40 protein-coding genes and 1 pseudogene (1 of these 41 cut by a window edge) are annotated in these 57,671 nt (G+C 74.0%); 25 read left to right on the top strand and 16 right to left on the bottom strand.

All coding sequences use genetic code 11. The annotated features are described in order from the left end of the window. Positions 1 to 242, bottom strand: partial view of an endo-beta-N-acetylglucosaminidase gene (locus ACZ6RC_RS16020; protein ID WP_469583212.1) — the 5' end (the start) only. Its footprint begins 2,194 nt before the window's first position; 242 of the gene's 2,436 nt are visible here — the first part of the coding sequence; the start codon lies at positions 240 to 242; its stop codon lies off the left edge, out of view. A gap of 299 nt (positions 243 to 541) precedes the next feature. Continuing rightward, positions 542 to 1,561 (bottom strand): LacI family DNA-binding transcriptional regulator, encoded by a 1,020-nt coding sequence (locus ACZ6RC_RS16015; protein WP_469583209.1) that lies wholly within the window; start codon positions 1,559 to 1,561, stop codon positions 542 to 544. A gap of 273 nt (positions 1,562 to 1,834) precedes the next feature. Here ACZ6RC_RS16015 and ACZ6RC_RS16010 point away from each other — a divergent pair, with 273 nt between their 5' ends. From ACZ6RC_RS16010 to ACZ6RC_RS15990, 5 genes are read left to right on the top strand one after another with little or no spacing between them, the layout of a single operon-like run. Further along, positions 1,835 to 3,115 carry an ABC transporter substrate-binding protein gene (locus ACZ6RC_RS16010; RefSeq protein ID WP_469583206.1) on the top strand — a complete coding sequence of 427 codons (1,281 nt, stop codon included), beginning with the start codon at positions 1,835 to 1,837 and terminating at the stop codon, positions 3,113 to 3,115. A 55-nt stretch (positions 3,116 to 3,170) separates the two neighbouring features. Beyond that, positions 3,171 to 4,043, top strand: a complete 873-nt coding sequence (locus tag ACZ6RC_RS16005; protein WP_469583203.1) for a carbohydrate ABC transporter permease — start codon at positions 3,171 to 3,173, stop codon at positions 4,041 to 4,043. A gap of 2 nt (positions 4,044 to 4,045) precedes the next feature. After that, complete coding sequence (locus ACZ6RC_RS16000) at positions 4,046 to 5,101, top strand: carbohydrate ABC transporter permease (protein ID WP_469583200.1); 1,056 nt, start codon at positions 4,046 to 4,048, stop codon at positions 5,099 to 5,101. Further along, the gene (locus tag ACZ6RC_RS15995; protein ID WP_469583194.1) at positions 5,098 to 6,378 is read left to right on the top strand and encodes a glycoside hydrolase 5 family protein; all 1,281 of its coding nucleotides are present in this window, start codon (positions 5,098 to 5,100) and stop codon (positions 6,376 to 6,378) included. The genes ACZ6RC_RS16000 and ACZ6RC_RS15995 overlap by 4 nt, the downstream gene beginning before the upstream one ends. A 13-nt stretch (positions 6,379 to 6,391) precedes the next feature. After that, complete coding sequence (locus tag ACZ6RC_RS15990) at positions 6,392 to 9,466, top strand: alpha-mannosidase (protein WP_469583191.1); 3,075 nt, start codon at positions 6,392 to 6,394, stop codon at positions 9,464 to 9,466. On the opposite strand, the gene ACZ6RC_RS15985 is transcribed toward ACZ6RC_RS15990, so the two are convergent. The 3 genes from ACZ6RC_RS15985 to ACZ6RC_RS15975 form a co-directional block, all read right to left on the bottom strand. Then, complete coding sequence (locus tag ACZ6RC_RS15985; RefSeq protein WP_469583188.1) at positions 9,429 to 10,823, bottom strand: MFS transporter; 1,395 nt, start codon at positions 10,821 to 10,823, stop codon at positions 9,429 to 9,431. The genes ACZ6RC_RS15990 and ACZ6RC_RS15985 overlap by 38 nt on opposite strands. 116 nt (positions 10,824 to 10,939) lie before the next feature. After that, positions 10,940 to 11,374: an ArsR/SmtB family transcription factor gene (locus ACZ6RC_RS15980; protein ID WP_469583185.1), complete on the bottom strand. Its 435-nt coding sequence runs from the start codon at positions 11,372 to 11,374 to the stop codon at positions 10,940 to 10,942. A 93-nt stretch (positions 11,375 to 11,467) separates the two neighbouring features. Then, complete coding sequence (locus ACZ6RC_RS15975; RefSeq protein WP_365714933.1) at positions 11,468 to 11,689, bottom strand: hypothetical protein; 222 nt, start codon at positions 11,687 to 11,689, stop codon at positions 11,468 to 11,470. 219 nt (positions 11,690 to 11,908) lie between these two features. On the opposite strand from ACZ6RC_RS15975, the gene pstS reads away from it, so the two are divergent. Continuing rightward, positions 11,909 to 13,030, top strand: a complete 1,122-nt coding sequence (pstS, locus tag ACZ6RC_RS15970) for a phosphate ABC transporter substrate-binding protein PstS (protein WP_391138136.1) — start codon at positions 11,909 to 11,911, stop codon at positions 13,028 to 13,030. A 295-nt stretch (positions 13,031 to 13,325) separates the two neighbouring features. On the opposite strand, the gene ACZ6RC_RS15965 is transcribed toward pstS, so the two are convergent. Beyond that, positions 13,326 to 14,063 carry a helix-turn-helix transcriptional regulator gene (locus ACZ6RC_RS15965; RefSeq protein WP_469583180.1) on the bottom strand — a complete coding sequence of 246 codons (738 nt, stop codon included), beginning with the start codon at positions 14,061 to 14,063 and terminating at the stop codon, positions 13,326 to 13,328. A gap of 278 nt (positions 14,064 to 14,341) precedes the next feature. Here ACZ6RC_RS15965 and ACZ6RC_RS15960 point away from each other — a divergent pair, with 278 nt between their 5' ends. Continuing rightward, on the top strand, positions 14,342 to 14,938 hold the full coding sequence (locus ACZ6RC_RS15960) for a DUF1349 domain-containing protein (protein ID WP_469583177.1): 597 nt from the start codon (positions 14,342 to 14,344) through the stop codon (positions 14,936 to 14,938). Between the two features lie 118 nt (positions 14,939 to 15,056). Here the strand turns inward: ACZ6RC_RS15960 and ACZ6RC_RS15955 are convergent, their stop codons facing one another. From ACZ6RC_RS15955 to ACZ6RC_RS15945, 3 genes are all read right to left on the bottom strand, one after another. Beyond that, a complete protein-coding gene (locus ACZ6RC_RS15955; RefSeq protein WP_469583174.1) occupies positions 15,057 to 17,414 on the bottom strand; it encodes a SpoIIE family protein phosphatase in 2,358 nt (785 codons plus the stop codon). A 263-nt stretch (positions 17,415 to 17,677) separates the two neighbouring features. Continuing rightward, entirely contained in the window at positions 17,678 to 19,366 is a 1,689-nt protein-coding gene (locus ACZ6RC_RS15950) for a sigma-70 family RNA polymerase sigma factor (protein WP_453620151.1), read from the bottom strand. A 216-nt stretch (positions 19,367 to 19,582) separates the two neighbouring features. Next, positions 19,583 to 21,916 carry an FUSC family protein gene (locus ACZ6RC_RS15945; protein WP_469583171.1) on the bottom strand — a complete coding sequence of 778 codons (2,334 nt, stop codon included), beginning with the start codon at positions 21,914 to 21,916 and terminating at the stop codon, positions 19,583 to 19,585. 219 nt (positions 21,917 to 22,135) lie between these two features. Here ACZ6RC_RS15945 and ACZ6RC_RS15940 point away from each other — a divergent pair, with 219 nt between their 5' ends. The 7 genes from ACZ6RC_RS15940 to ACZ6RC_RS15910 all read left to right on the top strand — a co-directional run bounded on the left by ACZ6RC_RS15940 (position 22,136) and on the right by ACZ6RC_RS15910 (position 33,049). After that, complete coding sequence (locus ACZ6RC_RS15940) at positions 22,136 to 24,247, top strand: DUF4139 domain-containing protein (RefSeq protein WP_469583167.1); 2,112 nt, start codon at positions 22,136 to 22,138, stop codon at positions 24,245 to 24,247. Between the two features lie 6 nt (positions 24,248 to 24,253). Beyond that, positions 24,254 to 25,819 carry a mucoidy inhibitor MuiA family protein gene (locus tag ACZ6RC_RS15935; protein ID WP_469583164.1) on the top strand — a complete coding sequence of 522 codons (1,566 nt, stop codon included), beginning with the start codon at positions 24,254 to 24,256 and terminating at the stop codon, positions 25,817 to 25,819. A 165-nt stretch (positions 25,820 to 25,984) separates the two neighbouring features. Beyond that, positions 25,985 to 26,470: a hypothetical protein gene (locus tag ACZ6RC_RS15930; protein ID WP_469583162.1), complete on the top strand. Its 486-nt coding sequence runs from the start codon at positions 25,985 to 25,987 to the stop codon at positions 26,468 to 26,470. Then, positions 26,460 to 27,098 carry a hypothetical protein gene (locus tag ACZ6RC_RS15925; RefSeq protein WP_391138160.1) on the top strand — a complete coding sequence of 213 codons (639 nt, stop codon included), beginning with the start codon at positions 26,460 to 26,462 and terminating at the stop codon, positions 27,096 to 27,098. The genes ACZ6RC_RS15930 and ACZ6RC_RS15925 overlap by 11 nt, the downstream gene beginning before the upstream one ends. A gap of 12 nt (positions 27,099 to 27,110) precedes the next feature. Beyond that, the gene (locus ACZ6RC_RS15920) at positions 27,111 to 31,883 is read left to right on the top strand and encodes a putative T7SS-secreted protein (RefSeq protein ID WP_469583159.1); all 4,773 of its coding nucleotides are present in this window, start codon (positions 27,111 to 27,113) and stop codon (positions 31,881 to 31,883) included. Positions 31,884 to 31,896: 13 nt separating this feature from the next. Then, positions 31,897 to 32,658, top strand: a complete 762-nt coding sequence (locus tag ACZ6RC_RS15915) for a hypothetical protein (RefSeq protein WP_469583156.1) — start codon at positions 31,897 to 31,899, stop codon at positions 32,656 to 32,658. Positions 32,659 to 32,776: 118 nt separating this feature from the next. Further along, complete coding sequence (locus tag ACZ6RC_RS15910; protein ID WP_391138168.1) at positions 32,777 to 33,049, top strand: hypothetical protein; 273 nt, start codon at positions 32,777 to 32,779, stop codon at positions 33,047 to 33,049. A 79-nt stretch (positions 33,050 to 33,128) separates the two neighbouring features. Here the strand turns inward: ACZ6RC_RS15910 and ACZ6RC_RS15905 are convergent, their stop codons facing one another. After that, a complete protein-coding gene (locus tag ACZ6RC_RS15905) occupies positions 33,129 to 35,090 on the bottom strand; it encodes an acyl-CoA dehydrogenase family protein (protein ID WP_469583153.1) in 1,962 nt (653 codons plus the stop codon). A 152-nt stretch (positions 35,091 to 35,242) separates the two neighbouring features. On the opposite strand from ACZ6RC_RS15905, the gene ACZ6RC_RS15900 reads away from it, so the two are divergent. After that, positions 35,243 to 37,066 (top strand): serine/threonine-protein kinase, encoded by a 1,824-nt coding sequence (locus ACZ6RC_RS15900; protein ID WP_469583150.1) that lies wholly within the window; start codon positions 35,243 to 35,245, stop codon positions 37,064 to 37,066. 72 nt (positions 37,067 to 37,138) lie between these two features. Here the strand turns inward: ACZ6RC_RS15900 and ACZ6RC_RS15895 are convergent, their stop codons facing one another. Beyond that, positions 37,139 to 37,558 carry a secondary thiamine-phosphate synthase enzyme YjbQ gene (locus ACZ6RC_RS15895; protein WP_469583147.1) on the bottom strand — a complete coding sequence of 140 codons (420 nt, stop codon included), beginning with the start codon at positions 37,556 to 37,558 and terminating at the stop codon, positions 37,139 to 37,141. Positions 37,559 to 37,676: 118 nt separating this feature from the next. On the opposite strand from ACZ6RC_RS15895, the gene ACZ6RC_RS15890 reads away from it, so the two are divergent. Further along, positions 37,677 to 38,771: an NAD(P)-binding domain-containing protein gene (locus ACZ6RC_RS15890; protein WP_469583144.1), complete on the top strand. Its 1,095-nt coding sequence runs from the start codon at positions 37,677 to 37,679 to the stop codon at positions 38,769 to 38,771. A gap of 21 nt (positions 38,772 to 38,792) precedes the next feature. Here the strand turns inward: ACZ6RC_RS15890 and mltG are convergent, their stop codons facing one another. Together mltG and ACZ6RC_RS15880 are read right to left on the bottom strand one after the other, a co-directional pair. Then, positions 38,793 to 39,656: an endolytic transglycosylase MltG gene (gene mltG, locus ACZ6RC_RS15885; RefSeq protein ID WP_391138184.1), complete on the bottom strand. Its 864-nt coding sequence runs from the start codon at positions 39,654 to 39,656 to the stop codon at positions 38,793 to 38,795. 286 nt (positions 39,657 to 39,942) lie between these two features. Next, positions 39,943 to 41,892 carry an ABC transporter ATP-binding protein gene (locus ACZ6RC_RS15880; protein WP_469583141.1) on the bottom strand — a complete coding sequence of 650 codons (1,950 nt, stop codon included), beginning with the start codon at positions 41,890 to 41,892 and terminating at the stop codon, positions 39,943 to 39,945. 94 nt (positions 41,893 to 41,986) lie between these two features. Here ACZ6RC_RS15880 and ACZ6RC_RS15875 point away from each other — a divergent pair, with 94 nt between their 5' ends. The 4 genes from ACZ6RC_RS15875 (at position 41,987) to ACZ6RC_RS15860 (ending at position 49,561) form a co-directional block, all read left to right on the top strand. Continuing rightward, positions 41,987 to 42,520, top strand: a complete 534-nt coding sequence (locus ACZ6RC_RS15875; RefSeq protein ID WP_391138190.1) for a MarR family winged helix-turn-helix transcriptional regulator — start codon at positions 41,987 to 41,989, stop codon at positions 42,518 to 42,520. Between the two features lie 63 nt (positions 42,521 to 42,583). Then, on the top strand, positions 42,584 to 45,523 hold the full coding sequence (locus tag ACZ6RC_RS15870; RefSeq protein WP_469583137.1) for an FAD-binding and (Fe-S)-binding domain-containing protein: 2,940 nt from the start codon (positions 42,584 to 42,586) through the stop codon (positions 45,521 to 45,523). Positions 45,524 to 45,752: 229 nt separating this feature from the next. Next, complete coding sequence (locus tag ACZ6RC_RS15865; protein ID WP_469583134.1) at positions 45,753 to 47,783, top strand: ABC transporter transmembrane domain-containing protein; 2,031 nt, start codon at positions 45,753 to 45,755, stop codon at positions 47,781 to 47,783. Then, positions 47,780 to 49,561, top strand: coding sequence for an ABC transporter ATP-binding protein (locus ACZ6RC_RS15860; protein ID WP_469583132.1), 1,782 nt, complete (start codon positions 47,780 to 47,782; stop codon positions 49,559 to 49,561). Before ACZ6RC_RS15865 ends, ACZ6RC_RS15860 begins: the two co-directional genes overlap by 4 nt. Positions 49,562 to 49,583: 22 nt before the next feature. On the opposite strand, the gene ACZ6RC_RS15855 is transcribed toward ACZ6RC_RS15860, so the two are convergent. After that, positions 49,584 to 50,387 (bottom strand): metal-dependent hydrolase, encoded by an 804-nt coding sequence (locus tag ACZ6RC_RS15855; RefSeq protein WP_391138204.1) that lies wholly within the window; start codon positions 50,385 to 50,387, stop codon positions 49,584 to 49,586. A 132-nt stretch (positions 50,388 to 50,519) separates the two neighbouring features. Between ACZ6RC_RS15855 and ACZ6RC_RS15850 the strand changes: the two genes are divergently transcribed. The 4 genes from ACZ6RC_RS15850 (at position 50,520) to ACZ6RC_RS15835 (ending at position 55,440) form a co-directional block, all read left to right on the top strand. Continuing rightward, positions 50,520 to 53,033 carry a DEAD/DEAH box helicase gene (locus tag ACZ6RC_RS15850; RefSeq protein ID WP_469583128.1) on the top strand — a complete coding sequence of 838 codons (2,514 nt, stop codon included), beginning with the start codon at positions 50,520 to 50,522 and terminating at the stop codon, positions 53,031 to 53,033. A gap of 12 nt (positions 53,034 to 53,045) precedes the next feature. Next, entirely contained in the window at positions 53,046 to 53,909 is an 864-nt protein-coding gene (locus tag ACZ6RC_RS15845; RefSeq protein ID WP_391138210.1) for an acyl-CoA thioesterase, read from the top strand. Between the two features lie 76 nt (positions 53,910 to 53,985). Beyond that, positions 53,986 to 54,471 carry a glutathione peroxidase gene (locus ACZ6RC_RS15840; protein ID WP_391138213.1) on the top strand — a complete coding sequence of 162 codons (486 nt, stop codon included), beginning with the start codon at positions 53,986 to 53,988 and terminating at the stop codon, positions 54,469 to 54,471. 180 nt (positions 54,472 to 54,651) lie between these two features. Beyond that, the gene (locus tag ACZ6RC_RS15835; RefSeq protein WP_469583123.1) at positions 54,652 to 55,440 is read left to right on the top strand and encodes a putative protein N(5)-glutamine methyltransferase; all 789 of its coding nucleotides are present in this window, start codon (positions 54,652 to 54,654) and stop codon (positions 55,438 to 55,440) included. A gap of 33 nt (positions 55,441 to 55,473) precedes the next feature. Here the strand turns inward: ACZ6RC_RS15835 and ACZ6RC_RS15830 are convergent, their stop codons facing one another. Continuing rightward, the gene (locus ACZ6RC_RS15830) at positions 55,474 to 56,844 is read right to left on the bottom strand and encodes a cytochrome P450 (RefSeq protein ID WP_469583120.1); all 1,371 of its coding nucleotides are present in this window, start codon (positions 56,842 to 56,844) and stop codon (positions 55,474 to 55,476) included. A 191-nt stretch (positions 56,845 to 57,035) separates the two neighbouring features. Here ACZ6RC_RS15830 and ACZ6RC_RS15825 point away from each other — a divergent pair, with 191 nt between their 5' ends. Then, complete coding sequence (locus ACZ6RC_RS15825; protein WP_469583117.1) at positions 57,036 to 57,503, top strand: VOC family protein; 468 nt, start codon at positions 57,036 to 57,038, stop codon at positions 57,501 to 57,503. On the opposite strand, the pseudogene ACZ6RC_RS15820 reads toward ACZ6RC_RS15825, so the two are convergent. Further along, a pseudogene (locus ACZ6RC_RS15820) lies at positions 57,452 to 57,671 on the bottom strand (hypothetical protein); the annotation flags it as partial. The gene ACZ6RC_RS15825 and the pseudogene ACZ6RC_RS15820 sit on opposite strands and share 52 nt — an antisense overlap.

Genomic DNA, 57,671 nt, shown 5'->3' with positions numbered 1-57,671 from the left:
GGGTCGGAGACCCGGGGCCGCAGGGGGACGCGGGAGCGGTTGAACCGGGCGTCGGGGTCGGTGGCCGGGTCCCAGTCCAGAAGGGTGTTCGGGTGCCAGTAGGAGGCGTAGGGCTGGTCCCCGGCGGCGGGGGCGGCGGCGTGCGCCACCGGCGCGAGCGGCGCGTGGGGGGTGAACGGGGCGAGGCCGAGCAGGGCGGCGATCAGCGCCGTGATCAGCAGGAGGGGGAGGTGACGTCTCATCCGATACTCCGGTCCAGCGGGAGGGTGGGGGTGCTGGGTGTACGGGAGGTACTGGAGGTGCTTGACGTACGGGGGTGGGGGCGGCGGCGGTCGGCGTAGGGGGCGGTGCGGTGGGCGACCCGGACCGGGGCCGGGGCTCGGACGGGGGCGAGGGTTGGGGCCCCCGGGTGGGGGCCCTGGGTGGGGGTCGTGGTCGGTCCGGTCCGGGTCCCGCCCCGGCCCCGGCGGGGCCTTCGTACGGCCGGCCCGCACCGTCGGCCGTCACGACCCGGGAGGCTAAACTGCTTTAGTCGGCGGGGTCAAGGGGCCGGGGGCGCCGTGCTCTCGCGGACCGTGAGCCTCGGGGTCGGGTTCTTGATGTCGCCCGCGCTCGCCGGGTCGTCGACGACGGCGAGGAGCGCCCGCGCGACCTGCTCGCCCAGCGCGAAGGTGTCGCGGGTCAGCGCGGTGAGCGAGGGGTGGACGATGCGGGCGAGCGCGGAGTCGTCGAACGAGACGATCGACAGCGCGCCGGGCACCGCCACCCCCATCTCGCCGGCCACGCCCAGGCCGGCGACGGCCATCACGTCGCTGTCGTAGATGATCGCGGTCGGCCGCTGCGCCCGGGCGAGCAGCGCGCGGGTCGCGGCCGCTCCCTCGGCGTCGCTGAAGTCGGTCGGCAGCGAGACGGCCTCGGCGAGACCGAGGCGGCGCGCGCTGTCGCGTACCGCGCGGATGCGGCGCCGGGTGTGCTGGAAGGCGGGCAGTCCGGCGAGGTGCGCGATCCGGCGGTGGCCGAGCGCGGCGAGGTAGTCGACGATCGACACCATCGCCTCCCGGTCATCCGCCCACACGCTGGGCAGGGTGCCGTGGCGCCCGGGGCCGCCGATGACCACGGTCGGGACGCCCAGCGCCTCGAGGACCGGGACGCGCGGGTCGCGGACCTGGAGGTCGACCAGGACGAAGCCGTCCACGCGGTGTTCGGAGGTCCACCGGCGGTAGACGTCGATCTCGGCCGCGGTGTCCTCGACGACCAGGAGCTGCAGCGCCGTCCCGCGCGCCGAGAGGCCCGCCTGGAGGCCGCTCAGCAGTTGGCTGAAGAACGGTTCCAGGCCGATGGTCCGGGCCGGCCGCGCCAGGACCAGGCCGACCGCGCCGGCCCGGGCGCCACCCAGCGCGCGTGCGGCGCTGTGGGGCCGCCAGTTCATCTCCTCGGCGACGCGCAGGATGCGCTCCCGGGTCGCCTCGCTCACCCCCGGCCGGCCGTTCAGCGCGAACGACACCGCGCCTTTGGACACCCCGGCTTGCCGGGCGATGTCGGCGATCGTCGGTCTGGCCACGCAGGCCCCTTCCGTTCCGCTCCGGTTCCCGCGCCCCCGCCCGGCTTTCGGGCGTGAGCGCCCTGGTCGCCGGGCGTGAGCCGTCGGCTTCCCGGGCTTCCGCTTCGGCCCCGGCGTCCGCGCGCGGGGGCCGCCGAGTCCGGGCCCCCGGCGTCCGCTCCGGTGCGCCGCGCTCCCTTGACACGGGAGTGTAGCGGGAGCATAGTCCCCCCTCGCTAGACCGGTTTAGCGGCGCACCGCCCTCCGTCGGACCAGACCCGGGAGACCTCTCAGATGCGAAGAAGCCACTGGATACGGACGGCCGTGGCCGTGATCGCCGCGGCGACGCTGGCGGGCTGCGGGCTCGGGGACCCGGGCGGCGCCGACGGCGGGGACGCGACCGGCGGCGAGGTCACCGGCACGGTCTCGCTCCAGACGTGGGCGCTGAAGCCGAAGTTCACGGCCTACATGGAGGGGGTGATCGGCGCCTTCGAGAAGCGGCACCCCGGGGTCGAGGTCGAGTGGCTCGACCAGCCCGGCGAGGGCTACTCCGACAAGGTCCTCAGCCAGGCCGCCGGCGGCACCCTCCCCGATGTCGTCAACCTCCCCCCGGACTTCGCCCTCCCCCTGGCGAAGCAGGACATGCTGCTCGACGTGTCCGGGGCGGACCCCGAGCTGGCCGCCGACTACGTCCGGGGCGGCGTCGACGCCTACCGCTTCGCCGGCCGGCCCGGCACGTACGGCTATCCCTGGTACCTCAATACCGACGTCAACTACTGGAACGCCGAGCTGCTCACCCGCTACGGCCTCGACCCGAAGAAGCCGCCGGCCGACCTGGACGGGCTGATCGCCGCCGCGCGGACCGTCAAGCGGGCGTCGAACGGCTCGGTGTACCTCATGAGCCGCAAGCCGGGCCTGATGGACTTCGCCAACGCCGGGGTGAAGCTCATGTCCGACGACGGCAAGAGCTTCGTCTTCAACACCCCGCGGGCCGCCGCGCTCCTCGACACCTACCGGGCCGCCTTCAAGGAGGGGCTGCTCCCGCAGGACGTGCTGACGGAGACGTACGCCGGGAACACCAAGCTGTTCAACTCCGGCACCGCCGCCTGGACCACCGCGGGCGGCAACTACATCACCTCCCTGGCCACCGACAACCCGAGCCTCGCCCCCAAGGTGGTCTCCTCCCCCGCGATGGGTACGCCGCCGCTGTACGTGCAGGGCCTGTCCGTGTCCAAGGGCACGAAGAACCGGGCCACCGCCCTGGCCCTGGCCCGCTGGGTGACCAGCGCCGAGAACCAGGCCGCCTTCGCCCGTCTCACCAGCGTCTTCCCGTCCACGAAGGCGTCGGCCGGGGACCCGTTCTTCAGCGCGAGCGACGGCAGCAACGCGGGCGCCGCCAAGGTCACCGCCTTCACCTCGCTCGCCGCGGCCCGCATGCTGGAGCCCGTCCAGGCCAACGACGCGATCAAGACGGTCGTCAACCAGCAGATCGCGCTCGCCCTCAACGGACAGAGCGACTCCCAAAAGGCCCTGGACACGGCGGTCGCCCGCGGCAACCAGCTCCTGAAGGACTAGGTCGTGTCCGGAAAGTCCCGCCGTCCCCCCGGCCCCTCCCGCAAGGAAGGCCCCCATGACCCACCGGCGCTGGTTCACCCCGTGGCTGCTCGCCGGGCCCGCCGTGGTCTGGCTCGCCGTCTTCAACCTGTGGCCCGCCGTCAACACGGTGATCCTGTCGTTCACCAACGCCAGACCGCTCGGCGGCGGACACTTCACCGGCCTCGCCAACTACGAACGGGCGCTCGACGACGAGCAGTTGACCGACGCGCTGGTCAACAGCATCGTCTATCTGCTCGTGTGCCTGCCGCTGCTGACCCTGCTCCCCCTGCTGCTGGCCCTCCTCGTCGAGAAGAGGCTGCCCGGCATCACCTTCTTCCGTACCGCCTTCTACACCCCGGTCGTCGCCTCCGCCGTCGTGGTGGCGCTGATCTGGGGGTGGGTGCTGGACGAGCGCGGCCTGCTCAACGGCCTCCTCGGCCAGCTGGGCCTGGCGGACCGGCCGGTCTCCTTCCTCACCGACCGCTGGCTGCTGTTGTTCAGCGCGATCGGCCTCACCGTCTGGAAGGGCCTCGGCTATTACATGGTCATCTACCTCTCCGCGCTCGGGAACGTCGGCCGCGAGCTGCACGAGGCGGCCGCCGTGGACGGCGCCTCGGCCGCCCGGCGGTTCTGGCACGTCACCCTCCCCGGGGTACGCCCCGCGATGATGCTGGTCTCGGTGCTCATCTCGGTCTCCGCGCTGCGGGTCTTCTCCGAGCTGTACGTCCTGTCCGACGGCACCGGCGGCCCGGGCGGCCACGACATGTCGGTGGTGATGCTCATCCAGATGTACAGCCGCGGCTTCACCGGCCACATCGGCTACGCCTCCGCCCTCAGCCTGATCCTCTTCGTGATCACCGTCGGCCCGATGCTGCTCCTCGCCCGGCTGAACCGGAAGGGGGCCTGACGATGGCATCCGCGCGAAGCGGCCGGCGGGCGGGCGGTCGTGTCCGGAAAGTAGCGCCGTCTGCCCGCAGGGCAGGGCCCGCGGCGTCTGGTGCGTGCGATCGCAAGGCGGAGGGTCGCCCTCGTACCGGGCGTACTCGGGTGATCCCGACAACGCGGCGAGGGCGCGGGCCAGGCGTCGCGGGCCAGGCGGGACTTTCCGGACACGGCCGAGCTACGGCACGGGGCTTCGCCACCCCCTCGCCCGCCGAGAAGGCGGTGCGCTACGCCCTGCTCGTGCTCGTCCTGCTGCTCACCGTCGGCCCGTTCCTGTGGCAGCTGTCCACCTCCCTCAAGGGCCCGGGCGAGGACGTGTTCTCGCGTACGCCCGACTTCCTGCCCCGCGATCCGACCCTCGCCAACTACGGCAAGGTCGCCGACACCATCCCGGTGTGGACGTACGCGGCCAACTCCCTCGTGGTGGCGGCCGTCGCGGTCGTCGGCAACGTGGTCGGGGCCACCCTCGCCGGGTTCGCCCTGGCCCGCCTGCGGTTCCGGGGCGTCCGGCTGGTGCTCGGTCTCTTCCTCGCCACGCTCGTGCTGCCCGGGGAGGTCACGATCGTCTCGCAGTACGTGACCGTCCGCAGCCTCGGTCTGACCGACACCCTGCTCGGGGTCGCCCTGCCCGGCGCGATCGCCATGCTGAACGTGCTGCTGATGTACACCGCGTTCCGGGCGATCCCGCCCGACCTCGACGCGGCCGCGCTCGTCGACGGCGCGAACGTCCGGCAGCGGCTGGTCCACGTGGGGCTGCCGAACGTCCGGGGCATGCTCAGCGTGGTCGTGATCTTCACCTTCATCGGGGCCTGGGACGACTTCCTCTGGCCCCTCATCGTTCTCAACGACCCCTCCCGCTACACCCTGACGGTGGGGTTGCAGTACCTCAACGGCACGTTCTCCGCCAACCCCCGCTTGATCGCCGCCGGCACCATGATCGCCTTCCTGCCGATCGTCGCCGTGTTCGCCGTGCTCCAGCGGTTCTTCTTCCGAGGCGTCGAGGAAGGCGCGGTCAAGGGATGAACCCCCCACACGAAGCTCCGGACCCCCGTTTCGGGGTCAACTACACGCCCACGCAGGGCTGGTTCCACCACTGGCTCGACTTCGATCTCGACGCCGTGCGCGCCGACCTGGACTCGATCGCCGGCCTCGGCATGGACCACGTCCGGGTCTTCCCGCTGTGGCCCGTCTTCCAGCCGAACCGGACCCTGATCCGCCCGCGCGCGGTCGAGCAGCTGGTCCTGCTCGTCGACGCGGCGGCCGAACGCGGCCTGGACGTCGCCGTCGACGGACTCCAGGGCCATCTCTCCAGCTTCGACTTCCTGCCGTCCTGGACCGTCACCTGGCACCGGCGGAACATCTTCACCGACCCCGAGGTGCTCGACGGCCAGGCCGCCTATCTGCGCACCCTCGCCACGGCGCTCGCCGACCGGCCCGGCTTCCTCGGCATGACGCTGGGCAACGAGATCGACCAGTTCTCCGGCGACCCGCACCCCGACCCCGACCGGATCTCCCCCGCCCAGGCGGAGCGCTGGCTGCGCCGGATGCTGGCGGCGTGCGAGGAGGGCGCCCCGGGGCGGGCCCATCTGCACGCCGCCTACGACGCGGCCTGGTACCTCGACGACCACCCCTTCACCCCCGCGCACGCGGCGCGGATCGGCGCGGCGACCGCCGTGCACTCGTGGGTCTTCAACGGCACCGCGCAGCGCTACGGCTCCGACTCGTTCGCCACCGGGCAGCACGCCGCCTATCTGATCGAGCTGTCCAAGGCCTGGGCCGAGGACCCCGGCCGGCCGGTGTGGCTGCAGGAGGTCGGCGCGCCCGCCCCGCACGTCCCCGCCGACCGGGCCGCGGAGTTCACCCGGACGACGGTGGAGGCCGCGCTCGACTGTCCGGGGCTGTGGGGGGTCACCTGGTGGTGCTCCCACGATGTCGACCGGGCGCTCGCCGACTTCCCCGAGCTGGAGTACGGCCTCGGCCTGCTGACCACCGCGCGCGAGGTGAAGCCGGCCGGGCGGGCCCTCGCCCGGATGGTCGCCGAGCTGCGCGGGCGGGCCCATCGGCCGGCGCCCCGGACCACCGCACTCGTCCTCGACCTGCCCGACGCGGCGCCGAAGCGCTCGGTCTGCGCGCCGGGCGGGCGGTTCTTCGAGGCGTTCATGCGGCTGGCGGCCGACGGCGCCAGGCCGACGGTCGTGCTGGCCTCGCGCGCCTCGGACCGGGAGCATCTCACCGGACGCGGGATCACCGAGACGGTCACGGCCGACGACCTCGGCCGGGCCGGACCCACCTTCACGTGAGGGAGCGAACTGCATGCACGACGACCGCAGCCTGATCGAGTCCCGTCTCAAGCGGGTCCTCGACGAGCGGATCCGTCCGGCGGTGTACCCGGAGTCCGTGCCGTTGGAGGTGGGGATCTGGACGGCGCCGGACGAACCGGTGCCGGTGGCCGAGGGCCTCGCCGCCCCCCGTACGCCGATCTCCGTCGGCGACGCCTGGGGAGCGCCCTGGGGGACGAGCTGGCTGACGGTGTCGGGGACGGTGCCGGCGGCGTGGGCGGGGCGGACCGTCGAGGCCCTGATCGACCTGGGCTTCGACGCGAACATGCCCGGCTTCCAGTGCGAGGGGCTGGTCTACCGCCCCGACGGCTCACCGGTGAAGGGGCTCAACCCGCGCAACCAGTGGGTACGGATCGCGGCTCCGGCGACCGGCGGCGAGGAGGTGCTGCTGCACGTCGAGGCCGCCTCCAATCCGGTGATCCTCGACTACCACCCCTTCCTGCCGACCCCGCTGGGCGAGAAGGAGACCGCCGGGGACGCCCCGCAGTACCGCCTGGCACGGATGGACCTGGCGGTCCTCGACGAGACGGTGTGGCAGCTGGTGATCGACCTGGAGGTCCTCGGCGAGCTGATGGCGGAGCTGCCGCCGGAGGGCGCGCGCCGCTGGGACGTGCTGCGGGCCGTGGAGCGGGCCCTGGACGCGATCGACCTCCAGGACGTCAACGGCACGGCCGCCGCCGCCCGTTCCCGCCTCACGGAGGTGCTGGCGTCGCCCGCCGAGCCGTCGGCCCACCGGATCAGCGCGGTGGGGCACGCGCACATCGACTCGGCCTGGCTGTGGCCGCTGCGCGAGACGGTGCGGAAGGTGGCGCGGACCACCGCGAACATGACCGCCCTCCTGGAGGACGAGCCGGACTTCGTCTACACGATGTCGCAGGCGCAGCAGTACGCGTGGATCAAGGAGCACCGGCCCGAGGTGTACGCGCGGGTGAAGAAGGCGGTCGCGGAGGGCCGGTTCGTCCCGGCGGGCGGTATGTGGGTGGAGTCGGACACCAACATGCCGGGGTCCGAGGCGATGGCCCGGCAGTTCGTGCACGGGAAGCGGTTCTTCCTGGAGGAGTTCGGGGTCGAGAACGAGGAGGCGTGGCTGCCCGACACGTTCGGCTTCGCGGGCGGACTGCCGCAGATCATCAAGGCGGCGGGCTCGAAGTGGCTGCTGACCCAGAAGATCTCGTGGAGTCAGGTGAACTCCTTTCCGCACCACACCTTCCGGTGGGAGGGCATCGACGGGACGCGGATCTTCACCCACTTCCCGCCGGTGGACACGTACAACTGCTCGATGCACGGCAAGGAGATCGCCCACGCCGCCCGCAACTTCAAGGACAAGGGGCGGGCGCGGCACTCGATCGCGCCGACCGGCTGGGGGGACGGTGGCGGCGGGACCACGCGGGAGATGGTGGCGAAGGCCGCGCGGCTGCGGGATCTGGAGGGCTCGGCGCGGGTGCGCTGGGAGCGGCCGGCGGAGTTCTTCGCCCGGGCGGAGGCGGAGTACCCCCACCCGCCGGTCTGGGTCGGCGAGCTGTACCTGGAGCTGCACCGGGCGACGCTGACCAGTCAGGCGAAGACCAAGCAGGGCAACCGGACGAGCGAGAACCTGCTGCGCGAGGCGGAGCTGTGGGCCGCCACCGCCGCCGTCCGGACCGGGTTCCGCTATCCGTACGAGGAGTTGGACCGGATCTGGAAGACGGTGCTGCTGCACCAGTTCCACGACATCCTGCCGGGCTCCTCGATCGCCTGGGTGCACCGGGAGGCGGAGCGGACGTACGCGGCGGTGGCCGAGGAGCTGACCGGCATCGTGGAGCGGGCCCAGCGGGCGCTCGTCGAGGACGGCGGCGGGGCGGGCGGCCGGGGGCGGGGCGAGGTGGTGTTCAACGCGGCGCCGCACGCGCGCTCGGGCGTCCGGGCGGGCGGTGCCCGTACGGTCGCGGCGGAGGCCGGCGGCTGTACCGCGGAGCCGGCCGACGAGGGCGGGTACGTCCTGTCCAACGGGCTGCTGCGGGTGGTCGTGGACGCCCGCGGCCTGGTGGTGTCGCTGGTCGATCTGGCGGGCGGGCGCGAGGCGATCGCCCCGGGCACGGCGGCGAACCTGCTGCAGATCCACCCGGACTTCCCGAACATGTGGGACGCCTGGGACGTCGACACGTTCTACCGCAACACGGTCACCGATCTGACGGGGGCGGACGAGGTGACGCTCGCCGCCGACGCACCCGGGGCGGCGTCGGTCCGCGTCGTACGGTCCTTCGGCGCCTCGCGGGCGGTGCAGACCCTCACCCTGACCGCCGGGGTGAAACGTCTCGACCTGGAGACCGAGGTCGACTGGCACGAGACGGAGAAGTTCCTCAAGGCCGCCTTCCCGCTCGACGTGCACACCGACCGCTACGCCTCCGAGACGCAGTTCGGCCATCTGTACCGGCCCACCCACACCAACACCAGTTGGGAGGCGGCCAAGTTCGAGGCCTGCAACCACCGCTTCGTGCATCTGGAGGAGCCGGGCTGGGGCGTCGCGCTCGTCACGGCCTCCACCTACGGTCACGACGTGACCAGGACCGTGCGGCCCGAGGACCGCGGCACCACGACGACGGTCCGGGTCTCGCTGCTGCGCGCGCCGCGCTTCCCCGATCCGCACACCGACCAGGGGGTGCACCGGTTCCGGCACGCCCTGGTCCCCGGCGCGGGGATCGGGGACGCGGTCCGGGAGGGCCACCGCGTCAATCTGCCCGAGCGGCGGGTGCCGGGCGACGCCGAGGTCGTTCCGCTCGTCGCCGTGGACGACGACGCCGTGGTGGTCAGCGCCGTGAAGCTGGCGGACGACCGCACGGGTGATCTGGTGGTCCGGGTCTACGAGTCCCGGGGCGGGCGCGCCTCGGCCCGGCTGACCACCGCCGCCCCGGGCTTCGGCGGGGTGGAGGTCTGCGACCTGCTGGAACGTCCGCTGGCCGACACCTCGGACGCCGACGTGCGGACGGCGACGGACGGCGCCGTGGAGCTGCGGCTGCGCCCGTTCCAGCTCGTCACGCTGCGTTTCGCCCGCTCGCGGGCCGAGCGGTGACGCCCCGGGGGTGCAGGGAGTCGATCCGGAAGTCGTGAGCGTGGCGCCGGTCCGCCCCTGCCAGGTGCGGGTGGTCCGGCGCCAGTTCGGGATGGACGTGTTCCAGGGCGTCCGGGCCCGTGCGCGGCCACAGGCGGACGGCGGCGAGGGCGGCGAGGAGGGCGACCCCGGTCAGGACGGCCGCCGAGGCGGTCTGGCCCGCGCGGGCGGCCGTCCAGCCGGCGAGCGGATAGGCGAGCAGCCAGCAGCCGTGCGAGAGGGAGAACCGGGCGGCGAACACGGCGGGCAGGTCCGCGGCGCGCGCCGAGCGGCGCACGATCCGCCCGGCGGGCGTGAGGACGGCGGAGCCGGCGGCCCCCAGGAGCAGCCAGGCGGCCAGCAGGGCGGGCCAGGCCCAGTCGGCCGTGGCGGGGCCCGGGCCAGCGGCTGACGGGCCGGACGGCGGCCCCAGCGCCGGGGCGAGGGCCAGGAGCGCCAGGACGGCCGTCAGGGCGAAGACGGCCGGCAGCATCACCGCCCGCTCGCGGATCCGGTCCAGGACGCGGGGCAGGAGGAGCGCCACCAGCATGGAGCCCGCGCCGTACGCGCCGAGGGCGAGGGAGACGTCGCCCGCGGAGCGGCCGAGGGTGTCGCGTACCAGGACGACGGTGTTGACGAGGACCATCGCCCCGCCGGCGGCGACGGCCAGATCGAGCGCGAGGAGGGCGCGCAGCCGGGGCGTGGCGAGGACGAGCCGGGTGCCGAAGGAGGCTTTCGCCCACAGACCGCCGACGCGCTCGACGGGGCGGGGCCGTGGGAGGACGACGGAGAGCACGAGCGCGGCCGAGGCGAGGAAGCCGAGGGCCGTTCCGGCGAAGAGCCGCTCGGAGGAGAGGAAGGTCAGCAGGCCCGCGGCGAGGGCGGGGCTGCACAGGTTCTCCAGGTCGTAGGCGAGCCGGGAGAGGGAGAGGGCGCGGGTGTAGTCGCGCTCGTCGGGCAGGACGTCCGGGATCGTGGCCTGGAAGGTGGGGGTGAAGGCGGCGGACGCGGCCTGGAGCAGCAGGATCAGGGCGTAGACCTGCCACACCTGGGTGACGAACGGCAGTGCGAGGGCGGCGGCCGCGCGGATCAGGTCCGACGCGACCAGCAGCGCCCGCCGGGGTACGCGGTCGGCGAGGGTGCCGATCGCGGGTGCGATGCCGATGTAGGCGGTCATCTTGAGGGCGAGGGCGGTGCCGAGGACGGCGGAGGCGTCGGTTCCCGCGAGGTCGTAGGCGAGGAGGCTGAGCGCGACGGTCGCCAGGCCGGTGCCGGCCAGGGCGACGACCTGGGCGGCGAGGAGGTGCCGGTAGGTGCGGTGGCGCAGGACGGCGAGCACGGGCCCCCCCTCGCTGAGCGACGGAAGGACACCACCGTAACGGACATGTGCACACGTGCGCACGTGTTGAATCGTGGAGGATGCGCGCGAGGGCCGGGGGCCCTTCCGGGAGGGCGTCAGTCGTGCCAGGGTTCGCCGGTCACCTGGTGGTCCGCATGGCTGATCGCCTCGACCACGAGGCGGCGCATGTGCCCGTCCGGCAGGGTGTAGACCACCCGCCGACCGTCCTTGCGGTGCTGGACCAGGCCGCCGAGCCGCAGCTTGGCGAGATGCTGACTGACGGCCGGCCGCGCGGCCCCGCACGCCCGGGCGAGGGCGGTCACATCGGCCTCCCCGCGCGTCAGCAGCCACATCAGGTGCAGCCGGGTGGGATCCGCGAGCAGCGCGAACACCCCGGCCGCGGCGGTGAGCTCGGGGGCACCGGGGGTGCGCTGGTGGGCGCCGGGCGCCGGAAGGCCCGCGGGGGCCCCGCCCGGCACCGGAGGGGCCCCGGGGGCGGCGCCGGGCACGCCCGCCCCGCTCGCCGTCGGGTGTCCCTCGCGTTCTGGCATGCGCCCATCGTAGGCACCGCCGCCGAGAGCCCCCGCAGCACACAGAAGCCCCGCCCCCGGCGCGGTACACCGGGGGCGGGGCTTCTCAGGGCATCAGAGTTTGTGCATGCCCTTGTACGGGCTCAGGATGCGGAGTCGGCTGGCTCCGAAGTCGACGAGAAGAGCGCCCGTCGCTTCCTGGCCGATAACCGTCCCGAGACCGTGACGGTCGTGGGACACGCGGTCGCCGACGGAGAAATCCTTGATCACAGGGTCGGAAGGGGCCGCAAAGGGGCTGGTGGGCAGGTGGCGCCGGGGCGCGGATCGGTTCGTCATCGTGAGCCCAGTATGCGCCGCCGGACACACCCAGGAACAGTCTCGAACGCTCGTCCGGTGTGAAGGGCCCTGGACGGCACCCCCCGACGGCCGCCCGGACGACCCCTCCCGTTCACCTTCGCTCCACCTTCCGCTCCCGGATGTCGGTGATCATCGTCGCACCGGGCCGCCGGGCGTGCGCCGCGGCCGGACATCCGCGCAGGCCCAGGGAGGATCACGGTGCAGCTCCGAGGAACGGGACGGACGAACCGCCGGGCGGCGGCCGCCGCGATGGCGGCGACGCTGCTGCTCGCGGCCTGCGGCGCGGGCGGCTCCGCCGACGCGCGCGGGGCGTCCGCCGCCGCCCCCGTACCGGACGTCGAGTGTGCCGCCTCCGGCAAGGTCCGCGGGTCCGGCTCCTCGGCCCAGCAGAACGCGATGAAGCGCTGGATCCAGCAGTACCGCCTCGCCTGTCCGGGGGTGGAGGTGGCCTACAACCCGCTGGGGTCGGGCGCGGGGGTCGCCCAGTTCCTGCGCGGGGCCACCGCGTTCGGCGGCACGGACCAGGCGCTGAGCGCCGAGGACGCGGAGTACAGCGAGGGGGTCTGCGCGGGCGGCCGGGCCATCGACCTGCCCATGGCCGGCGGCCCCATCGCCATCGGCTACCACCTGCCGGGGGTGTCGGACCTGGTGCTCGACGCCCGGACCCTCGCCCGCCTCTTCGACGCCCGGATCACCCGCTGGAACGATCCGGCGATCCAGCGGCTCAACCCCGGCAGGACGCTGCCGGACCTGCCGGTGATCCCGGTCCACCGCGCCGACGACTCCGGCACCACGCAGAACCTGAACGCCTATCTGAAGAGCGCGGCCCGGGGAGCCTGGCCGTACCCCGCGGACAAGAAGTGGCAGGCGGAGGGCGGCCAGTCGGGCAACGGTTCCGACGGCGTCTCCACGACGGTCGCCCAGACCGAGGGCGCGATCGGCTACTTCGAGCTGTCCTTCGCCGCCAAGCGGAAGATCGACACGGTACGGATCGCGACCGGGGCCTCCCGGCCCGTCGCGCCGAGCACCACGAGCGCCTCGCGGGGCATCGCCGAGGCGAAGATCGCCGGCGAGGGCAAGGACCTGGCCCTGACCTTGGAGTACCGGACCTCGGCGGAGGGGGCATACCCGATCGTCCTGGTGACGTACGAGATCGTCTGCGACACCGGCAACGCGCCGGAGACCCTCCCGGCGCTGAAGTCCTTCCTCGCGTACACCGCCGGGGAGGAGGGGCAGAAGCAGCTGCCGTCGATCCACTACGCCCCGCTGCCCGCCTCCGTGGCGACTCAGGTGCGGGAGGTCGTCGGCACGCTGTCCTGAGGCGAGCGGGGAAGCGCCGCGGGGGCCGCGGCCCGCCGTCCGGAGCCTCCGCTCACCGCCCTCACGGGCCCGCCTCGGGCCCGGGGCCGCGATCTTCCTCTTTCGGCCCATGGCCGCGCCCCGCGTGATCGGCGATCCTGAGGGCCGCGCGAGAGGAACTCCACGTTCCTCTTGGGTCGGTCCGGCACGGGGGGCCGGACCGGCATCATCGCGCGCGAACCAGGCGGCGGGCCGGAAAGCGGCGCGGCCGGGGCGACCGGGCGACCGGGGAGAGGCGCGGCCGGGGCAGCCGGGGTCAGCCCGCCCAGGCGCGGGCCAGGGCGACACGGTTCGGGGCGCCGGACTTGCGTCGCGCCGCGGCCAGGTGCTTCTTCGCCGTCCCGACGTCCACGACCATCCGACCGGCGATCTGCTCGTCCGTCAGCCCCTCGCTCAGCAGCGCGACCGCCTCCGTCTCGCGCGGGGTGAGCAGCCCCGCCCACGGCGGCCTGGCATCGAGCAGCCCCGCGGCGACCCGGAGGAGCGCGGGCCCGAGCGACCCGAGCAGGGTGGTCTCCCGGGCGCCGAAGGCGTGTTCGTCCTCGTCGAAGAGGGCGACCCCGAAGACGATGTCCCGGTCGGGGCACGCCCACGACTTCGCCATGACCGCGCCGATCCCGGCCGGCCGCAGGAAGTCGTCGACGTACGACCGCCGTTCACCCGCCAGCAGCGGCGCCACGTCGAGCAGGGTCAGGGGCCGGTCGGCCGCCCGGCCGTACGGCCCCGAGGCGGCGAGGGCGATGGGATCGAGCCGGTGGAAGCGTTCCCGGTACGGATCCATGGTCGGCACCGCGAGCCCCGACGCCTGCGCCGTCGCGTCCCGGAAGAGCCGGGGCCGCGTGTCCCCGCTGAGGACGGCGGCGCTGCGGAACTCCAGCCGCCCGGCGAGCGACTCCGTGAGCCGGGCGCCGAGTTCGGGCAGTGTGCGGGCGGAGTGACAGTCGGCGACGACGGCGAGCAGCCGGTCGACGTCCGCCACGGGGAGTAAGTCCACGCTGCCCTCCGTGCCCAGCCGGTGATGGTCGGTCATGGTCGCTCACGGCCAGCCTACGAGCCCGGGGCCGCACGCGCCCCCCGGGACGCGGCGACGGCCCGCCCCGGGCGGCTCCCGGTGCATCCGCCGAATCCTCCGGGTGCGAGCGACCCGCTCCTCGCCACGCCTTGCGGGTCACCATGGCTCGCGGCGCCGGGACTTGGATTCTCGGACGACTTCCATGGACTCCCGAAGACTTTCCCTGGCCGTCGGGGCCGTCCGCTTGCGAAGGTGGCCGCATGATCGACTCCCCCGCGCCCTTTCCCGGTGCCACCTGGGCCGTGGCGCCCGCCTCCTGGTCGGTGAGCGACGGCACCCTGACCGTCACCGCCGCGGCCCGTACCGATGTCTTCGCCGATCCGCTGACCGGCGCGTCGACCCGCGACGCCGCCCGCGCCCTCGCCGTCCCGCCGGACGGCGACTGGCAGTTCTCGGCCCGGGTGCGGGTCGGGTTCCGGGCGAGCTGGGACGCCGGCGCGCTGATCGTCTGGTCCGACGACGACCACTGGGCGAAGCTCAACTTCGAGCAGGCGCCGGACGGCACACCGGCCGTGTTCTCGGTCGTCACCCGCGGCCGCTCGGACGACGCCGTCGGCGTCCCCGTCGACGGCGCCGCGCTCTGGCTGCGGATCAGCCGCCTCGACGGCGGCTTCGCCTTCCATACCTCGGCCGACGGCACCACCTGGCGCCTGGTGCGGCAGTTCGCCCTTGACGCCCCGTCCGCTCCCCGGGTCGGCATCGAGGTCCAGTCGCCCGTGGGCGAGGGATGCCAGGTCGTCTTCGACTCCGTCCGCCTGATGCCGACCCGCCTGGGCCACCTCTCCGACGGCAGGTGAGGGCCTCCCCGGCCCCGTCACGGAGCGGCGCCCGGCTGGTGTGCCGTGGCTTCGGCCACGACGAGGATGCCGGCGGGTCGCCCCCGGCCCGCAACCTCTACCGCCGCTTCCGGACCCGCTAAGGGGTGTCCGGAACGTCCCGCCCGGCCCCGTCCTCCTCGCTCGGCGCGTCGTGCGAGGAGGACGGGGGGCCGGTTCGGGAGAGGACGATGAGAGCGACGTCGTCCGCGAGGCGGTGTGTCCAGCGCGTGAGATCGTCCATCACGTACGACACCAGGGCGCCGGGGTCCCCGCCCGGAAGGTCGCGCAGACGCTCGGTGATCGGGTAGAAGGCGCCGGAGGCGTCGCGGGCCTCGCTGAGGCCGTCGGTGTACAGGAGCAGGACCGTGTCACGGGCCAGCTCCACCGGCGTGGGAGCGGGCAGGGCGTCCGGTACGAGGAGCCCGCATCCCAGCGGCAGCAGGGCCGGTACCTCCACTTCCCGGACCCGGGGGCCAGGGCCGATCGCCAGCGGAAACGGATGACCGCAGTTGACGACGGCCAGATGGTCGGCGCCGTCGGACAGTTCCAGCAGCAGCGCGGTGGCGAACAGCTCGCCGTCCCGGCGGACGAGAGCGGCACGGGTGAGGTGGCGGTCGAGTCGCGCGACGAGTTCGGTGAGGTCGGCGGTCTCGTGGGCCTGGGTGCGGAAGCAGCCCAGGATGTCGGCGACGGTCTCCACCGCCTGCAGCCCCTTGCCTCGTACGTCGCCGATCAGGACACGCGTCCCGAAGGGGGTGTGCGCGACATCGTAGAAGTCGCCGCCGATGCCGACGTCGGCGGTCGCGGGCCGGTACAGACCGGACACCGTGAGATCTCCGGCGCGGGCCGGCAGGGGCCGCAGGACCGCCTGTTGCAGAGCGGTCGCCCCGGCCCGGACACGGGCCAGCCGTTCGGTCTGCCGGCCCCGCGCCCATACGGCCAGACCGACGATGACCCCCGTGACGAGAAAGGCCGTCATCGACAGCGGACGCCGGGCGTAGCGGTTGTCACTGACGGCGGTGACCAGCAGATATTGCGCCAGCGCGGCGCCCGCGACGGCGATGGCCGTCGCGGAGCGGCCGAGCACGACGGCGGCCAGCGCGAAGATGGTCACCGTGACCCACAGCAGGCCGTGCAGGGTGACCTCACGCGTGGCCTGCGGGATCTCCGACCCGTAAGGGATGCCGCTGACCGCCGCGCCGCCCAGGACCACTGCCGCCGGGTAGGCCGTCGCCACCACCCCGCGCCCACGTGCGGGCAGGGCGACCAGAAGGCGGGTGGCCCAGGGCACCTGCGCCAGGATGACCCCGAACGCGATGCCGGCGGCGAGCAGAGCCGCGAGGACGATCGCCAGGGGACCGCTGTCGTACGGCACGACCGGCAGCAACGCCGTGCTCACCGCCGCCAGGGTCAGACCGAGAGCGGAAGCCGTCCGCGCGGCCACCGCACGGCGCATGGCGTAGAGGCCGGCGGCGACGAACCCCGCGCCGAAGCCCATCCACGCCAGCATGCTCTCCTCCGGCGTACTGCCGCGTTCGGTGAGCAGCACCAGCAGCACGGTCGCGGACGCCGACTGTCCGAACCCCCACACGCCCCCGGCCAGGACGGCCGCGCCCACGACCGAGCCCGGATTCCACACCCCCCGCCGGTCCGCCTCGCGCCGACGGGTCCGGGCTCGCCGGGAGGGGAGCGTGGGCAGGCAGGACACGGTCAGCACGGCCAGCGCCACCACGAGCAGCCCGACCACCGTGGCGTCGAGCCAGTCACGCAGCGGGATCGCCTGCAGGGTTCCGCCCAGCAGGACGGTCACCGCGCACCCGGCTCCGAAGGCCGGCGGGACCAGCGGAGGTCCTGTCTCCGCCGGCGTCGCGGGCAGCACGCGGACGGCGGTGAGGAAGAGAACCACCGAGACCGCCAGGGGGACTGCCTCCACCGCCCGCCAGCCGCCGGCCCGCTCGGCGACCAGCGCGAGGAACACCCCGGCCATCAGGGCCGCGGCGAGGACGGCGAAGGCCGCCCCCACGGCGTGGTGGAGACGTCCCGTCAGGTGCAGTACGGGGACCGAGGCCACGTACCCGGCCACCGCTCCCATGATCGAGGCGCTCTCCACGGCCAGGCCGACGCCGTACGACCACGTGTTCGGCGCCGACACCACGACGGCTCCGCCCGCACATGAGCCGAGCAGCGACACCAGAACCACGCGGCGTGTTCCGTGGATGTCGACGGCCCGGCCCGCAAGGAACAGCCCGGTCAGCGAGGCGCACACCACCAGCACCTGGGTCATGGCCCGCGTGGCCGCTCCCATGCCGAGGTCGGCGCCCACCCCCGCGAGGGTGAAGTTGTGCAGCGTCGGCCCCAGAACTCCCAGAGAGAAGCCCACCACGAGCATCAGCCGAACCGAGCGCGCGTGCCCACGTCCGTCGGTCGCGGGGACGTTGATCCGTGTGCCGGTCACTGCCTCCACCTCACCGCTCGTTCCGTACCGAAGATCCTTTCTCACCGGGCCCGAAAAAGGACCGTGACGCACCGGTGTGCCACGGCAACGGCCGGGCCGTCCGAACGGGCCCCACACCGGGAGCGGCACGCACCGTGCGTCGGCGGGGACGGCGCCGCTCCCCCGCCGACGGCTCCCCGGCACCCGCCGCCCCGGGCGTCCCGGAGCGGCGCCCCGGCGGCCCCGGCACCGAGCGCGCCGCCTCGGGCGGCCGCCCCGCCGCGTCAGCGGGCGCCGAACACCTGCGTCCAGTACGGTCCGCCGGCCGTGTGGATGCCGACGCCGATCTCCTTGAAGGAGCAGTTGAGGATGTTCGCCCGGTGACCGGGGCTGTTCATCCAGGACTCCATCACCTGCGCCGCGTCCCGCTGCCCCATGGCGATGTTCTCGCCGTAGGTCGTCCAGCGGTATCCGGTGGCGGTGACGCGCTCACCCGGACCGTCGCCGTCGGGGTTGGTGTGGTCGAAGTAGTCCCGCGCCGCCATGTCCTCGGAGTGGCGCTGAGCGGCCTGGTCCAGCAGGGCGTTCCCGGTCAGCGGGCCGCACCCCGCCTTCGAGCGCTCGGTGTTGACGATGTCGATCACCTGCTGGGCGGTCGAGTCCGGGCGCGCCCCGGCCGGCGTGCGCGCCCGCGTACGGGTGGGCTCCGGGTCGGGCCTCGACGCGGGCGAGGAGGTGCGGGGGGCGGGCGCCTTGCTGGGCGTGGCCTTCGCGGAGGGGCTTGCGGACGCGGACGGGCTCTTGCTCGGGCTGGGCGTCGCCGACTTCGACGCCGGCAGGGTGGCGGACGGCGAGGAGGTGGTCGGGTCGAGCGCGGGCGGGAGAGCCGCCCCGGGAGCCGCAGCGCGGGCGGCGTCGACGGTGTCGCCCTCCCCCTCGGGCCCGGTGACCAGGTAGAAGGAACCGCCGGTGACCGCCACCACCGCGATTCCGGCCGCGACGACGGCCCGGCGGCGGGCGCGCTTCTGCTGGCGGCGGCGGGCCCCCCGGGAGCCCGCCTCGGCGGAGCCGCCGTTGCCCCCGGCGCGGTGGCGCGCCGAGCGGGAGGGGCCGGACACGCCCGGCGCGGCGGACCCGGCCGCCGTGGCGGAGGGCAGGGAGGCGGTGGCGGCGAGGCCGAAGCCGGCGCTCTCGCGGACGTTCGCGAGGAGCAGCGCCGCCGGGGGGACCAGCAGGAGTCCGGCGAGCAGCCCCTCCGCCGGGACCAGGCCGCTCCACAGGCCCGCGCAGTGCGCGCAGCCGCGGGCGTGCCTGGCTATTCGCTTGCGCCACAGCGCCGAGGGGTGGCCGTCCCAGCCGCCGGTCTCGTAGGCGAGGGTCTGGCACAGCGGGTGCGCCGACAGCGCCCGGACGACGACCCGGGCGGCGTCCAGCTGCGCCTTCATCCGCTGCACCCGGACCGCGGTGTGCTCCGTCGAGAGTTCGAGGGCGGCCGCCACCTCGTGCCTGGTCAGCTCCCCGGCGCACTCCAGCCACCACAGGGAGAGCAGGGCCCGGTCGTCCGGCTCCAGCCAGCGGGTCGCCTCGGCGGTCTCGCGCCGCTGACCGGAGAGGTTCAGCCGGACCAGGGTCAGGTCGACGAAGTCGGCGCCCGGCTGGGCGACGTCATGGGCGTCGTCGAGGACGCCGGGACGCAGCCCGGTCTGCTGCGCGTGCCAGTGGGCGCGGACGCGGTTCACGGCGATGGCGACCAGCCAGGACCGGAAGCTGTCCGGGGAGCGAAGACCGCCGAGCCCGTCGAGCGCGCGCAGCATCGTCTCCTGCACGACGTCGTCGACGTCGTGGTGGCCGTTCATCGCCCGGCCCACGATGTTGTAGACCAGGGGGAGGTAGGCGGCCACGAGCTCGTCCTGCGCCCGCAGGTCCCCGCTCTGCGCCGCCCTGACCAGATCCGTACCGCTCTGTACGCCCATGTCCTGTTTCACGCTGCCTGTCCTGCCTGTTGTCGATGCCCAACACTGGGGAGACCGCAGGGCGTCCAGCCGATAACAGAAACCACCGAAGATTCTTTTCCGGCCCGGCGCGCGCGACCCACCGTGTCCGGCCCGCCACCGGCCGTACACCGCCCCGGAAGCCCCTCGGCCGTACACCCCGCCCGGAGCCCGCCGCGTGTGCGGAGCGTGTGCGGTTCACCGCCCCGCGTGCCGCCCGGGACCGTCGTCCGTGATCCGGTCCAGGTCCGGCAGCAGCGCCTCCAGCCAGGCGTCCGCGGCATAGTAGCCGGTCGCCGTCGAGGCCGATACGGGGCCGGTCGCCGCGGCCCCTCCGGCGGGGGCGCGCGGCGAGAGCGCCGGCATGGGCGCCGGAGGCTGCGCCCCGGGAGAGTCCTCCCGCGGGTCCAGAGCGGCGGACAGCAGCAGCATCCGTCCCGCCACGTCGTCGGCCAGCCCCATCAGCGCGGCCGCTTCACCGGGCTCCAGCGGCGCTACGACGGCGGGGGCCGGCAGGCCCGTCGGCGGTACGGGCGGTACGAGCACCCGTTCCGCGCCCCACAGGGTGTGGTGCCCGGCGAGGAGGACGGCCTGCCAGTCGACGGGCCCGGGGGCGTCCGGAGCGGGCCCGCCCGCTCCGGGAATGACGGAGATCGCGGGACCGGACGCGGAAGGCCCGGTTCCGGGCGGGCGCGTCCCGGCGGACCCCGCCCCCGACGTGCTCCCCACCGCACCGCGCGGTTCGCTCAGGTACTGCGCGAACGCGGACTCCGCCAGGACGAGCGCGCGGCGCAGGGAGGTGTTCCCCGGGGGCGCGGCCGGGTCCCGCACCCCGCCGGCCGCCACCGTCGCGGCCGTGGTGACCACGCCTTCGGCGGCGGACCGCAGCAGCGCGGCGCACGAGCGCCGTACTTCGGCGTGCGCGCCCCGCGGCCAGGCCAGCAGTCCGAAGACGACGCCGATCGCGCTGCCGATGACGACGTCCAGGAGCCGGACCTCGGCCAGCCGCCAGGTCGCCGGGGCCAGCTGGGCGAAGACCAGGGAGACGGTGAGCGCGAACAGTGCCTGGGCCCAGCCGACGCCCTTCACCGGGCCCACCGTGAAGGTGACCAGCAGCACCGGCATCATCACGGCCGCGTACACGGTGGTGTCGGTGCCGACGAGGGCCAGGAACCCTGCCGTGCACAGGGCCCCGATCAGCGTCCCGGTGAGCGCCTGTCGGATGCCGGCCCGGGTCGCCTCGAGGGTCGTGCGGGTCAGGGTCAGGGTGGCGAGGAGGGCCCAGAAGCCGTGCGGCAGGGTGGCGAGCCCGGCGATGGCCCGGGCGGCCGCCAGCGCGAGGCTGATCCGTACCGCGTTCTGGAAGAAGACGGACCTGCTCCCCGCGTTGCCCACCAGGCGCCGCCACCACAGCTGCGGCGCCCGCATCCGCGCGTACCAGAACCGGCCGACGGGCAGGGCGGTCCCGGCGCGCCGGCCCTCGACCGCCAGGCCGGCCGCCGCCGCCAGGGCGAGCGTCGCGTCGGCCAGCTCCAGCAGGTCGGCCCGGCGGCGGGCGGACGTCGGGACGGCCGGCCGGAGCGGGGCGTCGGCGAGCCGCGCCCGCTGCCGGGCCAGCGCGGCCGCCGCCTCCCCGCCGGGAGTCCCGCGCAGCCGCGCGGCGCTGTCCTCGGTGGACCGCCCCAGTGCGCGCAGCACGTCGAGGCCCAGGTCCGGCGGGTCCGGTCCCGGCGGTACGGCGGGCAGCCGGACCAGCCGGTTCAGCAGCGTGCGGGCCGCGAGGCCGGTATGGCTCAGACCGCGGGAGCGGACCCCGGGACCGGCCGGACGCTCGGCCTCCGGGACGTGTGAGGGCCGCAGCGCGGCGGCCGCCGCCCCGGCCGCCGCCGCGGTCTCCGGCGACAGCGCGTACGGGGGGCGGGCCAGTTCGGCGGCGCACCGTCCGGCCGCGGTGGCGGCGCGCGCGGCGAGTTCCCGGTACGACACCGTGGGCGGTTCGGGCAGCAGGAACGCCTCGGCGAGGACGAGCACGAGGATCCCGACAGTGGTGCCGATCAGCCGTTCGCCCAGGGTGTCGGGGGCATACGGCGGGAAGGACGGCAGGATGTAGAGGAGCTGGAGTCCGGGGGCGGCGCCCGCCGGGCGGGGTCCGCCCACGGCGACGAACGCCAGCGCGAAGCCGATGACCAGCATCCCGGCCACGGCGCTCCAGGTCCGGACGGCCAGGAAGGTGCCCGCGGCGACCAGCAGCCAGGTGGCCGGAAGCGACCGCAGCAGCAGGGTGGCCCGCTGCCGTCCGGTTCCGGGGATGCGCGAGAGGCCGGCGAGCGACACCGCGGCGAAGAGGGCGTACGTGGCGGCGACGGGCTCCTGGAAGCCGTACAGGAAGAGGTAGAACCCGGCTCCGGCGGCCAGCGTGACCCGGAGCGAGCGCCGGGCCGCGGGCCGGTAGGCGGGAGGCAGCCGGAAGCGGCCCCTCTCCTCGTCGACGCCCCCGGCGCCCGCGCGGCCGCCGGCACCGTTGGCACCCATCTCCCCAGCATCGGCCACGCCCCGTTCCCCGGCACCCCACGCCCGCCGTCCGGGCGGCGCGGCCACGACAGGCGCGGCGGCGCCGGGTCGGGTCGGTCGCGTCGGGGCGCGTCGGGTCGCGTCGGGTCTCGTCGGGTCGCGCGAACGTGGAATTCCCCGTGGAGGCGCGGGTGCCCGGGCGTAGGCTTCGCTCAGCACGGCACAGCGGGGGGAGCGCGTATGACATCCGAGGCGGCGCAGCGGTGGGGGTCGGTCCTCGACGCGGTCGTGGTGTACGCCCAGGGCGCGGTCTGCCGCCGCTCGGCCCGGGGCAGTGTGCCCCCGGACGGCCGGGTGCGGGTGACCGGGCTGCCCCGCTCGCTGGACCCGGACTCGCTGCGGGTCCGTGTCCTGGGCGCCCCGGGGGTGCGGGTGACCGAGGCACGGGTGGTGGTGGAGGCCGAGCCGCGCGAGCCGGACACGGCCGACGCCGCGCGGCGCGAACACGAGCGGCTGGAGGACGCCTACGCCGCCGCCCGGGGCCGCCGGGACCGGCAGCTGAGCCTGATCGAGGAGGTCAGGGCCCTCCATCCGGTCCCGCCCGGGCGCAAGCGGGACGACCCGCACCGCCGTACCCCGGTCGACGCCTGGCTGGACCTCGCCGACTTCGTCGAGGAGCGGCTGACCGGTCTGCACGCCCGGCTGGCCGAGCTGGAGGAGGCGCTGCGCGCGGCCGGACGGGAGCTCGCCGTCGCCGCCGACCGGCTCGCCCGCGCCTCCACCGCCGCACCCTCCGCGCACGTGGAGACCACCGTCTGCGCCGTCCTCACCTTCGACGGCCCGGACGCCCAGGGGGCGGGGGCCGAGACGGAAGTGGAGCTGGAGTACGGGGTCCCGGGCGCCGTCTGGGTCCCGACGTACCGGCTCGCCCACCGTCAGGGCGACGGGAGCGGCCGCCTGGTGCTGCGCGCCTCGGTCGCCCAGCGGACCGGCGAGGACTGGACCGGCGTCCGCATCGCCCTGGCCACCGCCGACCTCCGGCGGCGCACGGACCTGCCGCGGCTGCGCTCGACCCGCATCGGCCGCCGTCAGCCCGCCCCGGTGCCGTCCGGCTGGCGCGAGCCTCCCGCCGGGCTCGGTGATCTGTTCTCCGGTTACGACGCCTCGGGCCCCCCACCCGTCCCGCCCGGCCTGCCGGCGGTCGGTGGGCCCGCCGGGGCCTACGTTCCCGCGCCGACGCCGCCCCCTCCCCCGCCGCCCGCACCCCAGGGCTACGGCGGGATGCCTCCGACCGCGCCCGCGTTCGGCGGCTCGGACAGCACCTCCACGGGCGTCTTCGGGGCCATGCCCGACTACGCGCTGCCGGCCCCGGCCCGGCGGCGCGGCGGGCCGGCCGGTCCCGTCCCCGCCATGGCGCCCCTGGCCCCCTCGGGCGCCGCTCCCCCGGCCCCGGCAGCCCCGGGCCGGGCCTACGCACCGCCGCCCCCGGCCCCCGCCCCGCCGCCGCTCCCCGGCCCCCCGCGCCCGAGCGGCGCCGAACTCGACTACGCCGCCCTCGTCCTGAGCGGCCCCGACGAGCCGGGCGACCGCCGCGGGCTGTTGTTCCCCGGCCCCTCCTTCGACCCGGTGGCGACGGAGTACCGCCGCCGCGCCGAGGCGGTGGCCTCGCTGCCGCTGCCCGGGCACGCCGTGCGGCCCCGCGTCTCGGCCGGCTCCTTCGACCACCGCTTCGACGCCGCCGCCCGCGCGGACGTCCCGTCGGACGGCACCTGGCACACGGTCACCGTCGGCGAGATCGCGGTCGGGCTGCGCACGGAGTACCTCTGCGTGCCGTCCGTGGAGCAGGCCGCGTACGCGACGCTGGTGCTCTCCAACGCCACCGACCAGGCCCTGCTGGCCGGGCCGGTGGAGGTCACGGTCGACGACGAGTTCCTGCTGACCGCCGCCCTGCCCACGCTCGCGCCCGGCGGCGTCCGCCGGGTCGGCCTCGGACCGGCCGAGGGCATCAAGGTCACCCGCCGGACGAACCTGCGCGAGTCGACCTCCGGCCTGCGCAACAACACCACCGTCCTCGACCACCGGGTGCACGTGGAGCTGGCCAACCGGCTCGCCGGGCCCGTCACCGTCGAAGTCCGCGAACGGGTGCCCGTCACCTCCGACCCGGACGTACGGATCGAGGAACGGGCCGACTGGTCGGTGCCCGAGGAGGGCACCGGGCCCGATCACCACGCGCCGGGCACCCGTGTCTGGCGGCTCGACCTGCCGGCAGGCGCCACCACCGCCCTCGACGGCGGCTACGAGATCCGCATCCCGACCGGCAAGGCCCTGGTCGGCGGTAACCGCAGGAGCTGACCCGCCATGACCACCCGTCACCCGCAACCGATCCCCCTCCCCGTCACCGCCGTCACCTGCCTCGAGGACCGCACCCACGTCGAACGCACCGCCGTGCTCGACCTCGACGCCGGGGTCCGGCGGCTGCGGTTCGGTCCGGTCAGCGCGCTGGCCGTCGACCGGACCCTGCACGCCGAGCTGCTCGCCGACCACCCCGCGACCGTGCACCACGTGCGGATCGTCCGCGACTGGACGCCTCGCAGCCCGGTGCCGTCCGCCGACAAGGACTCGCCCCTGCTTCGCCGCGTCCGCGCCCTGGAAGAGGAGCGGCCGGCCCTGGAGCGGCGGCGCGACCGGCTGCGGGCCAGGCTCGACCTCCTCGGCCGTCTCGCCGCCGATCTGCTGCGGGAGATCGGCGAGGGCGCCGGCCACGGCGAGACCGCACGCGAGCGGTGGGCCCGCGAGCTGGACCGGGTGGACGGCGAGCGCGAGACGTACGGCGAGCGGCTGCGGACGGTGGAGGCCGAGCTGGCCGACCTGACCGCCGAACTCGGGGCCGCCGAGCGGGCCGTGGACCTCGCCGAGGGAGAACCCGCCGAGCTGGTCGGCCACATCGAGCTGACGGTGGAGACCGCGGCCGCCGGTCCGGTCGAACTGCGCCTGAGCCACCTCACGCCCTGCGCGCTGTGGCGGCCCGCCTACCGCGCCGTGCTCGACGGCGGCTCCCTGACACTGGAGACCGACGCGATGGTCTGGCAGCGGACCGGCGAGGACTGGACGGACGTACGGCTCACGCTGTCGACGGCCCGCTCCGCGCGGGCCACCGATCCGCCGCGTCTCGGCGAGGACCGGCTGACGCTCCAGGACCGCACCGCGGCGGAGCGCCGCACCGTCGACATCGAGCTGCGCGAGGAGGAGATCGCGGAGCTCGGCCCCGCCGCCGTGCTCGGGCTGCCGGGGGTCGACGACGGCGGCGAGGCGCGCGTGCTGCACGCCCCCGCGCCGGTCTCCGTGGCCGGCGACGGCCGCGCGCACCGGGTCCCGCTCTCCTCCTTCACCACGGCCGTGACCAGCGAGTACGCCTGCGCACCGGAATTGTCGTCGCTGGTCACGGAGGTGGCCGGGTTCGACAACCGGTCCGGTCACGCGCTGCTCGCCGGGCCCGTGGACCTGGTCCGGGGCAGCGGGTTCACCGGCCGCGGCTCGCTGGAGTTCACCGCGCCCGGCGCCCCCGTCGAACTCGCCTTCGGCAGCCGCGACGACGTCGGAGTGGTCCGGCAGACCGAGGAGACCCGGGACTCCACCGCCCTCACCCAGCGGACCGTGGTCACGCGTACGGTCCGGCTGCACCTGTCCCGGTTCTCCGCCCCCGGCGAGCACGGCGGACGGGTCGTCGCCGTGCGCGAGCGGATCCCCGTCTCCGAGGTGTCGGCGGTGGAGGTGCGGCTGCGGGAGGCCGCGTGCTCCCCGCCGCCGGACGCGGTCGACGCCGACGGCATCGTCCGCTGGGACGTCGACCTCCCGCCCGGCGGGCGCCGTACGCTCACCCTGGTCTACGAACTGTCGGCGAGCGCCAAGGTCACCGGCCTCTAGGTCGTGTCCGGGCCGGGCCGGGGCGCCTCCCGCCCCGCCCGGGTGCCGGGCGCGCCCGGCCGGAGCCGCGGCGGCACCCACGATCGCCCCGGGCGAGAACCGACTCCGCGCCTCCCGCGTCCTGCCTCTACGGTGTCATCAGTCACCGAGGACGAGGGAGGGCCCGTGGAGCGGACGAGAACGCCTCTCGCCGAGCGGATCGCCGAGCGGAGACGAGGGGTCGGCGACCCCCGGGCGCTGGTCGGGGAGATGCGGCGCTCGGTCCTTCTGGTGCCGACCGCCGACGACGGCCTCTGGTCGGCGCGGTCGGGCGGGGTGCGGTGGATCTGCGGGTTCACCGACGAGGCGGCGCTCGCGCGGTTCGCCCTGCTGCGGGCGCCCGGCGGAGAGCCGATGGACTACGCGGCGCTGCTGGGCGCCCGGATCGTCGACGAGATCGTGCCGTCCCTGGACGAGCCGGCCGGCCTCGCGGTCGACATCGCCACCGAGGACGGGTCGATGTTCTTCCCGCCGGTCGCCGGCATCGTCCCGGACGGCGCCGCCGTCGACCTCGCACCCGGCCACCGGCCCGGCCCCGGACGCGGCCCCCGCACCGATCTCGACCCCGCACGCGACCGGACGGACGAAGGGACCCAGGGCCATGGGCGGTGACGGAGCCGAACTCGATCTCGACAAGGGAGCGGTGGCCAAGTTCACGCAGGGCGTGGGCGCCACCATCGACCAGCTCGGCGACCTCGGCGGCGCCACCGGCTCGGTCATGGGCAAGGGCTTCGCGGAGCTGTCGCTGACCGGTATGGAGGCCGGACACCACGGTCTCGCCGTCGACTTCGAGGACTTCTGCGAGCGCTGGGAGTGGGGCGTGCGCGCCCTGGTGCGCGACGCGAGCGGCATCGCGAACCGTCTCGGCCTCGCGGCGGGCACCCAGTGGGAGCACGACCAGTACATCGAGGGCACGCTGAAGGTGGGCGCCAACGCCGTGATGGGCGGCAGCCCGCACGCCTCCGAGGAGGAGATCACGAAGCAGGGCTGGGGCGACGTCCTCACGCCGGACTATCTGGACCCGGACTGGAGCGCCGAGTCCTTCGACAAGGCCGGCCAGGAGATGGCGCAGACCTGGAAGGACACCGGCCGCACCGTCCTCACCGAGGGTCAGGGCGGTGAGCGGTCGCAGATGCTCAACGACGCGCTGGGCATCACCGACGAGCAGTGGAACCGGGCACTGGACGACACCTTCGGCCCCTCGCCCGAGGAGCGCGCGAAGCAGCAGCAGGGCGAGTAGGGGGAACGCACGGTGGGCATCGGCGACTTCATCAGCGACATCACGCCCGACTCGGTCGAGAAGGCGGTCGAGGACGGTGTGGAGTGGGCCGGCAACCGGGTCGAGGACGCCGGGAACTGGACCGCAGACCGGCTGGACGACGTCGGCTGGGAGTCCGGCGCGGACTGGGTGCGCGAGCAGTCCCGTTCGGTCGCCAACCGGATGGGCGCCGAGGTCGACGAGATGGACCTCGGGCAGACCGAGGACAAGACCAAGCTGATCTACGGCAGCCCGAGCACGATCAACTCCACGGCGGCCAAGCTCCGCGCCTTCCAGACGGCCTTCGACAGCGCGGGCGACGGCCTCAAGGGCCTGGACTCCGCCCAGCTCAAGGGCGCGACCGCGGAGGCGCTGCGGACCGCCGTGAGCACCCAGCCGCCCAAGTGGTACACCGGCGCCGACGCCTGCGAGAAGGCGGCCGCCGCGATGGAGTCGTTCGCCGACACCGTCACCTGGGCCCAGGGGGAGGCGCAGACGGCGATCGACAAGTGGAAGGAGGGCGTCAAGGCCTCCGAGAACGCCGCCGACGCGCACCGCAAGAGGATCGACGACTACAAGGGCGCGGTCGAGCGGTACAACGCCCTGCCCGCGGACGAGCGTGACCCCGCCACCCTCCCCCCGTGCCCGGCGCCGACGTTCGCCGATCCCGGCAGGAAGCTGATGCAGGAGGCGCAGGACATCCTCGCCGAGGCCCGCAGGCAGCGGAACACGGCCGCGGAGACGGCCCGCACGGCGGTCCGCGCCGCCCGCGACAAGGCGCCGGAGAAGCCCTCGTACGCCCAGCAGCTGGGCGACGGCATGCAGGAACTGCAGATCATGGGGGACCACGTCGGCGGCGGTGTCATCAAGGGCACCGCGGGGCTGCTCAACTTCGTCCGCAGCGTCAACCCCACGGATCCGTACAACATCACGCATCCGGCCGAGTACGCCATGTCCCTCAACAGCCTGGCCGCGGGTCTCGTGGTCGCCGTCAACGACCCGGTGGGCACCGGGAAGCAGATGATCGGCGACTTCATGAAGGATCCGTACGAGGGTTTCGGACGCCTGCTGCCCGACGCGGCGCTGGCCGTGGCGACCGGCGGGGGCGGGGCGGCGGCGAAGGGCGTGCGGATCGCCGCGGACGCCGCCGACGCCGCCCGGGCGCGCCGGCTGATCGACGACGCCCCGGACGGGACCCACGAGCGGCCGGACGCCGACCGCACCACCGAGGGGACCGACCCGGTGGACCTCGCCTCGGGGCGGATGTTCCTGGCCCTGACCGACGTCGAACTCCCGGGCATCCTGCCGCTGGTCTTCAGCCGCCGTACCGAATCCGGCTGCGCGGCCGGCCGGTTCCTGGGGCCGTCCTGGACCTCGACGGTGGACGAGCGGCTGGAGGTCGACCCCGTCGGCGTCGTCCACGTCACCGCCGACGGGCTCCTGATCGCCTACCCCCATCCGGTGCCCGGCGCGCCCACCCGGCCGGTGACCGGCCGCTCCCGCACCCTGCTCGCCCGAGACGCCGACGGCGACTACACCGTCACCGAGCCCGACACCGGGCTGACCCGCCACTTCACCGCCCCGGCGGGGAGCGAGCCGGGCGGCGACGGCGAGGCGTGGCTGGCGGGTGTCAGCGAGCGCAACGGCCACTCCCTCGCCGTGGACCGCGGCGAGGACGGTCTGCCGCTCTCCCTCGTCCACTCGGCGGGCCACCGGCTGAAGACGGCCACCGCCGACGGCCGGGTCACCGCCCTGTCCCTGGCCGGGGCGGCCGAGGACGGTACCGACCTTCCCCTGATGGGCTACGGCTACGAGGACGGCGACCTCACCACCGTCACCCGGCCGTCCGGCGCCACCACCACCTTCGTCTACGACGACCGCCACCGGGTCATCGCCTGGATCGACTCCAACGGCAGCCGCTACGACTACGTGTACGACGACCGCGACCGGGTCGTCTGCGAGGGCGGCGAGGCCGGCCACTTCCAGCTCACCCTGGCCTACACCGAGCCCGACCCGGAGACCGGCCACCGCACCACCACGCTGACCACCGCCGCCGGGCACCGGACCCGCCATGTGGTCGGCCCCGGCTCGCGTGTCCTGGCCACGACGGACGCGCTCGGCCACACCACCCGCTTCGGCTACGGCCCGGGCGGCGAACTGCTGTCCCGGACCGACCCGTTGGGCGCCACCACCACCTTCGCCTACGACGAGGAGGGCCGGCTGTTGGTGGCCACCCGGCCGGACGGCGGCGAACTGCGCGTGGTGCGCGGTCCGTTCGGCCTTCCGGTGGAGGTCGTGGGACCGGACGGGGCGCGGACGACGTACGCCTACGACGGGCACGGCAACCGCACGTCGGTCACCGACCCGGCCGGGGTCACGACCCACTGCACCTACGACCGGGCCGGCCGGCTCACCTCGGTCACGGACGGCCTCGGGACCACCACGCGCGTACGGTGCGACGCCGCCGGGCTGACCGTCGAGGTGGCCGAGCCGGGCGGCGGGACCACCCGGACGCAGCGGGACGCCCTCGGCCGCCCGGTCCGGGTCACCGACACGACGGGCGGTGTCACCCGCGTGGAGTGGGACGCCGACGGGCGGCTCGCCCGCCGCACGGGCCCGGACGGCGCCGCGGAGTCGTGGACCTACGACGGCGAGGGCAACTGCCTGACCCACACCGACGCCGCCGGCGGCGTCTCGCGCTACACCTACACCCACTTCGACCTGCCGCTGACCACCGTCCGGCCCGACGGCGGGCGGTACGCCTTCGAGCACGACAGCGCGCTGCGCCTCACCAAGGTCACCGGCCCGCAGGGCCTGACCTGGACCTACGCCTACGACGCGGTCGGCAACACCGTCTCCGAGACCGACTTCGACGGACGGACCCTCACCTACCGGGTGGACGCCGCGGGACGGCTCGCCGAGCGGGTCGACGCCCTCGGCGGGACCGTCTCCTTCACCCGCGACCGGCTCGGCCAAGTCCTCCGCAAGGACGTCGACGGCCGGGTGACGACCTACGCGTACGACGCGGCGGGCCGGCTCCTGGAGGCGGCCGGTCCGGAGAGCGAGCTGCGCTACCAGTACGACCGCCGCGGGCGGGTCAGGGCGGAGCTGGTGGACGGCCGGCCCATGGTCTACGCGTACGACGAGCTGGGGCGGCGCGTCCGGCGGACCACGCCCACCGGGCACGTCACGACCTACGCCTTCGACGCGGTCGGGCTGCCGGCCCGGCTGACCACCGGCGGCCGGCGGGTCGACTTCACCCACGACGCCGCCGGGCACGAGCTGACCCGCTCCTTCGGGGACGCGATCACCCTGACGTCGGCCTGGGACGGGGCCGGAAGGCTCGCCGAGCAGCACGTCACCGCCGGGGCCCGCGCCGTCACCGGCCGCGCCTACGCCTACCGCGCCGACGGCCGTCTGCTCTCCGTCGCCGACCGGCTGTCGGGCACCCGGACCTTCGACCTGGACCCGCTGGGCCGGGTCACCGCCGTCCACGCACCGGGCTGGACGGAGCGGTACGCCTACGACGACACCGGCAACCAGACCTCGGCCTCCTGGCCGGAGCACCACCCGGGCGGCGAGGCCACCGGGCCCCGCGCCTACACCGGTACGCGCGTCACCCGCGCCGGAGGGGTCCGCTTCGAGTACGACGCCCTGGGCAGGGTCCTCCTGCGGCAGAAGACCCGCCTCTCCCGCAAGCCCGACACCTGGCGCTACACGTGGGACACGGAGAACCGCCTCACCGCCGTCACCACCCCGGACGGGACCCGGTGGCGGTACCGCTACGACCCGTTGGGCCGCCGCACCGCGAAGCAGCGGCTCGCCGCCGACGGGCAGAGCGTGGTCGAGGAGGTCCGGTTCACCTGGGACGGGCTCACCCTGTGCGAGCAGACCGGCCACCGGCCGGACGACCCGCACACCGTCGCCCTCACCTGGGACCACCGCGATGTGGTCCCGCTCGCCCAGACCGAGCGCATTCTCACGGCCGACGACCGCCAGGAGGAGATCGACCGGCGGTTCTTCGCCATCGCCACCGACCTCATCGGCACACCCACCGAGCTGATCGACGAGTCCGGCGCCATCGCCTGGCACTCCCGCAGCACGCTCTGGGGCACCACCGCCTGGGCGAAGGACAGCACCGCCTACACCCCGCTCCGCTTCCCCGGCCAGTACTACGACCCGGAGACCGGCCTCCACTACAACTGCTTCCGCCACTACGACCCCGAGACCGGCCGCTACACCTCGCCGGACCCGCTCGGCCTCGCCCCCGCGCCGAACCCCGTCGGCTATGTGGACAACCCGTACGACGGCTGCGACCCCCTGGGCCTCATGCCCAAGTGCACGAAGGAGGAGAAGGCCCAGCAGCGGGCCGTCAAAGCGGCGGACGGCGTCATCGAGCGGGCGGGGGACGGACGCTTCCGGAAGCACCCCGACTATCACGGGGACACCATGCACGGCTTCACCGACGAGCGGGTCCTGGAGATCCTCAAGCAGCCGGACGCGGTGTACCAGTCGACCGGCGGAGCGGGGAACCTCATCTTCCGGCAGGGTGACGACGTCGTCGTGACCAAGGGCGTCGGCTCGGAGGCCGGTCAGGCCATCACGGCGTACGGCCCCTCGGGCGTCCTCGGCGACTCCGGGGCGACGGCGGTCGGCAACGGCGCGAAGGCCACGGACGCCGGTCGGCCGATTACCCACGACGACATCGTGGAAGGCAGGATTCCGGGTAAGAACGGGTTCATGCCCCCGGCGGTGCAGATCAAATGAGGCGGCGTAGACGATGCGAGTGACCCTGGACGACGGCTGGACCGCGACGGTGACGGACACGCCGCTCGCCCTCGCCCCCCGCTTCGAAGGAGGCTCCGTCCGGGTCGACCCCACGGTGGACAAGGCGGAGCGGGAGCGGTTCCTCGCGGAGACCTTCGGCAGCGGGGCACGGCTGTGGGACACCCCGGACGAGGTCCGGTTCGCCCCGGCCGACCGCGCGCTGGCGGGCGTCGAACTCCGGCTGCCCCGCGAGTCCGCCTCGGCCGCGGACTCCGCCCGCGTCCCGGACGCGCCCGCGGTCCGCCCGGGCGGGCTTCTCGCGGACGAGGTACGGGACTTCCGCCTGGAGACCTGCGCGGTGCTGTGCCGCGCCCCCGGGGACGCCGTGCTGACCGGGCTGCGGGACCTCGACGTCCTCGACGGCCCGCTGGAGGCCCGCATCGGCATCGCCCCCGATGTGGCGCTCCTCGTCCAGGACGGGGCGGTCGTCGGCTGGAGCCTGACCGACCCGGTCCGCCATCTGACGCCGTGGTTCACCGCCCCCGACCCCACCCCGCCCGCTCCCGCCACCCGTCGGCTGTTCACGGCGTGCCTGGACCTGATCACCGAGCCGCTGATCGACGACGTGATGGACGGCGATCCGGCCGCCCTGTCCCGCCTCCGCGCCACGGATGACGCCCTGCGCGCCCAGCCCGAGGACCGGCAGCGGGTCGACGCGCTGCGCGCGCTCGTCGCCGGCCTGGTCGAGGACTACGCCGACGGCCCCGCCGAGTAACCGACACCGTCGGTGTCGGTTACTCAAGTGCCGTACTGAAGCGGCGAGTTCGGGGTACCCGGAAGGCGGCCGGTCGACATCGGGACCGGGCCCCTGGGTGCTCACGAAGGAGTGGCAGATGACGACGCAGTACGGTGGTCGACCGACCGGACAGCCCCACGACGCTCCGCGGCCCGCGGCGAGCGGCAACGTGCTCAGCATCATCGCGATGGTGCTGGGCGTGGTCGCGCTCCTCTTCCTTCCGATCGTCTTCGGTGTCCTCGGCGTGGTGCTGGCCATCATCGCCAAGACCGTCCGGCACGAGCGGCTCGCGGTGCCCGCCCTCGTGGTCAGCGCCGTCGGCCTGATCGGCGGCATGGTCCTCGGCGCGCTGGTGGCGAGCATGAACTGACGGCCCGCCCGGTCCCGCCGTGGCCGGTCGCCGTCCCCCGCCCGGTGCGGTGGGGGGCGACGACCGGCCACGGCCTTTCTCATGCGCCCACGAGGTCGGGCGCGCGCAGCATCTCCGACGGGATGCCCCAGGCGTCGACCAGGTCGACCGCGAGGGGCCTGACCTTGCGGCAGAGGTCGTTGACCTCACGGCTGATCGCCTTGGAACGCTGGACCGTCAGCCGGCCGTGCTCCATGAACCACGCCCGGTCCGCCTCGATCGTCGACAGGGCGAACAGATCGCACAGCAGGCCCAGCGCGACCTTGTTCCCGCCCTCCGGCAGAGCGCGCGTCTTCTCGACGAACGCCTCCAGGACCAGCCGCTCGACATGGGCGTGGGCGAGCGCGATGACATGGTCCTGGACCTGCGAGAAGACGACGCCCGGGTCGCGCTTCTGGTCGATCCCGCGCTTGAGCCGCCGGGCCACGCCGGCGAGCATGTGCTCCTCGCGGTAGCGGAGCATGGCGAGCTGGTACTCCGAGTCGAGCAGACCGGCCTCCCGGTCCCACTCGTCACCGCCGGGCAGCAGGTCGCGGACCCGCTCCAGCAGCTTGTGGACCGAGGTCTTCTCGATGACCGTCTCCACGGCGAGGTTGGTGACGTACCGGACCGTGCCGAGCTGGTCCAGGTCCTCGAACTCGCTCGCGTAATGGGTGAGGAGGCCCTTGGCCACCAGTTGCAGCAGGACGTGGTTGTCGCCCTCGAAGGTGGTGAAGATGTCGCTGTCGGCCTTGAGCGCGGCGAAGCGGTTGACGGCGAGGTACCCGGCGCCGCCGCAGGCCTCGCGGCACTCCTGGACGACCCGGGTGGCGTGCCAGGTGCCGAGGGCCTTGGTGCCGGCGGCCCGTGACTCCAGTTCCCGCCGGGCCTGCGGGTCGTCCTCGATGCCGGAGAAGACCTCGTGCAGGCGGGTGCGCACGACGTCCTGGGCGAAGTGGAGCGCGTACGTCCGGGCGAGGAGCGGCAGCAGCCGGCGCTGGTGCAGGCCGTAGTCGAGGAGCAGCTGTTCCCGCGCGCCGGACGTCGCCTCGAACTGGCGGCGCCGTACGGCGTACTTGGTGGCGATCGTCAGGGCCACCTTGGCGACGTTGACCCCGGCGCCGCCGACGCAGACCCGGCCCTGCACCAGCGTGCCGAGCATGGTGAAGAAGCGCCGGTCGGGGTTGTCGATCGGGCTCTCGTAGACGCCCTCGGGGGTGACGTCGGCGAACCGGTTGAGGAGCGCCTCGCGCGGCACCCGTACCTCGTCGAACCGGATCCGGCCGTTGTCCACGCCGTTGAGGCCCATCTTGCGGCCGTCGTCCTCGATGTGGACGCCGGGCGCCGGCTCGCCGCCGACCCGGATGGGGACGACGAAGGCGTGGACGCCCTCGGATTTTCCGTCCACCTCCAGCTGGGCGAAGACGACGGCCAGTTCGCCGTGGCGGGCTGCGTTGCCGATGTAGTCCTTGCGGGCCTGCTCGCCCTGGGTGGTGATGACGAACTCCCGGCGGGAGGCGTCGTACCGCGCGACGGTGCCGATCGCCTGGACGTTGGAGCCGTGGCCGGTCTCGGTCATCGCGAAGCAGCCCATGAGCCGTCCGGTGATCAGGTCCGGCAGATAGGCCTCGTGGTGGCGCTCGGTGCCCAGATGGAGGATGGCGCCGCCGAAGAGCCCGAACTGCACGCCGACCTTCACCAGCACCGACAGGTCGCCGAAGGCCAGTGTCTCGAACGCGGCGATCGAGGCCCCCACATCGCCACCGCCGCCGTACGCGCTCGGGAAGCCCATGCCGGTCTGGCCCGTCGCGGCCATGGCGACCACGAGCTCGCGCACCCGCTCGCGAAAGGCGTCGAAGCCGAGTTCGTCGGCCTCCTCGAGCACGGAGGCGTACGTCGTCAGGTTGGTCCGGACGAGGTCGCGGATGCCGGCGTACTCACCGTCGAGCACCTCGGTCAACGCCCGGACGTCGACCTCGGGCTGGACGTAACCGCTCGCGGCGGGGGATGTGTCGGTAGCCATGCCACCTCGGTACCCCACCCGGGGACGATCAAGCAGCTGCCCCGCCGGGGCGCCCGGGCGGTCTCTCGACGGCGCACGAATATCGGTACGCTCCCCCTTGGCTTCACGGCGTCGACGGGGCCCGGACCGCCGCACACAGGGGATGATTCATCATGAGCAGCACGCCTTCCACCGATCTCTTCAGGCCGCTCCAGGAGGGCGATCCGGCCGTCGTGGGCGGATATCGCCTGGCGGCCGTGCTCGGCACGGGAGGCATGGGCAAGGTCTATCTCTCCTACACGCCGGGGGGCCGGCCGATCGCGCTCAAGGTGATCCGGTCCGAGTTCAGCGAGGACCCCGAGTTCCGGCGGCGGTTCACGCAGGAGGTCCAGGCCGCGCAGCGGGTGCAGGGCCTGTACACGGCGCCGGTCATCGACTTCGACACCGAAGGCGACCGGCCCTGGCTCGCCACCGCCTACGTACCGGGCCCCTCGCTCGCGCACGCCGTGGCCCAGCACGGTGGACTGCCGCTGCGCAGCGTGCTGTTGCTGGCCGTGGGGGTCGCCGAGGCGCTCCACGTGATCCATGGCGCGGGCATCGTCCACCGTGATCTGAAGCCCGCCAACGTGCTCCTGGCCTCCGACGGTCCCCGCGTGATCGACTTCGGCATCGCCCGTGCGGCCGACGCCACCTCGCTGACCGGAGCCGGCGTCAGCGTGGGCACCCCCGCGTTCATGGCGCCGGAACAGGCGTCGGCCGGTACGGTCACCCCCGCCACCGACGTCTTCGCCCTGGGGCAGATCGCGGCGTTCGCCGCGATCGGCTCCCCCGCCTACGGCGAGGGCTCCTCGCACGCGGTGCTCTACCGGATCGTCCACGAGGACCCCGACCTCAGCGGGCTGCCGGCGGAACTGCTGCCGCTGGTGACCCGCTGCCTCAGCCGCGACCCCGCCGCCAGGCCCAGCCCGGCCGAGGTCATCGAGCTGTGCCACGAACTGTCCCCCGTCGCGCTGCGCCAGGGCGAGGACTGGCTGCCGCAGAAGGTCTCCGGTTCGATCACCGAGCGGCTGCGCCTGCCCGAACCGGCGAAGACGCCGCCGCCGCGGCCCGCCGTCGCACCGACGCCGACCGAGGTCTCCTCGCCGAATCCGGCGCCGGGCGCGGTGAACCCGTACGCGCCGACCTCGTTCTCGACGCCTGCCGCGCCGACGCAGAGCGCGCCGGGGGCGCCGGGGCCCGTGCCGCCGCCCGGGCGGCCGATGTACCCCGGGCCGGGCCACCCCACCCCGGCCCCCGGCTACCCGTCGCACGCCACACCCGCTCCGGGCTTCCACACGCCGCCCCCCGGCGCCCACGCCGCCCACGCCCCCTGGGGGTTCCCGCCCCGTCCGAAGCCGAAGCGGACCGGTCTGATCGTGGCCGCGTCGGTGGTGGGCGCGATCGTCGTCCTGGGAGTCATCGGCTCCCTGCTCCCGGACGGGGGCGCCAAGGACAAGGGGAGCGGAACCAGCTCCTCGAGCGGTCGGGGCGGCAGCGGTGCGAGCGCCGGTGGAGCCTCCGACGGGGGCAAGCCGAAGGCCGACCCGAAGCCGGTCTCGTACCCGGGCATCGACCTGACGGCGGGTTACGAACTCATGCTCGCCGACAGCCCGCCGCGCCCGGTCGAGGGCGAGGACCTGGCCTACGGCAACGCGGACCTCTACTTCAGCGTCGTGAACTTCCTGGACGAGGCGAAGATCGGCACCGCGAACGGCAAGCTCGTCCTGCTGAACAACGCGCAGAAGGGCTCCCTGGAGACCTGCCGCGCCGAGACGCGCTACACCAAGACGATCGCCCTCGACCAGCTCAGCAGCGGGTCGGAGATCTGCGTGCACAGCGACGCGGGCCATATCGCGGTGGCCACCTACCGCGGCAAGTCGGGGAAGGACGAGCCCGGTTCGTACGTCACCGTCGACCTGCGGATCTGGCGCAACGCCGAAGAGCCGAAGAGCGACTGACCCCCGCGCTCTCGCCCTGGGCGACCGGTTCGTCCCGGCCGGCGGCCGGCCGGAGCACCACCGCCCGCGGGGCTATCCGAGGAAGCTCAGCCGCACCTGGCGCTCGGGGTTGTCCTTGTTCGTGTCGACGAGGCACACCGACTGCCAGGTGCCCAGCGTCAGGCGGCCCTCGACCACCGGGAGGGTGGCGTGCGGGGGCACGAGCGCGGGCAGGACGTGGTCGCGGCCGTGGCCCGGGGAGCCGTGGCGGTGCTGCCAGCGGTCGTCGGCCGGGAGGATGTGGTGGAGCGCGGCCAGCAGGTCCTTGTCGCTGCCCGCCCCGGTCTCGAGGATCGCCACGCCGGCGGTGGCGTGGGGGACGAAGAGGTTGAGCAGACCGTCGCGGCCCTCCGCCGCCTCCGCGAGGAAGTCGGCGCAGGCGGAGGTCAGGTCGGTGACCGTCTCGGTGTCGCCCGTGGTGAGGCTGAGGACGCGGGTGGTGAAAGTGGACATGGGGTCATCCTGCCGTGGGTGCCGGGTGAGCGCGCGGGTGCGCTGCGGGTACCCGGCCGGGCGGGGATCGATGTCCGGCGCGGGGAAGATCCCGGCCCGCCCCACGGTTGGTGGAATCGTGAACGATTTCGGGGTACGGGACGTGGACGTGGTGGTCGTCGGAGCCGGGCAGGCCGGCCTGTCGGCCGCGTACCACCTGCGGCGGACCGGCATGGAGCCGGACCGGGACTTCGTCGTGCTCGACCACGCTCCGCGGCCCGGGGGCGCCTGGCAGTTCCGCTGGCCCTCGCTGACCTACGGCAAGGTCCACGGGATGCACGCGCTGCCCGGGATGGAGCTGACCGGCGCCGATGGCAGCCGGCCCTCCTCCGAGGTCATCGGCGCGTACTTCACCGCGTACGAGGAGCGCTTCGATCTGCGCGTCCACCGTCCCGTCGGGGTCCGCGCGGTCCGGGACGGCGAGGGGGGCCGGCTGCGCGTCGAGACCTCGGAGGGGACGTACGCCGCCCGGGCGCTGATCAACGCCACCGGGACCTGGGACCGCCCCTTCTGGCCCCGCTATCCCGGGCAGGAGACCTTCCGCGGCCGCCAGCTGCACACCGCCGGCTACCCCGGCCCCGAGGCGTTCGCCGGGCAGCGGGTGGTCGTGGTCGGCGGCGGAGCCTCGGGGACCCAGCACCTGATGGAGATCGCGGACGTCGCGGCGGAGACCACCTGGGTGACCCGGCGCGAGCCGGTCTATCGCGAGGGCCCCTTCGGCGAGGTGGAGGGACGCGCGGCCGTCGCCCTGGTGGAGGAGCGGGTCCGCCGCGGCCTGCCGCCGCGGAGCGTCGTCTCGGTCACCGGGCTTCCGCTCAACGACGCGATCAGGAGCGCCCGGGAGCGGGGCGTCCTGGACCGCCTGCCGATGTTCGACCGCGTCACGCCGACCGGTGTCGCCTGGGACGACGGCCGGACCGTCGACGCGGACGTGATCCTCTGGGCGACGGGCTTCCGCGCCGCGATTGACCATCTGGCGCCGCTCAGGCTGCGCGAGCCGGGCGGCGGGATCCGGCTGGAGGGCACGCGCGCGGTGCGGGACGAGCGCGTCCATCTGGTGGGGTACGGGCCGTCGGCCTCGACCATCGGCGCCAACCGGGCCGGCCGCTCGGCGGTGACCGCGATCCGCCGTCTGCTCGACCGGGAACCGGCGGGGGTGGCGGCGGGGCGGTGAAAGCCGTCCGGCCCCACCGGCTCAGCCCGCCGTCGCCGCCCGCCGGTGGGCGTTGAACTCCGCCACGTTCGCCTCGTGGGCGGCGTAGTCGCCCGTGAAGCGGGTGTCCCCGGGCTTCACCGTCACGAAGTAGAGCCACTCCCCCTCGGTCGGCGCGATCGCCGCGCTCATCGCCTGCTCTCCGGGGTTCCCGATCGGCGTGGGGGGCAGCCCCTGACGTGCGTAGGTGTTGTACGGATTGTCGATCTTGGTGTCCGCGTGGGTGGTGTCCACCGTGGAACGGCCGAGGGCGTAGTTGAGGGTCGAGTCCATCTGGAGGGACATGCCGCGCGCGAGGCGGTTGTAGACGACCCGGGCGACCTTCCCCATGTCCTCGGTGGTGTCGGCCTCGGCCTGCACGATGCTCGCGATGATGACGGTCTGGTGCACGGTGACGCCGTTGCGCTGCGCCCCGGCGTTGATGTCCTCGGTGCCGAACCTCTTGGCCGCCGTGGCGACCATGTAGCGCAGCAGTCCTTCGGGGGTGGTCGCGGACACCACCGGATAGGTCGCGGGGAAGAGGTAGCCCTCGGGGTTTCCTCCGGCGGCGGCGGGCAGTCTCATCCCGGCCGCGCGGGTGGCGGCGATCCGGCCGGTGGTGCCCGGGGCGAGGGCGAGCGACCTGTCGACGGCGGCGTAGACCTGGGTCGCCCGCCAGCCCTCCGGGATCAGCAGCGTCCGCTCCTTCTCGACCGGGGCGGGCGGGGGCGTGTCACGCGGGAGGAGCAGCGGGACGGTGATGGCCGTGGCCACGACGAGGGCGGCGCCGAGGAGCAGGACGATGCGGCCGCGCCGGGTGAGCCGGGGGCGACGGCGGTGGTCGGGCGGCCAGTGCCGGTGCGTCATGGCCGCACGCTAACCCGGCGCCGCGGCGAAACCGGGGAGCGCGCACGCGGCGGCGCCGCCGGTCCCTGGGACGGGGTACCGGCGGCGCCGTGGCACTGCGATCGTCAGACGAGCCAGCCCAGGAAGTGGACGACGCCGGCGAGCAGGTTGGTGATGACGTTCATGGGGGTGCTTCTCCTCGTGCGTGTTCTGGTGTGGGACTGCGCGCTCACGGTCTGCAGCCCGTTGATCGCGCACCGTCATCCTCACGCGTCACAGGGGAGTCGGGCAACGAAAAGCGGGACGATCACACGTTCTGGGGAACAACCGATCCCACGTTCGTGTGTTCGCCGCCCGGGCCCGGGCCGGTGGAGGAGGCCGGCCCCGGGGAGGAGCCCTGCCCGGCGGACGGGCCCGGTGTGTCGGGGGCGTCCGGGGGCGAGCCGGGCGGGCGCGTCTGGGCGTCCCGGCGGACCAGCGCGGCATACCGACCGTCCCGTGCCAGCAGGTCGTCGTGCGTGCCGCGCTCGGCGATCCGGCCGTCCTCGAGGACCACGATCTGGTCCGCGTCGCGGACGGTGGAGAGCCGGTGGGCGATGGTGAGGGTGGTGCGTCCGGCGGAGAGCGCGTCGATGGCCTGCTGTACGGCGTGTTCCGTACGGGTGTCCAGCGCGCTCGTCGCCTCGTCGAGGATGAGCACCGGCGGGTCGCGCAGGATGGTGCGGGCGATGGCCAGGCGCTGCTTCTCCCCGCCGGAGAAGCGGTATCCGCGTTCGCCGACGAGGGTGTCGTACCCGTCCGGGAGCGAGGCGATGTGGTCGTGGATCTGCGCGGCGCGGGCGGCGGCCTCGATCTCCTCGTCGGTGGCGTCCGGTTTGGCGAAGCGCAGGTTGTCGGCGACGGAGGCGTGGAAGAGGTACGTCTCCTGGGAGACGACGCCGACGGCCCGGGCGAGGGTGTCGAAGTCCAGGTCGCGCACGTCGACGCCGTCGATCAGGACCCGGCCGTCGGTCACGTCGTACAGCCGGGGCACCAGATAGCTGAGCGTGGACTTGCCGGAGCCGGTGGGGCCGACGACGGCGAGGCTGCCGCCGGCCGGGACGGTGATGTCGACGTCGTCCAGGGTGGGACGGCCGGGCGCCTCGGGGTCGTAGCGGAACACGACCTTCTCGAAGCTCACCTCGCCGGCGATCTTCTCCAGCCGCACGGGGTCCGGGGATTCGGTGATGTCGACGGGGAGGTCGAGATACTCGAAGATCCGCTGGAAGAGGGCGAGGGAGGTCTGCATCTGCACGCCGGTGGAGAGCAGGCTCACGGCCGGCCGGAAGAGGCCCTGCTGGAGCGAGACGAAGGCGACCAGCGTGCCCAGGGAGATGGTGGGGCCGCCGGACTGGAGGGCGAGGCCGGCGGACCAGTAGATCAGCGCGGGCATGGCGGCCATCACGATGCCGATGGTGGACATCCGCCAGCGTCCGGCCATGGAGGAGCGCACTTCGAGGTCGACGAGGCGCTCGGACTCCCGGGCGAAGGACGCGGTGAGCGAGTCGGCGCGGCCCATGGTCCGGCCGAGCAGGATGCCGCTGACGGAGAGCGACTCGGTGACGGTGGCGGCCATGGAGGCCATCTGCTTCTGGCGCTGGGTGGTGATCTTCTTGCGCTCCCGGCCGACGCGGCGGCTGATCCAGACGAAGACCGGCAGCAGGAGCAGCGAGACGACGGTGAGCCGCCAGTCGAGCGCGAGCATGGCGACGATCGTGGCGACGACGGCGGTGAGGTTGGAGACGAGGGAGGTGGCGGTCGAGGTGACCGTCGCCTGCATGCCGCCGATGTCGTTGGCGATCCGGGACTGGACCTCGCCGGTGCGGGTGCGGGTGAAGAAGGCGAGCGGCATCCGCTGCAGCTGGGCGTAGACCGCGGTGCGCAGGTCGTGCATGACGCGCTGACCGACGGTGGTGGAGATCAGGGTCTGGAGGACGCCGAAGACGCTGTTCATCACGGCGGTGGCGATCATGCCGAGGGCGAGCAGGCTGAGCAGCCCGGTGCGGCCCTGCGGGATGGCCGTGTCGAGGATCTCCCTGAGGAGGAACGGCGAGGCGACCGAGACGAGCGACGAGGCGCCGACGAGCACGCCGACGACGGCGAGGCGGCCGCGGTACGGCCGGAAGAGCCGGAGGATGCGCCGCACCTGAGCGGGTTCCTTCGGCTGCGCGGGGTCGCGCGCGGGGGGTGTCCAGTCGGACTGGTCGTGGGGGTGCATGGGCTCCTACGCGGGTGTGACGACGCTGACGATCAGAGCGTAGCTCATCGTTACCTATACTCACAATGAACCAGGTCCTGATAATGTTCCCGGCATGAGCACCCCCGACGCCACGAGTTCGCCCGACGCGCGTACGCCGGACGCACCCCTGCCGGAGGCGGTCGCACCTCTGCCGGAGGCGGCCCCGCGCCCGCCGGACGCGGACGGGCTTCTCGCCGAGCAGCTGCTGCGGCTGACCCGCCGGCTCCACCGCATCCAGAAGACGCACCTGGAGCCGGTCGGCATCACTCCCGCGCAGTCTCGCCTGCTGCGGACCGTCGCGCATTACGACCGCCCGCCCCGGATGGCCGACCTCGCCGAGCGCCTGGAGGTCGTCCCCCGCGCCGTGACCAGCCTGGTCGACGCCCTGGAGGCCGCCGGCCGGGTCCGCCGCGTCGCCGACCCGAGCAACCGCCGGGTGATCCGCATCGAGCTGACGGACACGGGCCGCGCGACGCTGCGGGCGTTGCGCAGCGCGCGTCGGGGCGCCGCAGAGGACATCCTGGCTCCATTGACCGTCGATCAGCGCGAGGTGCTCGGAGGTCTGCTGTCCGCCCTGGTCGACCGTGTGCCGGAGCGCCACTGCTGACCGCGTCCGGCCGCGGCCCGCGGCGGGGACAGCCCCGGGCGTCCCGCCGAGGGGAGCCGTGCCATGCCACTGCTGGAGCCGAAGCCGCAGGCCCTGCGTCCCGGGCGGAAGCGCGGGCCGGCCCCCGACCGGGTCCCCGACCTGCAGGCCCGCGGCACCCCCCGCGGGCTGCGGGAGGAGCTGTCCGCGCTCATCGGCCCCGAGAAGGTGCTCTCGACCATCTCCGACCTGGTGCGGTACGCCTCCGACGCCAGCCCCTACCGCTTCGTCCCCCAGGTCGTGCTGGTCCCCGAGACCGTCGACGACATCTCCGCGATCCTGTCGTACGCCCACGGCAAGGGCCGCGAGGTGGTCTTCCGGGCGGCCGGGACCAGCCTCAACGGCCAGGCACAGGGCGAGGACATCCTGGTCGACGTGCGCAGGCACTGGGCGGGCGTCGAGGTCCTGGACGACGGCGCTCGGGCCCGGATCCGGCCCGGCACCACCGTGCTGCGGGCCAACGCCGCCCTCGCGCGGTACGGCCGGGTCCTCGGCCCCGACCCGGCCAGCGCCGTCGCCTGCACCATCGGCGGGGTCGTCGCCAACAACGCCTCGGGCATGACGGCCGGCACGACCCGGAACTCCTACCGGACGGTCTCGTCCCTCACCGTCGTCCTGCCGAGCGGCACCGTCGTCGACACCGCCGACCCGGCCGCCGACGAGGAACTGGCCCGCGCCGAGCCGCGCCTGTGCGCGGGGCTGCTGGCGCTCAAGGCCGAGATCGAGGCCGACGCGGAGCTGACGGCCCGTATCCGCACCAAGTACGCGCTGAAGAACACCCACGGGTACCGCCTGGACGCCTTCCTCGACGGCTCCACCCCGGTGCGGATCCTGCGCGGCCTGATGGTCGGCTCGCAGGGCACCCTCGGCTTCCTCTCCGAGGTCGTCTTCGACACCGTGCCGCTGGACCGCGCGGTCTCCACCGGCCTGCTGTTCTTCCCCTCGCTGCCGGCGGCGGCCGCCGCCGTGCCCCGCTTCGGCGAGGCCGGGGCGGTCGCCGTCGAGCTGATGGACGGCAACACGCTGCGCGCCTCGGTGAGCGTCGCCGGGGTCCCGGCCGACTGGGCGGAACTGCCCCCGGAGACGGCGGCGCTGCTGGTGGAGTTCCGCGCCCCGGACCCGGCCGCCCTGGACGGGCACGAAGCGGAGGCGGCCCGGCTCGTGGCGGATCTCGACCTCGTCGCTCCCGTCGCCTCCGTCTCCGCCACGGGCAACGCCTTCACCCGCGACCCGAAGACCATCGCCGGGTACTGGAAGGCGCGGAAGGCGTTCGTCACCGCCGTGGGCGGCTCGCGCCCCTCCGGTACGACGCTGATCACCGAGGACTTCGCGGTGCCGCCGGCCCGTCTCGCCGAGGCCTGCGCCGAACTCCTCGACCTCCAGGCGCGGCACGGCTTCGACGCGGCCGTCGCGGGCCACGCCCTCCACGGCAACCTCCACTTCCTCCTCGCCTTCGACGCCGCCGACCCCACCGACATCGAGCGGTACGCGACGTTCATGGACGCGTTCTGCAAGCTGACCGTGGAGCGGTTCGACGGCTCGCTCAAGGCCGAGCACGCCACTGGCCGCAACCTGGCGCCGTTCCTGGAGCTGGAGTGGGGGCCGAAGGCCACCGAGCTGATGTGGCGGATCAAGGAGCTCGTCGACCCGGACGGGCTGCTCGCCCCCCGGGTGGTCCTCGACCGCGACCCGCAGGCGCACCTGCGCAATCTGAAGACGATCCCGAAGGTCGAGGCGGTCGTCGACCCGTGCATCGAGTGCGGCTTCTGCGAACCGACCTGTCCCAGCGCCGACCTGACGACCACTCCTCGCCAACGGATCGTGCTGCGTCGGGAGATGATGCGTCAGGCCGACGGTTCCCCGGTCGAGGCCGGGCTCCTCGCCACGTACGGCTACGACGCCGTGGACACCTGCGCCGGTGACTCGACGTGCGGGCTCGCGTGTCCGGTCGGGATCGACACCGGGGCGCTGATGCGGGAGTTCCGGCACGTCCGGCACTCCCCGCGGGAGGAGCGGATCGCCGCGCTCGCCGCCCGCGGCTTCGGCGCCGTGGAGGCCTCGGCCCGGCTCGCCCTCGCCGCCGCGGAGCGGCTGGACGACCGGCTCCTGGGCTCGGTGACCGGTCTCGTGCGCAAGGCGGTGCGGCCCGATCTCGTACCGGAGTGGCTGCCCGGGATCCCCGGTGCGGCGGCCCGCCGGCTGCCCCGCACGGACCGGCCCTCGGCGGTCGCCGTCTACTACCCGGCCTGCGTCAACCGGATCTTCGGCGGACCCGAGGGCACGGCCCGGGGCGGGCCGTCGCTGCCCGAGGCGATGGTCGCCCTCTCGGCCCGGGCCGGGATGCCGGTGTGGATCCCGGACGACGTGGCCGGGACGTGCTGCGCCACGATCTGGCACTCCAAGGGGTACGCCCGCGGCAACGCGGTCATGGCCGACCGGATCGTGGAGGCGGCCTGGGGGTGGACGGCGGGCGGGCGGCTGCCGCTGATCGTCGACGCCTCCTCCTGCACGCTCGGGCTCGCGCGCGACGTGGTGCCGCACCTCACCGCGCGGAACCGCGAGTTGCACGCGGAGCTGACCGTGCTGGACTCGCTGGAGTGGGCGGCGGACGAGCTGCTTCCGCGCCTGGAGGTCCGGCGCCGGGTCGGCTCGGCGGTGGTCCATCCGACCTGTTCCATGGGGCATCTGGGCCACGAGGGGCTGCTGACCACCGTCGCCCGGGCCTGCGCGGACGAGGTCGTCGTCCCGGACGACGCCGGCTGCTGCGCCTTCGCCGGAGACCGCGGGATGCTCCACCCGGAGCTGACCGCGGCCGCCACCGCGCGCGAGGCGACGGAGGTGACGGCCCGCGCCTTCGACGCGCACCTGTCGGCGAACCGGATGTGCGAGATCGGCATGGAGCGGTCGACCGGGCGGGCGTACGAGTCGGCGGTACTGGCCCTGGAGCGCGCGACCCGCCCCTGACGGGCCTCCGCGACCGCCCGCGGCCGGCGCCGGACCGCTGAGCATGCCCGTGATCCTGGGGACTCATGGCACGCGAGTGACACGCGGGGTGTCCAGGCGCCTCGTTCGATCATGGCGGGTTCTGGGTGCGTACGCCGGAAATTCGATTGCCGCCCGGGGCCCGTGGGCGCTTACCTTGCACGGCTCGCACGACCGGCCACCCGCCCGGCCCGGAAGACCCTGGAACGCCATGCAGATTCGTGAACTCCCGTACGCCGACCCAGGGTTCCCCGATGTCCGCTCGGGAACCCGGTTCCTCCTCTGTCTCGGCCGCAACCAGCTCGGCGGACAGGTCAGGTCCCTGCTGTGGGGGATCCTGCTCCAGTTCGGCATCGCCGGGCTGCCGCTCGCCGTCGGCCTCGCCGTGCAGGCCGTCGTGGACCGCGACGGCGGACGGCTGGCGGTCGCGGGCGGGGTGCTCGCCGGGCTCGGCGCGGCGATCGCGGTCGGCGACATGATGGTGCACCGCACCGCCGTCACCAACTGGATCACCGCGGCCGCCCGCGTCCAGCAGCTGCTCGCCCGCAAGACCGCCGAGCTGGGCTCCGTCCTGACCCGGCGGGTCGCCGCGGGCGAGGTGGTGGCCGTCTCCACGGCGGACGTCGAGAAGATCGGCTGGTTCGTCGAGGCGCTCTCCCGGTTCGCCGCGGCGGCCCTCACCCTGGTGGCCGTCTGCGTGGCACTGGTGGTCTACCAGCCCGCGCTCGGCGTCCTGGTCGCGGTCGGCGTGCCCGTCCTCGCCCTGGCCGCGCTCCCGCTGCTCCCCCGCGCCACCCGACGCGCCGACGAACAGCGCGAGAAGGCGGGCAAGGCCACCGAACTCGCCTCCGACACGGTCGCCGGGCTGCGGGTGCTGCGCGGCATCGGCGGCGAGGAGCTCTTCCTCGGCCGCTACCGCGCGGCCTCCCAGGAGGTCCGCCGGGCCGCCGTGCGCAGCGCCCGGATGTGGGCGCTCATCGCGGCGATCCAGGTCCTGCTGCCGGGAGTCCTGCTCATCGCCGTGGTGGCGTACGGGGCGCGGCTGGCGATCGACGGCCGCATCGCCGTCGGCGAGCTGGTCACCGTCTACGGCGCGGTGGCGCTGACGCACCATCCGTTGCGCCATTTCGAAGAGATCGCGATGGCGTTCTCCTTCTCACGGCCGTCGGCGAAGCGGGCCGCGCGGGTGCTGTCGCTGTCGCGCGCGGCGACGGCCGGCACGGAGGACGGTGCGCGGCGGGTGGAGGCGGGATCACGCCCTCAGGAGGGCGCGGCGGGCGACGTGCGGGGCCCGGAGGTGCGCGGCGCGGAGGACGAGGTACGGGTGCCGGAAGTCCACCCCCGGGGCCCGCGAGGCGACGTGCGCGAACGGGTTCCCGGCGCGCGGGCCGAGGCGGCCGGGGAGCTGTACGACCCGGTCACCGGGCTGCTCGCCCCGGCCGGCCTCTTCACGGCGGTCGTCTGCGGCGACCCGGACGCGGCCGGCCTGCTCGCGGACCGGCTCGGCGGGCACCCCACGGACCCGGGCGAGGGGCACGCCTCCGTGCTCCTGGACGGCGTGCCGCTGGACGAGCTGACGCTCGACGCCGCCCGGACCGCCGTCCTCGTCCAGGACAAGGACCCGGTCCTGCTCTCCGGCACCCTCCACGAGCTGCTGGACGTCCCCTCATCGGGCAAGGTCCCGGCGGCGGACGCCCTGGCCGCCGCCCAGTGCGGGGACGTGCTCGACGCGCTCGCGCAGGCGTCCGTCGACAGCGACGGCGACCCGATGAGGACCCGGATCACCGAGCGCGGCCGGTCCCTGTCCGGCGGTCAGCGCCAGCGCCTCGCGCTGGCCCGCTCGCTGGTCACCGACCCTGCGGTGCTGGTCCTGGACGAGCCGACCTCGGCGGTCGACTCGCACACCGAGGCCCGGGTGGCGGCCGGTGTCCGGCGGCTGCGGGACGGCGCCACGACCGTGGTCCTGGCCTCCTCGCCGCTGCTGCTCGACCTGGCGGACCGGGTCGTCCTCCTCGACGAGAACGAGGTGGTGGCCGTGGGGACGCACCGCCGGCTCCTGCACGAGGAGCCGAGGTACCGCGCCGTCGTCACCCGCGAGACCGGGGACGAACCGGCCCTCGTCCCGGCCCCCGGCGCGGAGCCGGGCGGCCCGGGCTCGCCGCACCGACCGGACCGGGTCGACGGTCTCCGCGAGTTGCGGAGCCTCGACACCCTCGACGAGCTGGAAGGAGAGTCGGCATGATCGGCATCGCGCCACCGGCGTACGACCCGGCGGCCCCGCAGTCGGCGACGACGCTCCCCGTGGGCGGCACGGCGACCGTCCGCGCCTACGTCCGCGACCTGCTGAGCCGCCACCGCGGGGCCTTCGCCCTGCTCGTCGGCGTCAACGCGGCAGCGGTGATCGCCTCCATGGCCGGTCCGTACCTCCTCGGCTCGCTGGTCGAGCGGCTGGCCGACGGCGCGCGCGAGCTGCACCTCGGGCGCACGATCGCCCTCTTCGCGGCCGCGCTGCTCGTCCAGACCTTCTTCGTACGGCTGGTACGCCTCCGGGGCGCGATGCTCGGCGAGGAGATGCTGGCCGACCTGCGCGAGGACTTCCTCGTACGGTCGGTGGGCCTGCCGCCCGGCGTCCTGGAGCGGGCCGGGACCGGCGACCTGCTCTCCCGCATCACCACCGACATCGACCGGCTGGCCAACGCCATGCGCGAGGCGGTGCCCCAGCTCGCCATCGGCGTGGTCTGGGCCGGGCTGCTGATCGGCGGCCTCGCCGTGACCGCGCCGCCGCTGGCGCTCGCGGTCCTGATCGCCGCGCCGCTGCTCGTGGTGGGCTGCCGCTGGTACTTCCGGCGGGCGCCGTCGGCCTACCGTTCGGAGGCCGCCGGTTACGCCGCCGTCGCGGCCGCGCTCGCCGAGACCGTCGACGCGGGCCGCACCGTCGAGGCGCACCGGCTCGGCGCCCGCCGGATCGCGCTCTCCGACCGGCGGGTCGCCGAGTGGACGGCGTGGGAGCGGTACACCCTCTTCCTCCGCTCGGTCCTCTTCCCGGTCGTCAACGTCACGCACACGACCGTCCTGGCGTCCGTGCTGCTGCTGGGCGGGGTGTTCGCGCTGCGGGGCTGGATCGACGTGGGACAGCTGACGACCGGCGCGCTGCTCGCCCAGATGCTGGTGGAGCCGATCGGGATCGTGCTGCGCTGGTACGACGAGCTGCAGGTGGCCCAGGTGTCGCTGGCGCGGCTGGTCGGCGTCCGGGACATCGAGCCGGACGCGGGCGACGCGTCGGTACAGCCCGAGGGGCGCACGGTCCGGGCGGACGAGGTCCACTTCGGTTACCGCGAAGGGGTCGACGTCCTGCACCGGGTGTCGATGGACGTCCCGCCGGGCACCCGGCTGGCGCTCGTCGGGCCGTCCGGCGCGGGCAAGTCGACGCTCGGCAGGCTGCTCGCGGGGATCTACGGACCGCGCTCCGGCTCGGTCACCCTCGGGGCGGCGGAGCTGGCGCGGATGCCCGCCGAGCGGGTCCGGGAGCACGTGGCCCTGGTCAACCAGGAGCACCACGTCTTCGTGGGTTCGCTCCGGGACAATCTGCTGCTGGCCAGGACGGGCGCCGAGGACGCCGAGCTGTGGGCGGCGCTCGGGGCGGTGGACGCGGACGACTGGGCGCGCGGTCTCGACGAGGGCCTGGACACCGAGGTCGGCTCGGGCGGGTTCGCGCTGACCCCGGCGCAGGCCCAGCAGATCGCCCTGGCCCGCCTGGTCCTGGCGGACCCGCACACGCTGGTCCTGGACGAGGCGACCTCCCTCCTGGATCCGCGCGCGGCCCGCCATCTGGAGCGCTCGCTGGCCCGCGTGCTGGAGGGCCGCACGGTCATCGCGATCGCCCACCGCCTCCACACCGCCCATGACGCGGACGTGATCGCGGTGGTCGAGGAGGGCCGGATCACCGAACTGGGCAGCCACCCGGACCTGGTGGCGGCGGACGGCGCGTACGCGGCCCTGTGGAGGTCCTGGCACGGCTGACCGGGCCGCGGGCGCACGGCGTCTACGGCAAGGCGGGGAGGAAGCCGAGTGCCGATGCCCCGCCCACGCCGCCGAGGACCATGAAGGCGGGCATGAGGACCTTCAGCTCCACCCAGCTGCCGGCCCGGAAGCGCATGAACTTCGGCGGGCCGACCGGGTACCACCGCTTGCGTCCCACCGGCACCGGCCACAGGATCGGGCAGCCGGAGACGGTCAGGGCGTCGCCGATGTCGTGGACGAGGGCGCCGAGGACGATCGGCAGGCCCAGCCACATGTACTCCTGGCCGGGAGCGGTGAAGAGCCAGTCGGAGCCGTTGCCCGGCTGGTCGAGGACGCCCGCGAGGATCCAGGCGCTGGTGGCGCCCAGCAGCCAGACGAGGACGTCGCTGGACATGCGGGCGGCCCGCCAGAGCAGGCCCTCCACCGCCAGGACGAGGTGGACGAAGAGGAGCGCGAGGACGGCCCAGCGGCCGCCGGTGACCGCCGTCGCCGAGGCGCCGACGCCGATGAGGACCGCCCAGAGCCAGGTGTGGGTGAGCGTGCGGTGCCCTCCGGACCTGCGGGGGTCGGCGGCGGAGCGCGTGGCTTTGTAGACGGCGTACGAGAGCTTGTCGACGACCCCGCAGAGGCCCCGGGAGATCGGGCCGAAGGCGCGCGAGATGGTGGCGGACTTGTGGTCGAGGTCGGGTGCGAGGGCCGCGCCCGCGCAGATGAGCGCTCCGACGACGAGCACCGGCCACGGCATCGGGCGGTCCGCGGCGGCCGCCGCCGCTCCGACGCCCAGCCAGGCCGCCGCTCCGGACAGCGAGTGCGCCGGTCCCATCATGCTCGTTTCCCGCCCCGTTCCACCTGCGCCGGCGCCGAGTTGACGGCCGGTCGACGGGCCAGCGTATCGTCCGTGATCTTGCCCTGGGCGGCCGGTTCCCTCATCCGGGCGGATCCCAGGCAAGATGGAGGCGTGACCCTTATCGATCAGCTGCCGCCGAACGCCGACCCCGACGCCCTCTTCGAGGCTTTCTCTTCATGGGCGGAGGGCCGGGGCATCACGCTCTACCCGGCCCAGGAGGAGGCGCTGATCGAGGTGGTCTCCGGCGCCAACGTGGTGCTCTCCACGCCCACCGGCTCGGGAAAGTCGCTGGTGGCGGCGGGTGCGCACTTCACGGCGCTCGCCAACGACCAGGTGACCTTCTACACCGCGCCGATCAAGGCGCTGGTGTCGGAGAAGTTCTTCGACCTGTGCAAGCTCTTCGGCACCGAGAACGTCGGCATGCTGACCGGTGACGCGTCCGTGAACGCCGACGCGCCGGTCATCTGCTGTACGGCCGAGGTGCTGGCGTCCATCGCGCTGCGGGACGGGAAGCACGCCGACATCGGCCAGGTCGTGATGGACGAGTTCCATTTCTACGCCGAGCAGGACCGGGGCTGGGCCTGGCAGATCCCGATCCTGGAACTCCCCCAGGCGCAGTTCGTCCTCATGTCGGCGACGCTCGGTGACGTCTCGATGTTCGAGAAGGACCTGACGCGGCGCACCGGCCGCCCGACCTCGGTGGTCCGCTCGGCGACCCGGCCGGTGCCCCTCTCGTACGAGTACCGGCTCACGCCCATCACGGACACCCTGACCGAGCTGCTGGAGACCAAGCAGGCTCCGGTCTACATCGTGCACTTCACGCAGGCGCAGGCCGTGGAGCGGGCGCAGTCGCTGATGAGCATCAACATGTGCTCGCGCGACGAGAAGGACAAGATCGCCGAGCTGATCGGCTCTTTCCGCTTCACCACCAAGTTCGGCCAGAACCTGTCGCGGTTCGTGCGGCACGGCATCGGCGTCCACCACGCCGGCATGCTGCCGAAGTACCGCCGGCTCGTCGAGAAGCTGGCGCAGGCGGGTCTGCTGAAGGTGATCTGCGGTACGGACACGCTGGGCGTCGGGGTCAACGTCCCCATCCGGACGGTGCTGTTCACGGCGCTGACGAAGTACGACGGCAACCGGGTGCGGACGCTGCGGGCGCGGGAGTTCCACCAGATCGCGGGGCGGGCCGGCCGGGCCGGCTTCGACACCGCCGGTCTCGTGGTCGCGCAGGCCCCGGAGCACGTCATCGAGAACGAGAAGGCGCTCGCCAAGGCGGGCGACGACCCGAAGAAGCGCCGCAAGGTGGTGCGCAAGAAGGCCCCGGAGGGCTTCGTCGCCTGGAGCGACACCACCTTCGAGAAGCTGATCGCCGCCGAGCCGGAGCCGCTGACCTCCCGGTTCAAGGTCACGAACATCATGCTGCTGTCGGTGATCGCCCGGCCGGGGAACGCATTCGAGGCGATGCGCAAGCTCCTGGAGGACAACCACGAGCCGCGCAAGGCGCAGCTGCGGCACATCCGCCGGGCCATCGCGATCTACCGCTCGCTGCTCGACGGCGGTGTGGTGGAGCAGCTGGACACCCCGGACGCCGAGGGGCGCACGATCCGGCTCACGGTCGACCTGCAGCAGGACTTCGCGCTCAACCAGCCGCTGTCGACATTCGCGCTGGCAGCGTTCGACCTGCTCGACCGGGAGTCCCCGTCGTACGCCCTGGACATGGTGTCGGTGGTCGAGTCGACCCTCGACGATCCGCGCCAGATCCTCGCCGCCATGCAGAACAAGGCGCGCGGCGAGGCGGTCGGGCAGATGAAGGCGGACGGCGTCGAGTACGAGGAGCGGATGGAGCGGCTCCAGGACATCTCGTACCCCAAGCCGCTGGGCGAGCTGCTCTGGCACGCGTACGACGTCTACCGCAAGTCCCACCCGTGGGTGGGCGACCACCCGGTCTCGCCGAAGTCCGTCGTCCGTGACATGTACGAACGGGCGCTGACCTTCACGGAGTTCACCTCCTGGTACGAGCTGGCGCGGACCGAGGGCATCGTGCTGCGCTATCTCGCGAGCGCGTACAAGGCGCTGGACCACACCATCCCGGACGATCTGAAGACCGAGGACCTCACCGACCTGATCGAGTGGCTGGGCGAGATGGTGCGCCAGGTCGACTCCTCGCTGCTCGACGAGTGGGAGCAGCTGGCCAATCCGGAGGTCGAGACGGCCGAGGAGGCCCAGGAGAAGGCCGACCAGGTCAAGCCGGTCACGGCGAACGCCCGGGCCTTCCGGGTCCTGGTGCGCAACGCCATGTTCCGCCGGGTCGAGCTGGCGGCGCTGGACAACGTGGACGCGCTGGGAGAGCTGGACGGGGAGGCGGGCTGGGACGCGGACGCCTGGGGCGAGGCGATGGACGCGTACTGGGACGAGTACGACGATCTCGGTACGGGTCCGGACGCGCGCGGGCCGAAGCTGCTGTCGATCGAGGAGGACGCGGCGCACGGCCTGTGGCGCGTCCGGCAGACGTTCGCCGACCCGAACGGCGACCATGACTGGGGCATCGGCGCGGAGGTGGATCTCGCCGCCTCCGACGAGGAGGGCCGGGCGATCGTCCGCGTGACGTCCGTCGGACAGCTGTAGAGGAGCACAGTCGTGACCAACCCCGCCGAGAGGCTCGTCGATCTGCTCGATCTGGAGCAGATCGAGGTCGACATCTTCCGTGGCCGCAGCCCGCAGGAGTCCCTGCAGCGGGTCTTCGGCGGCCAGGTCGCGGGCCAGGCCCTGGTGGCGGCCGGCCGGACCACGGAGGGCGACCGTCCGGTCCATTCGCTGCACGCGTACTTCCTGCGGCCGGGACGCCCCGGGGTTCCGATCGTCTACCAGGTGGAGCGGGTGCGGGACGGCCGTTCGTTCACCACCCGCCGGGTGACGGCGATCCAGCAGGGGCGGACGATCTTCAACCTGACGGCCTCCTTCCACCTGCCGGAGGAGGCCGGGTTCGAGCACCAGCTTCCACCGCGGCACATGACGGACCCGGAGACCCTGCCGAGGCTCGCGGACGAGATCCGCGACCACCTCGGCGAGCTGCCGGAGGCCCTGGAGCGGATGGCGCGCCGCCAGCCCTTCGACATCCGCTACGTCGACCGGCTGCGCTGGACGAAGGACGAGGTCCGGGACGCCGATCCGCGGAGCGCGGTGTGGATGCGTGCGGTGGGCCCGTTGGGCGACGACCCGCTGGTGCACACGTGTGCGTTGACCTACGCCTCGGACATGACGCTGCTGGACGCGGTGCGCATCCCGGTGGAGCCGCTCTGGGGCCCGCGGGGGTTCGACATGGCGTCGCTGGACCACGCGATGTGGTTCCACCGGCCCTTCCGTGCGGACGAGTGGTTCCTCTACGACCAGGAGTCCCCGATCGCGACCGGCGGACGCGGCCTGGCGCGCGGCCGGATCTACGACCGCGAGGGACGGCTGCTGGTGTCCGTGGTGCAGGAGGGGCTCTTCCGGAAGCTCTGAGCGAGCCGGGACGTTTCGCGGAGTACCCGGGAGCTCTGGGTACGGTGGAAGCCACTGTTTCGACGAGGAGACCTTGATGAGCCTGTACGACATTCCGCTGCGCACCCTGACCGGCGAGCCGATCTCGCTCGCCGACTACCGCGACCAGGCGGTCCTGGTGGTGAACGTCGCCTCCAAGTGCGGTCTGACGCCGCAGTACGCCGGTCTGGAGCGGCTGCAGAAGGAGTACGGCGAGCGCGGCTTCACAGTCCTCGGCGTGCCGTGCAACCAGTTCGCGGGCCAGGAGCCGGGGGACGCCGACGAGATCCGGACGTTCTGCTCGGCGACGTACGGCGTGACGTTCCCGCTGCTGGAGAAGACGGACGTGAACGGCGACGGCCGCCACGCCCTCTACACCGAGCTGACGCGGGTCCCGGACGCCGAGGGCGAGGCCGGGGACGTGCAGTGGAACTTCGAGAAGTTCCTGATCGGCCGCGACGGTCAGGTGACCCGCTTCCGTCCGCGCACCGAGCCGGACGCCCCGGAGGTCCTCGCCGCCATCGAGGCGCAGCTCTCCGCCTGACGCCGAGCGGAGGAAGCGGGTCCGGCGAGATCGATCATGTAATGTGAGCGACTCCAGTAGCGGACGAACGAGGAGGTGGGACCCATTCACGCCATGCAGGCAGGGTGCTCCCCCTCGATGACCGGACGGTCGGCCCGACACGGGTGACCACGGGGGCCCCTCGGCTTCCCGGAAGGTTTCATGCCGCTCGACCCGTCTTCCTCCCTCCGTTCCGCCACCGTCTCCCGGCTGCGCGCCGCCGGCTGCGTCTTCGCCGAGGACGAGGCGGAACTCCTCTTCTCCGCCGCCTGCGGCACCGGTGAACTCGACGCGATGGTCGGCCGGCGCGCCGCCGGCCTCCCCCTCGAACACGTCGTGGGCTGGGCCGCGTTCGCCGGCCTGCGGATCGCCGTCGACCCGGGGGTGTTCGTGCCCCGGCGGCGTACGGAGTTCCTGGTCGAGCAGGCCGTGGGCCTGGCCCGGCCGGGGTCCGTCTGCGTCGACCTGTGCTGCGGCTCCGGCGCGGCCGGCGCGGTGCTGCTCTCCGCCGTCGAGGGCGTGGAGGTGTACGCCTCCGACATCGACCCGACGGCCGTGCGCTGCGCGCGGCGCAACCTCGAACCGCTCGGCGGCCTCGTCCATGAGGGCGACCTGTTCGCCGCGCTGCCGGACTCCCTGAGCGGGCGGATCGAGGTGCTCGTCGCCAATGTGCCGTACGTACCGACCGAGGAGGTCGGGCTGCTGCCGCCGGAGGCGCGCGACCACGAGCCGCTGGTGGCGCTCGACGGCGGCGCGGACGGCCTGGAGGTGCTGCGCCGGGTGGCGGCCGAAGCCGCCGACTGGCTGGCGCCGGGCGGGACGCTGCTGGTCGAGACGAGCGAGCGCCAGGCCGCCCGGGCCGTCGCGGCGGTCTCCGGGCACGGCCTGACGCCGCGGGTGGTCATGTGCGAGGAGCGCTACGCGACCGTTCTGGTCTCCACCCGGTCCTGAGCACCCGCCCAGTGTGCGCGTCCCGGACTCGGCCTACGCGGTGCGGGAGCGCAGGCGGACGCGGGCCTGTCCGGCCGCCTGGAGGGTGATCCCGGAGGCGACCGGCACCTCGGTGTCGACCGCTTCCAGGCCGTACTGCTGGAGGATCATCGCGAGGGCGATCACCGATTCCAGCATGGAGAAGTGCTGGCCGATGCAGGCGCGCGGGCCGCCGCCGAAGGGGAACCAGGCGTAGCGGGGCCGGACCGCCTCGGCCTCGGGGGTGAACCGCTCGGGGTCGAAGCGCTCCGGGTCCTGCCAGTAGTCGGGGTGCCGGTGGGTGACCCAGGCGGAGACGATCACGTCGGCGCCGGCCGGGATGGTGTGGCCGCCGATCCGGGTGGCGGCGACGGCGCGGCGGCCGACGGCGGGGGCGGCCGGGAAGAGCCGCATGGCCTCTTTGAGCACCCGGGTGAGGTAGGGCAGGGCGTCGAGGTCGGCCGCCCCGGGGGTCCGTCCCGCCAGGACGCGGTCGACCTCCTCGTGGCACCGCTTCTGCTCGTCGGGGTGGAGGGCGAGGAGGTGCAGGGCGAAGCCGAGGGAGGTGGCCGTCGTCTCGTGACCGGCGAGCAGGAAGACCAGGACCTGTTCGCGCAGTTCGGAGGCGTCGAAGCTGCCGTCCTCGGCGCTCTCGGCCTCGGCGAGGAGGGTCAGCAGGTCCTGGCCGCCGCCGTCGGCCGTTCCGGCCGCCCGGCGCTCGGCGATGATCCGGTCGCAGACGGCGTACAGCTCCTCGTGCGCGGCGGCGGCGCGGCGGTTGCCCGGGGTGGGCCAGTCGCGCGGGAGGTTGACGGGCGAGAAGCCACGCCGGAAGACGTACTGGTTGAGTACCGGGAAGGCCCGCTCGACGATCTCCACGGCGGCGTCGACGTCCGTGCCGAAGAGGATCCGGGAGACGGCGCGCAGGGCGAACCGGGTCATCTCGTCGAGGACGTCGACGGTGGCGTCGGGGGCGTTCGCCCAGGTGCGGGTGACGGCCGTGACCTCGGCGGCGACGGCGTCGGCGTAGCCGTCGACGCGGCGGCGGGTGAAGAGCGGCTGGACGAGCCGGCGCTGACGGAGGTAGTCGTCGTCCTGGCTGGTCAGCAGGCCGTTGCCGAAGGACTCGCGCAGCTCCTGGTAGAAGTGGTTGTCCTTGCGGAAGTTGGCGGACTCGGTGGCCAGGACCTGCTGGACGCCCTCGGCGGAGAAGACGCCGTAGACGTTGCCGCGCAGGCCGGGCGGGCCGGCGGTGATGCGGACGACGTCCCCGTGCTCGTTCCGGGCGCGCAGGAAGGTGCCGAGCGAGTCGTTCTTGAGGTCGAGCATCGACCCGAACAGGGGATGCCCCGCCGGTCCCGGTACCTCGGTGGTGGTGGTCGTCATGTGTGCGTTGCCCCCTGAATGGTCACCCGGCCTGGCGGTTCTCCTGTCCAACGTAGCCTGCCGGGCGAGGGGCCGAACAGCCCGGCCCGGTCGGCCCGTTGGCGGGGACCGGGCCGGGACGCGCGGTCGCGCGGACGTCTTCGCGGGCGTGGCCCGGGGGCGTTGTCAGTGCCGTCTGGGACGCTCGCGTCATGGAACCGATCGGGATGACCCTGCAGCTCACCATCGACTGCGCCGAGCCCCAGCGGCTCGTGCCGTTCTGGGCGCAGGCCCTGCGCTATGTGCCGGAGCCGCCGCCGGCCGGGCACGCGAGCTGGCGGGCGTACTGGGAGGCGACCGGTGTGCCGGAGGAGGAGCTGCCGGACGGCGCCGGGGACCTGCCCGAGTCGATCGTGGACCCCAAGGGGGTCGGCCCGCGGGTCTGGTTCCAGCACGTGCCCGAGCCGAAGACGGTGAAGAACCGCGTGCACCTCGATCTGAAGGTGGGCGGCGGCCGGGCCGTGCCGCTGGCGACGCGCCGGGAGCGGGTGGACGGGGAGGTGGCACGGCTGACGGCGCTGGGCGCGTCGGTGCTGTACGCGATGGACGAGCCGGAGGGGATGGACTATTACGCGGTGGTGCTCCAGGACCCGGAGGGCAACGAGTTCTGCGTGGTGTGACGGGCCGGCTTGGGGCGTTCGGCGAGTGAGCCGAAGGGCGCGCAGGTCCGGGCCGGTTCGGGTGAGCGTGCCAGGGCCGGCTTGGGGCGTTCGGCGAGTGAGCCGAAGGGCGCGCAGGTCCGGGCCGGTTCGGGTGAGCGTGCCAGGGCCGGCTTGGGGCGTTCGGCG

The organism is Streptomyces sp. NPDC048353 (genome assembly GCF_055587165.1).
This window is presented reverse-complemented; position numbering and strand designations above follow the sequence as displayed.

What these genes read in the sequence shown, in the direction of transcription:
- mltG (WP_391138184.1), bottom strand. Translation starts at nt 39,656, where the DNA reads ATGACGCACCGGCACTGGCCGCCCGACCACCGCCGTCGCCCCCGGCTC.
- ACZ6RC_RS15950 (WP_453620151.1), bottom strand. Translation starts at nt 19,366, where the DNA reads ATGGGCGTACAGAGCGGTACGGATCTGGTCAGGGCGGCGCAGAGCGGG.
- ACZ6RC_RS15895 (WP_469583147.1), bottom strand. Translation starts at nt 37,558, where the DNA reads ATGTCCACTTTCACCACCCGCGTCCTCAGCCTCACCACGGGCGACACC.
- ACZ6RC_RS15925 (WP_391138160.1), top strand. Translation starts at nt 26,460, where the DNA reads ATGGGCGGTGACGGAGCCGAACTCGATCTCGACAAGGGAGCGGTGGCC.
- ACZ6RC_RS15855 (WP_391138204.1), bottom strand. Translation starts at nt 50,387, where the DNA reads ATGATGGGACCGGCGCACTCGCTGTCCGGAGCGGCGGCCTGGCTGGGC.
- ACZ6RC_RS15945 (WP_469583171.1), bottom strand. Translation starts at nt 21,916, where the DNA reads ATGGGTGCCAACGGTGCCGGCGGCCGCGCGGGCGCCGGGGGCGTCGAC.
- ACZ6RC_RS15860 (WP_469583132.1), top strand. Translation starts at nt 47,780, where the DNA reads ATGATCGGCATCGCGCCACCGGCGTACGACCCGGCGGCCCCGCAGTCG.
- ACZ6RC_RS15975 (WP_365714933.1), bottom strand. Translation starts at nt 11,689, where the DNA reads ATGACGAACCGATCCGCGCCCCGGCGCCACCTGCCCACCAGCCCCTTT.
- ACZ6RC_RS15825 (WP_469583117.1), top strand. Translation starts at nt 57,036, where the DNA reads ATGGAACCGATCGGGATGACCCTGCAGCTCACCATCGACTGCGCCGAG.
- ACZ6RC_RS15830 (WP_469583120.1), bottom strand. Translation starts at nt 56,844, where the DNA reads ATGACGACCACCACCACCGAGGTACCGGGACCGGCGGGGCATCCCCTG.
- ACZ6RC_RS15980 (WP_469583185.1), bottom strand. Translation starts at nt 11,374, where the DNA reads ATGCCAGAACGCGAGGGACACCCGACGGCGAGCGGGGCGGGCGTGCCC.
- ACZ6RC_RS15835 (WP_469583123.1), top strand. Translation starts at nt 54,652, where the DNA reads ATGCCGCTCGACCCGTCTTCCTCCCTCCGTTCCGCCACCGTCTCCCGG.
- ACZ6RC_RS15900 (WP_469583150.1), top strand. Translation starts at nt 35,243, where the DNA reads ATGAGCAGCACGCCTTCCACCGATCTCTTCAGGCCGCTCCAGGAGGGC.
- ACZ6RC_RS15990 (WP_469583191.1), top strand. Translation starts at nt 6,392, where the DNA reads ATGCACGACGACCGCAGCCTGATCGAGTCCCGTCTCAAGCGGGTCCTC.
- ACZ6RC_RS16010 (WP_469583206.1), top strand. Translation starts at nt 1,835, where the DNA reads ATGCGAAGAAGCCACTGGATACGGACGGCCGTGGCCGTGATCGCCGCG.
- ACZ6RC_RS15870 (WP_469583137.1), top strand. Translation starts at nt 42,584, where the DNA reads ATGCCACTGCTGGAGCCGAAGCCGCAGGCCCTGCGTCCCGGGCGGAAG.
- ACZ6RC_RS15880 (WP_469583141.1), bottom strand. Translation starts at nt 41,892, where the DNA reads ATGCACCCCCACGACCAGTCCGACTGGACACCCCCCGCGCGCGACCCC.
- ACZ6RC_RS15875 (WP_391138190.1), top strand. Translation starts at nt 41,987, where the DNA reads ATGAGCACCCCCGACGCCACGAGTTCGCCCGACGCGCGTACGCCGGAC.
- ACZ6RC_RS15915 (WP_469583156.1), top strand. Translation starts at nt 31,897, where the DNA reads ATGCGAGTGACCCTGGACGACGGCTGGACCGCGACGGTGACGGACACG.
- ACZ6RC_RS15995 (WP_469583194.1), top strand. Translation starts at nt 5,098, where the DNA reads ATGAACCCCCCACACGAAGCTCCGGACCCCCGTTTCGGGGTCAACTAC.
- ACZ6RC_RS15905 (WP_469583153.1), bottom strand. Translation starts at nt 35,090, where the DNA reads ATGGCTACCGACACATCCCCCGCCGCGAGCGGTTACGTCCAGCCCGAG.
- ACZ6RC_RS16000 (WP_469583200.1), top strand. Translation starts at nt 4,046, where the DNA reads ATGGCATCCGCGCGAAGCGGCCGGCGGGCGGGCGGTCGTGTCCGGAAA.
- ACZ6RC_RS15940 (WP_469583167.1), top strand. Translation starts at nt 22,136, where the DNA reads ATGACATCCGAGGCGGCGCAGCGGTGGGGGTCGGTCCTCGACGCGGTC.
- ACZ6RC_RS15935 (WP_469583164.1), top strand. Translation starts at nt 24,254, where the DNA reads ATGACCACCCGTCACCCGCAACCGATCCCCCTCCCCGTCACCGCCGTC.
- ACZ6RC_RS15960 (WP_469583177.1), top strand. Translation starts at nt 14,342, where the DNA reads ATGATCGACTCCCCCGCGCCCTTTCCCGGTGCCACCTGGGCCGTGGCG.
- ACZ6RC_RS16005 (WP_469583203.1), top strand. Translation starts at nt 3,171, where the DNA reads ATGACCCACCGGCGCTGGTTCACCCCGTGGCTGCTCGCCGGGCCCGCC.
- ACZ6RC_RS15840 (WP_391138213.1), top strand. Translation starts at nt 53,986, where the DNA reads ATGAGCCTGTACGACATTCCGCTGCGCACCCTGACCGGCGAGCCGATC.
- ACZ6RC_RS15865 (WP_469583134.1), top strand. Translation starts at nt 45,753, where the DNA reads ATGCAGATTCGTGAACTCCCGTACGCCGACCCAGGGTTCCCCGATGTC.
- ACZ6RC_RS15910 (WP_391138168.1), top strand. Translation starts at nt 32,777, where the DNA reads ATGACGACGCAGTACGGTGGTCGACCGACCGGACAGCCCCACGACGCT.